The sequence below is a fragment of the Ectopseudomonas alcaliphila genome, assembly GCF_900101755.1.
GTDB classification, from domain to species: Bacteria; Pseudomonadota; Gammaproteobacteria; order Pseudomonadales; family Pseudomonadaceae; genus Aquipseudomonas; species Aquipseudomonas alcaliphila.
In genome coordinates, this window is the sequence record NZ_FNAE01000001.1 from 1,708,124 (window position 1) to 1,765,009 (window position 56,886).

Below are 56,886 nucleotides of genomic sequence, written 5' to 3' on the forward strand. Positions count from 1 at the left end.
CAAACGCCTGCGCTCGACCCAGATCCAGAGCGGTGACGTGTTGCTGATGCAGGGCAGCGCCGAGGATATCGGCGAGTTCGCCAGCGACTATGACTGCGTGCCGTTGGCCGCACGCGCCATCAACATTCCCGATCCGCGTCAGGCCAACCTCGCGCTCGGCATCATGCTGCTGGCCATCGGCGCTGCCGCCTTCGGCCTGCTCTCGGCCGCGATTGCCTTCGCCAGCGGCGTGCTGGCCTACATGCTGCTGCGTCTGATACCGCTGCGCGCCGTCTACGAGTCCATCGACTGGCCGGTGATCGTGTTGCTCGGGGCTCTGATTCCGGTGGCCGGTGCGATGTCCGCCACGGGGGCAGCCGATCTGCTGGCACGCCTGCTGATGGAGAACCTGGCGCAAGGCAACGCCATCATCACCCTGACTCTGCTGCTGGTGGTGACCATGACCCTGTCGGATTTCATGAACAACGCGGCGACCGCCGCGGTGATGTGCCCGATCGCCCTCAGCGCCGCCAGCCAGCTCGGCGTCAGCCCGGACTCGCTGTTGATGGCGGTGGCTATCGGCGCTTCCTGCTCGTTCCTCACGCCTATTGGCCACCAGAACAACACCCTGATCCTCAGCCCTGGCGGGTTTCGCTTTGGCGACTACTGGCGCCTGGGCCTGCCCCTGGAAATGCTCGTGGTGCTGATCAGTGTGCCCATGCTGCTGTGGATCTGGCCGTTGTAATCCGCCACTCAGGAACTCGGGGTGATGCCGAGCACCACATCGAAGCGAGCGACCTGCTCGTCGGTCTGCCCGCTCACCGGCACGAAGGGCACGATCAGCAGTTCGCGCAAGCGTGGGTCGCGGATCGCATTGAGCAGACCATCGCGCTGATTGAGCGGCTCGCCATGGACATAGCACTGCGTGGCGAAACGCGGCATGCCGGGCAGGGTCACCGCCAGATGGATATGCGGGGTACGGCCGGGATAGGGCACCGGGCGGATGGTGCGAAACCGGTAGCGCCCATCGGCTGCGGTGGTGAAACGGCCATACCCCTGGAACCCGGGGTCGAGCCTCTGGCGGTCGCCGCCGCGACTGTGCAGATAGATACCGTTGCTATCCACTTGCCAGATTTCCACCAACGCCCCCGCCAGTGGACGACCTCCGGCATCGAGGATCAGGCCGTGCAGTTGCACGCGAATCCCGCGCGCCTCTGCGGCCTGACCTTCGACCCGCACCAGGTCGTTGTCGCTATCCAGCGGTAGTTGGTCGGGGTAGAAGGGGCCTAGCGTCTGCCGTGGCGTCAGCAGGCGCTCGGCCAGCACCAGCCCCGGATGGGCCAGCAGTATCCCGCCAGCGGCGAACAGAAGGTGACGGCGGCTGGACATGGTCATTTCCTCCGCTGCGCGGGTTCAGGTTGGCAGGCCTTGCCAGGCGCGCCTCTCGCCACTATCCGCAGCACGCACGGCGGCGTGGTGCGGACGGTGTCGGCTACAGGTGTTCAAGTACCCCGGCGGCCGACTGAAAGGGCAGGCCGTGGGCCTCAGCCACGCTGCCGCAGGTGATAGCGCCCCTGGCCACGTTGAGCCCGTTCAGCAGGTGCTGGTCGTCCTGCAAGGCGCGGCGTGTGCCCTTCTGCGCCAGCGCCACGACGAACGGCAGGGTGGCGTTATTCAGCGCCAAGGTCGAGGTGCGTGCCACCGCGCCGGGCATGTTGGCCACGCAGTAATGCACCACATCATCGACGACATAGGTGGGCTCGGCATGAGTGGTGGCGCGCGAGGTCTCGGCGCAGCCACCCTGGTCGATGGCGACGTCCACCAACACCGCACCGGCCTTCATCTGCCGCACCATCTCCGCAGTGATCAGCCTGGGCGCGGCAGCCCCGGGGATCAGCACGCCACCGATGACCAGATCGGCCGCCAGCACCTGCTCGCGTACCGCCGCGCGAGTGGAGTAGAGCGTGGTGATGCGATTACCGTACTGGGCATCGAGCCGGCGCAGCGCGTCGACACTCTTGTCCAGCACCGTGACATCGGCGCCCAGGCCCACCGCCATGGCCAGGGCATGGCTGCCGACCACGCCACCGCCGAGAATCACCACCTTGCCCGGCGCCACACCTGGCACGCCGCCAAGCAGCACGCCTCGCCCGCCACGGGCCTTTTCCAGGCAGCCGGCACCGGCCTGGATCGACATGCGCCCGGCCACCTCCGACATGGGCGCCAGCAGCGGCAGCCGGCCCTGCGCATCGGTCACCGTCTCATAGGCGATGCAGGTGGCACCGCTGGCCATCAGCTCCTCGGTTTGTGCCCGGTCCGGCGCCAGGTGCAGGTAGGTGAACAGCGTGTGATGGTCGCGCAACCTGGCGCGTTCCACCGCCAGAGGCTCCTTGACCTTGACGATCAACTGCCCCTGCTGGAACACCTCGGCCGAAGTCCCGGCGATCTGCGCGCCCGCTTCGCGGTAATCCTCGTCGGCGAAACCGATGGCATCGCCGGCATGGGTTTCGATCCACACCTCATGGCCGAGCGCAGTCAGTTCCGCCACGGACTGGGGTGTGAGGCCAACACGGTACTCGTGATTCTTGATTTCCTTGGGTACGCCGATTCGCATAACCATCTCCAACCATTGCGGGCCAACAGCCTGAAGTCTAGGAAAGCGTGAGCCAGCTCACAGGAAAATCCACCAGAAATTTCGCCCGCCCGTCATTGCCCGAACAACAGCCGCCGCGCCTCGGCGGTAAGCAGCGCCTGCGGGTCGGCATTCACCTGCTCCACCAGCGCGTAGGCGCGCTGCACCGCCGGTCGCGCGTCGATGCGCTCGAGCCAGGCGGCCATGTTGGGGAACTCCTCCAGCTTCTGGCGCTGCATTTCCCATAGTTTTGCCCAGGGGTAGATGGCCATGTCGGCGATGGAATAGTCGCCCGCCACGTACTCGCGCCCAGCCAGCTGGCGGTCCAGCACGCCGTACAGACGAGTGGTTTCCTTCACGTAGCGGTCGATGGCGTAGGGAATCGGCTCCGGCGCATAGCGCAGGAAATGATGGTTCTGCCCCGCCATCGGACCGACGCCGCCCATCTGCCAGTACAGCCATTGCAGTACCGAGAAGCGTGCGCGTGTCTCGCGCGGCAGGAACTGCCCGCTCTTGTCGGCCAAGTATTCGAGAATCGCCCCTGACTCGAACAGGGCGATGGGCTCGCCACCATCGGCCGGCGCATGGTCGACGATGGCGGGAATGCGGTTGTTCGGCGCGATCTTGAGAAACTCGGGTGCGAACTGCTCGCCCTTGCCGATATGCACCGGGACGACGCGGTAGTCGAGCCCGGCCTCCTCGAGAAAGATGCTGACCTTGTGGCCGTTGGGTGTGGTCCAGTAGTACAGATCGATCATTGGTTTTCCTCCACGTGGATCGCGGCCCGCTTGATTGGGCCGTGAGTCGCCTCATACGTCTGCAGGATGCGCGTGAACCAGGCGCCCAGCGCCGAATCGTCGGCCCAGGGTTGCGCGCCCAGGCACCAGGCCCAGAGCAGCATGCCGGCCAGCAGGTAGTCGCAACCGCCAGGTGCCTGACCGTCGAGAAAGGGTTGTTCGCGCAGCCATATTTCCAGCGGCGCCACGCCTTCACGAAACAACCGCTCACCGCCTTGCGGATCGGCGAATGCCTCCAGGCTCATGCCCAGCGCCTTCTCCCGGCTGCTGCGGAAATACTCGCGGTCGGCCGGGTCGATCACCTGCCAGACCCGCGGAATCAGGATTTTCAGCAGCGGCACACGCACCATATGAAAGCTCAGGCGCTCGACCAGGCGCGCGCGCTCGGCCGCCAGCCCTTCGCCGAGCAACGGGCGTTGCACATAGCGTTGGTCCAGGTAGGCGAAGATCGCCAGGCTGTCATGCATCGTTTCACCGTCGTCGTTCAGCACCGGCACCAGCTTCTGCCCGGAAAAGGCGATCAGCTCCTTGTCGGTGAAACGTATCGGCCGGCTCTGCCAGTCCAGCCCCTTGTGTGCCAGCGCCAGACGTACGCGCCAGCAATAGGGTGAGAACAGCAACTCAGGATCAGCGCCGCACAGCTCGAACAATTCCCGCATATCACCTCCTTTAAAAACCAATCAGTCCAGAATTAGGCGAACAAAAACCAGGACAAGACTGCTCAGGAGCCGTCCAGGCTGGCCATCACCACTGCCACGGTGGCGCGGATCGACTCCGCCGGCACCGCAGATTTAACCTGAGTACGCAGCCCGCTCATCACGCATTGCAAGTAGCTGGCGCGGGCGGCGAGGTTCTGGTCATTGCTCAGCTCCCCACAGGCCACGGCGCGCTCGAGCGCCTGCTCGAACACCTGGCAGATACCCACCGTGGCACGTTGCAGTAGAGGCACCAGTGCAGGCTCCGACAGCGAGAACTCGTTGGCGACGTTGACCAGCATGCAACCGCGCGGCACGCCATCGGGGCCACTGTCATCCAGCACGCTGAGCAGGCGCTCACGAATGAAGCCGAGCGGCGAAACACTGGCCTGAAGCTGCTCCAGAAGCAGGGTACGGCGTTGCTCCACGTAGCGGCTGAAGGCAGCGACGAACCAGGCCTGCTTGCTCGGGTAGGTCTGGTACAGGCTGCTCTTGGACAGCCCGGTAACCGCCTGCAGATCGTGCAGCGATGCGGCCTCATAGCCGCGCTGCCAGAACAGCTGCATGGCGTTTTCCAGGGCCCGGTCCGGGCAGAAGCTTTTGGGGCGTCCACGTGTCGTCATGCGGGGAATTTAGAACCTATCAGTCCATAAATTCAAGCTTTGGGTTCCTTCATGTCCACGATCCCGCGCAACAGCTCCACCGGCAATGGAAAGACGATGGTCGAGCTCCTGTCGTTGGCGATATTGCTCAGCGTCTGCATGTAGCGCAGTTGCATGGCGCCGTTCTGCCGACCAAGCATCTCGGCCGCCTGCATCAGTTTCTCCGACGCCTGCAATTCACCTTCGGCATGGATCACCTTGGCCCGCCGCTCGCGTTCGGCCTCGGCCTGCTTGGCAATGGCGCGCACCATGGATTCGTCGAGATCGACATGCTTGATCTCGACGTTGGCTACCTTGATGCCCCAGGCGTCGGTTTGCGCGTCGAGCACCTGCTGGATGTCGACGTTGAGCCGCTCACGCTCGGCAAGCATCTCGTCCAGCTCGTGCTTGCCGAGTACTGCACGCAGGGTGGTCTGCGCCAGTTGGCTGGTGGCGATGTGGTAATCCTCGACCTGGATGATCGCTTTCTGTGCATCAAGCACGCGGAAATAGACCACCGCGTTGACCTTGACCGAGACGTTGTCACGGGAGATCACGTCCTGGGTCGGCACATCCAGCACGATGGTGCGCAGGTCAACCCGCACCATTTGTTGCAGCCCGGGGATGACCAGCACCAGACCCGGCCCCTTGACCCGCCAGAAACGACCGAGTTGAAACACCACCCCACGCTCGTACTCGCGCAGGATGCGAAACGACGTGGCAAGCAATGCCAGGACGATGATTAGCAACGAAAGAAAACTCAGTTCAAAACCCATCAGGAACCTCCTTGGGGCGGCAGCTCATCCACCGCGCTGACCTGTAGATGCACACCCTCGCGTGCCGTGACTCGGACCTGCTGCCCAGGCTGCAACACAGAGGAGCCCTGCACTTGCCAGCGCTCCCCCTGCAGCGCCACCCAACCGGAGCGCGGATCGTCGTCGCGCACCGCGGCTATCGCCACCAGGCTGCCGACCAGACCGCTGTCGCCGGCCACCTGTTGACGTCGCCTGGCCTTGAGCGCCATGCCGACTATGGCCAGAATCAGGCCTGCGCTGACCAACGCCAGGGTGACGATCAGCGCCAGCGGAATACCAAAACCAGGCACGTCGGTGTCGATCAGGATCAGCCCGCCGAAGACGAAGGCCACCACCCCGCCGATGCCGAGCACGCCGAAGCTGGGCAGGAATGCCTCGGCGGTGATGAAGGCGATGCCGAGCAGGATCAGCGCCACCCCGGCGTAGTTCACCGGCAGCAGCTGCAGGGCGTAGAGGGCGAGCACCAGGCTGATGCCGCCGAGCACGCCGCCGACGCCACTGCCAGGATTGGAGAACTCGAAGAACAGGCCGTAGACACCGATCATCATCAGAATCAGCGCCACGCTGGGGTTGGTGATCACCGCCAGCAGACGAGTACGCCAGTCCGGCGCATGGCTGATCAGCCATGCGCCGGCGGTGGTCAGGGTGACCTCGACGCCCGCCGCCTGCAGCGTCTTGCCCTCGAGCTGACGCATCAGATCGGTCAGGTCCTTGGCCAGGTAGTCGATCACCTGCTGTTCCAGCGCCTCTTCGGCGGACAGGCTGACCGCCTCCCGCACCGCACGCTCGGCCCACTCGGCATTGCGCCCGCGCATGTTGGCCAGGCCACGAATGTAGGCAGCAGCGTCATTGACCTGCTTGGCGGTCATGGCATCGGCGGGCATCTTGTCGGCTTCGCCCTCCTTGCCTTCCTTGCCTTCCTTGCCTGCGTCGCCCTTGTCCTCGCCCGCCGGCTTGCTCGGCGTGCCGGGCATGCCGATCGCCACCGGGGTGGCGGCGCCGAGGTTGGTGCCCGGCGCCATGGCGGCGACATGACTGGCGTAGAGGATATAGGTACCGGCGCTGGCTGCTCGCGCGCCACCTGGGGCGACATAGCTGGCCACCGGAATGGGACTGGCAAGAATCGCCTTGATGATCGCGCGCATGGAGGTATCCAGGCCGCCCGGCGTATCGATCTCGATCACCACCAGTTGCGCGCCCTCGTCCACCGCCTTGGCCAGACCGCGCACCAGATAGTCGGCGCTGGCGGGGCCGATCACCCCGTCTACTTGCAACTGCACCACCGCGCCCGGTGCCGCACTCACCCCCACCGAGCCACAGAGGGTCAGGACACACAGACACAGGCGCAACCAGCCAGGTAACACGTTCGACTCCCGGGCACCGCATTGATACCAGACAGGCAGCGGCCCCTTCCTGAGCATAGTCCATGCCTCCAGGAGCTCCCGCGACTGGACGGATGGATGTGATACAGGGGATGTAGACGAAGTTGCCGGCTACACCGACCGTGGCCTGGCAGCAGCGACTCTATTCACGCTGTTGACGGCGAAGTGGCGAACAACGGCTGGGGATATCGGCACGCTGCACCTGTTCGAAGCCCGGCGCATGCGCTTGCGCGCATACCGATACCCAGCGACCGGCCAGTTCCGGTAGTCTGCTTGCATCTTTCCCGACCCGACTCCGTATGCACCGCCCTCGTCTTCGCCAATCACTACGCCGTCTCTGGGCGCTGGACAAGTTCAGTACCAGCCTGCGGGTATTCATCGCCCTGGCTGGCGCCTTGGCGCTGTGCTGGTGGCAGGGCTGGGAGCATGGGTTGATTCCGCTGTTCCTCGGCATCATCGCCAGCGCCCTGGCCGAGACCGACGACAGCTGGCAGGGCCGCCTCGGCGCGGTACTGGTCACCCTGGCCAGCTTCAGTGCGGCGGCCTATGCGGTGGAATTCCTCTTTCCCTACCCCTGGCTGTTCGTCATCGCCCTGGCCTTTTCCGCCTTTTGTCTGACCATGCTCGGCGCGCTCGGCGAACGTTTCGCCACCCTCGGCTCGGGGACGCTGATTCTCGCCGTGTACAGCATGATCGGCGTCGAGCAGCGCGGCGGTGTCGCCGGCCTGTGGCTGGAGCCGCTGCTGCTGGTGGCCGGTGCCGCCTGGTATGGCCTGCTGTCCGTGATCTGGAATGGCCTGTTCGCCCACCAGCCGCTGCAGCAGAGCCTTGCCCGTCTGTTTCGCGAGCTGGGCAAGTACCTCAAACTCAAAGCCGCGCTGTTCGAGCCCGTGCGTCAGCTGGACGTGGAACAGCGCCGCCTGGCCCTGGCGCAGCAGAACGGACGGGTGGTGACGGCGCTCAATGCGGCCAAGGAAATCATCCTGCACCGGGTCGGCAATGGCCGCCCTGCCCCCAAGGTCAATCGCTACCTGAAGCTGTATTTTCTCGCCCAGGACATCCACGAGCGGGCCAGTTCCTCGCACTACCCTTACAACGAACTGGCCGAAGCCTTCTTCCACAGCGATGTGCTGTTTCGCTGCCAGCGCCTGCTGCGTCTGCATGGCGAGGCCTGCGAGCGCCTTGGCAGCGCCATCGAACTGCGCCAGCCGTTCGAGTACCGCGAGCTGTGCAGCCAGGCCCTGGAAGACCTGCACGCCTCACTCGACCACCTGCACCTGCAGAGCAACCCGGCCTGGCGCCGCCTGCTGCGCTCGCTCGGCGCGCTGGCCGGCAACCTGGCCAACCTCGACCTGCTGCTCGGCAACGCCTGCAACCCGGATGCCTTGGCCGATGAACAGGACAGCAGCCTGCTCGATCGCGAGCCGCATTCCCTGCGCGAGGTGGCGGAACGCATCGGCCAACAGCTGACGCCCACCTCGCTGCTGTTCCGCCACGCACTGCGCCTGTCCATGGCTCTGGCTGCCGGTTACGGCCTGCTGCACCTGATTCATCCGACCCAGGGCTACTGGATTCTGCTGACCACCCTGTTCGTCTGCCAACCGAACTACGGCGCCACGCGGCTCAAGCTGGTGCAGCGCATCGTCGGTACCCTGATCGGCTTAGGCTTGGGCTGGGCATTGTTCGACCTGTTCCCCGACCCACGCATCCAGGCGCTGTTCGCCGTGGTCGCGGGCGTCGCCTTCTTCGCCACGCGCAGCACGCGCTACACCCTGGCCACGGCGGCGATCACCCTGCTGGTGCTGTTCTGCTTCAACCAGATCGGCGATGGTTACGGCCTGTTCCTGCCGCGCCTGGTCGACACCCTGCTCGGTGGCCTGATCGCCGGCCTGGCGGTATTCCTGATCCTGCCGGACTGGCAGGGCCGGCGCCTGGGTCGCATGCTGGCCAACACGCTGAGTTGCAACAGCGCCTACCTGCGCCAGATCATCGCCCAGTATGCCAATGGCAAGCGCGACGACCTCGGCTACCGCCTGGCCCGGCGCAACGCGCACAACGCCGACGCCGCGCTGTCCACTACCCTCGGCAACATGCTCATGGAGCCCGGGCACTTTCGTAAGGACGCGGATCAGGGCTTTCGCTTCCTGGTGCTGTCGCACACGCTGCTCAGCTACCTCTCCGGACTTGGCGCACACCGTGGCGAACAACTGCCGCAGGCAGCCCAGGCACAGTTGCTGGAGCAGGCCGAGATTCTTGCGCGCAGCCTCGATGAAATCGCCGCAGGCCTGCGTAGCGAGGGCCCGCTGGCCATTCACAGTGACGAGGAGCAGGCCCTGGCTCAGGAGCTGGAGCAGATCGCCGATGACGCCGACGAACGTCAGCGCCTGGTGCAGACCCAATTGGCACTGATCGGCCGCCAGCTTGCGCCACTGCGAACCCTGGCCGCACACCTGCAGAAGGAACGCAATCAACGCTGAGCAAAACAGGAAGATTGGCGCCATTTAGCCGACACTTAGCGTTTTTTCCCCACGCGCTAGCGGCAAGAGCCAGCTTTCTGCCAGTATTCGAGGCACGTCACCCATTCGGCCTCAAGCGATGTCTGCAGCCCGCTCAACTGCATGCTTTCCACTGCCTTGGCTGTTACTGGCTCTGTGCTTGCTGCTGCCTGACGCCCACGCCATGACCCTGCTCGATGACGACACGCCCCCCATCGACCTGCAGGAAGTCGCGGCCTACCTGAGCGACCCTCAGGCCAGCCTGAGCCTTACCGATGCACAGACTGCCAACGCCCCCTTTCTGCCCGCCCGCGAACGCCGCGGCCTGAGCTTTGGCTATGTGCCTGGCGTGGTCTGGCTGCGCCTGGAGCTACAGTCCGCCGCCAGCAGGACACTGCACTGGCGCCTGGAGCTGAACTACGCCTCGCTGGATGAGGTGCGCCTGTATGACATCGGCGCCGATGGCGTGCGCGAGTCGCGCAGCGGCGATACCGTGCCCTACGCCGAACGCAGCGTCGGCCATCGCAACCCGGTATTCGAGATCGCCCTGCAGCCCGGCGAGCAACGCACGCTGTACCTGCGCGTCGACTCGCGCGGCAGCATGACCCTCAGCGGCGCCCTGATGTCTTCGCGCGATTTCGAGCAGCACAGCCAGAACGGCTATCTGGCGCATGCACTCTACTGCGGCGTGCTGATCGCGCTGGGCCTTTACAACCTGCTGCTGTTTCTCGCCCTGCGCGAACGCCCCTTCCTCAACTACGTGCTGTTCATGTTCGCCTTCGCCCTCAGCGTGCTTTCGCTCAATGGCCTTGGCGCGCAGTTTCTGTGGTCCGAAGCAGCGCCCTGGAGCAACCGCATGCTGCCGGTCAGCCTGACGGCGGCGGCGCTGCTGTCGGTGATTTTTGCCCGCAGTTTCCTCGATACCCACCAGTGGCTACCGCGCTGGGACCGAGGCCTGCTGATGCTGTGCATCGCCATTGGTGCGGCCCTGTTGGCCACGGTGCTGCTGCCGCTGCAGCGCGCGTTGCAGCTGATGTCGCTGACCGGCCTGATCGCGACCCTGACGCTGCTGCTCACCAGCTTCGTCTGCGTCGGCTACCGGGTGCCCGGCGCGCGCCTGTTCGCGTTGGCCTGGCTGATGCTGCTGACCGGCGCGGTGCTGCTGGCGCTGCGCAACTTCGCCCTGATTCCGTCGAACTTCCTTACCCTGTACGCCATGCAGATCGGCTCGGGGTTGGAGATGATCCTGCTGTCCTTCGCCCTGGCCGCACGTTTCAACGAACTCAAACGCCAGCGCGAGGCGGCGCTGCAACTCAACGAGCAGATCCTCGCCCAGCGCGTCACCGAACGCACCCAGGCCCTGGAGCAGGCCAATCAGCGCCTCAGTGAACTGGCGCTGCAGGATCCACTGACCGGCCTGGCCAACCGCACCGCTCTGCAGCAACACCTGGATCTGGCATTGGCACGCAGCCTGCGCCGCAACGAACTGCTCGCGGTGATGCTGATCGACCTGGACGGCTTCAAGCCGATCAACGACCAGCACGGCCACGGCTACGGCGACCTGGTACTGGCTGAGGTCGCACAACGCCTGAGGCAGTACGTCCGCGATACCGATCTGCCAGCGCGCCTGGGCGGCGATGAGTTCGTGGTGATCTGCGAGAACGTGCAATCTGCCGAGGATGCACAGGACCTGGCCAGGCGTCTGCTGGAAGGACTGGACACGCCGATGCATCTGGAAGATCGTGCCGTACGCGTCGGTGCCAGCATCGGCATCGCCCTGAGTCGTGGCGCCGACGACGCCACCCGCTTGATTCGTCTGGCCGATGCAGCCATGTACCGAGCCAAGGCCGAAGGTCGCAACCGCGTGCGCCTGGCCAGCCCACCCATCTGACAATGGGCCGCAGCCCCTCTCCTCATCGCCAATCGATACCGCACCATGGACAAGAATCTACTGCTGCAAGACGTGCTCACCCATCTGCAGACCGACCTCGAACAGGCCAGTCTCGCCGCCCTCAGCGCCCATGAAGCGGCCACTCACGAAGAGAACGTCGCCGAGAACAAGTACGACACCCTGGGGCTGGAAGCGGCCTACCTGGCCAGCGGTCAGGCACGCCGCGTCGAAGAGCTGCGCCAGACCCTGATCACCTGGCGCCAGTTGCGCCCGCGCCCCTTCGATATCGAGCTGGGCATCCAGCTCGGCGCACTGGTGCAGCTTGCGGCCGAGGATGGCCACGAACAATGGCTGTTCCTTGGCCCTCCGGGCGCCAGCATGAAACTGCAGCTGGCCGACCAGGCCATCCAGGTGCTCGGCAATAGCGCGCCGCTGGGGAAGTTGCTGCTCGGCAAGAAGCCCGGCGACGAGATAAGCCTGCCAGTGGGGAGCCGCCAGCAGGTTTTCGAGGTGTTGGCAGCCAAGTAAGCTGAACTATCTGGGCTAGGGTTGGTATTTAGCGATGAACACCACGCCTAGCGAGAGCCAATACCATGGAAAACCCAATCCACAGTCTGCCAGCCCTGTTCAAGCAGCTCGGCCTGCCTGACGATGCCGCCAGCATCAACGCCTTCATCAGCACCCATTCGCCACTGCCGGACGCATGCAAACTGTCCGAGGCCACGTTCTGGACGCCAGCGCAGGCTGCGCTGCTGCGCGAGGAAATTCTCGAAGACGCCGACTGGGCGCCGGTGGTCGACCAGCTCAACGTGCGCCTGCACGGCTGAGCTCACAGGTCAGCGCATCGGCTGCTCAGTTCGCCGCCGTCATTTCGCGCCAGGTCAGGTACATGCGCAGGTCGAACTCGATCTGCGCGTAGCCCGGCAACATGTGGTCGCAGAGCTTGTAGAAGGCCTTGTTGTGATCGGCCTCCTTCAGGTGTGCCAGCTCGTGCACCACGATCATCTGCAAGAAGGCCGGTGCGGCTTCGCGAAATAGCGAGGCAACGCGAATCTCCTTCTTCGCCTTCAGCTTGCCGCCCTGTACGCGCGAAATCGCCGTGTGCAGGCCCAGGGCGCGGTGGGTGAGGTCGAGTCGATTGTCGTAGAGCACCTTGTCGATGGTCGGCGCGTTCTTCAGGTGTTCCTGCTTGAGCGCCATCACGTAGCCGTACAGCGCCTTGTCGCTCTGCACTTCATGCCGGCCAGGGTAGCGCTGCGCCAGGTAGTCACCGAGCCGATCATCGGCGATCAGCTGACGAACCTGCTGCTGCAAGGCAACCGGATAACCCTGTAGATACTTCAACGATACGATCCCACCTTCATCAGGACCGCCAGTGTAACGGATGCCGCATTATTCGCTGGGCACCACACGCAGCAGGCGCCCCTGCGGGTTATCGGTGAGCAGGTAAAGCGCACCATCCGGCCCACTGCGTACATCGCGAATACGTTCGCCCAGCTCTTCGAAAAGGATTTCCTCACCCGCCAGCATGCCGTCACGCACGCGAATGCGCCGTACGCTGCGCTCGGCCAGGGTGGCGGCGAACAGGTCGCCCTGCCAGTCGGGGAACAGTGCGCCGCGATACAGGGTCAGGCTCGACGGCGCCACCGAAGGCGTCCAGTGCAGCAGTGGCGAGGTCAACCCCGGCAGCTCGGTGTAGGGGCTCACACGTGCACCGGTGTAATCGATACCGAAGGTTGCCAGCGGCCAGCCGTAGTTGTTGCCGGCCTCGATCAGGTTGAGTTCGTCCCCCCCGCGCGGGCCGTGCTCGTGGCTGTACAGACGATCGTGTTCGGCATCGAAGAAGATGCCCTGCACATTGCGGTGGCCGAGGCTGTAGATCTCCGGCGCAGCGCCCTCCTGAGCGACCAACGGGTTGTCCTGCGGCACGCTGCCGTCGCGGTTCAGGCGCACGATCTTGCCCAGGTGGTTGGTCGGGTTCTGCGCCTGCTCGCGCCAGTCGAAGCCGTCGCCCAGGGTCAGCACCAGGCTCTTGTCGGCGAGAAAGGCGACACGCCCACCGTAGTGCGCAGCGCCGGCCTTGAGCGGCTGGGCGGTGAACAGCACCTCGAAGTCATGCAGTTCGTCATCCACCAGGCGGGCACGCGCCAGACGCGTGTTGTTGGCCTCCAGCGAACCGTGCGCGTAGGTCAGGTACAGCCAGCGGTTGTCGCTGTATTCCGGGTCCAGCACCACATCCATCAGCCCGGCCTGGGCAGCGACGAAGACCTCGGGCAGGCCCGCCACCGGCTCGGGATCGACACTGCCGTCGGCTTCGATGATGCGCAGTCGCCCGACACGCTCGGTAACCAGCATGCGTCCGTCCGGCAGAAAGGCCACGGCCCAGGGATTCTCCAGGCCTTCGCTGAAGGTTTCGATGCGGTAGTCCAGGGCCAGCAGCGGCGTACTGACGAACAGGGCGCAGAGCATCAGCGCGCGGGTGCTTCTCAACATGGGCAACGCCTTGTCACAGAGAATCGGAAGAAGTCGGCTGCGCCCGGTAGCGCACCCGCCGGCCAAGCAGGCCGAACAGCAGCGCACCGGCGCTGCCGCAGGCCATCAACCCGAGCGTACCGAACGGGCTGCGGTCGGCGGCGATCAGCGTCGGCATCGGCGCTACGGCATTGGCCAGTGCCAGTGCTGTCCAGATGGCTGCAGCGCCCGCCAGCACGAAGATCAGCCAGCGCAGCGCCGGCATGCGCCGCGCCAACCAGGCAGCCAGCGGCAGGGCGACCAGAAAGCCCAGCGCACTGAGCAGGGCGAAGGTCGGCGCGAAACCGAGCAGATCGAGACAGGTGGTGCCAACGCGCACATCCAGCGGCATCGGCGCACCGAGCGCCTGCAAGGCGGCGAGGTTGGTCTGGGTCTGGAAGATCGAGGCGAGCAGCGAGGCCAGCAACACGGCGAGGAGGAAAGCGAGCAACAGACGTGGCTTGCTGGACATGGGGGGCAGTTTCCCGGAGCGACAGTGCGCGAATTATGGCGCACCCCACCCGCCGTTATGCCCCAGGTGTTTTACAGGGTTTTACCTGTGCCACGTCCAGCTCGATCGGAGCCGGAGTGGATCGAAAGCCCAATGATAATGACTTTAAATTGGCGCCAACAAAACGACAGACGGTTATCACGCTTTTGCCGCGGCTGCCGTTATATCCCGCGCCACGAACGCACTCGCTGCTCGTGGCAGGCAGCCCTGCCACCCTTCTAGCTCGCGTGTCACCCGCTGGAACGCCAAGTAAGCCGTTACTGACTCCTGGACGAGATGTGCCCCCCGACTGAAGTTTCCGTCTTTCAGGAGCTTTGAACATGATCGAACTCGCCATGTGGAATCTCAGCGTTCCAGTCGGCGTCCCCGCGACCACCATCGAAACCCGCGTTCTGGCCGGTGGTTATCAGGATCACTATTTCCAGTCCAGGAATGGCGCCATCTTCTTCTGGTCGCCGGTCAATGGCACCACCACCGAAGGGGCGAGCTACCCACGCAGCGAGCTGCGCGAAACCTTTGCCGACGGGCGTTTGCGCAACTGGACCTACCCAGGCGCCGACCATTTCCTGCGCGCCGCACTCAGCGTCACCCAGGTACCGTCGACCGGCAAGATCGTCATCGGTCAGATCCATGCCTACAAGAGCTCGATGCCGCTGCTCAAGCTGGAATATCAGTACAAGACCAAGACCGCCAACGGCAATATCGTCGCCAAGGTACGCATGACGCCGGATGCCGAGATTCAGACGGTGACCGTGGCCAGCGGCATCGCGCTGAATCAGGCGTTCAGCTATGCGATCAACCTGAAGCCCGACGGCACCCTGGCGATCCAGCTCGACAGGACCAGCTGGAGCACCCGCCTGGATTCCTCCTGGGCGGCCAAACCGCTGTACTTCAAGGCCGGCGTCTACACCCAGGACAACACCGGCTACGAGACCGAGGCCGGCGCGGCCCGCTTCGACCAGTTGAGCATCGAGCATCGCGCGTTGCTCAGCACAGCGCCCTGAGCCCCAGACGCCAGGCATGAAAAAGCCGCGACGCTTGCGCAGTCGCGGCTTTCGGCTGAACCAGGCGAGCGTGCGCCCGCCCCTTGTCAGTTGACCTTGGCGTTCAGCTCACCACTGGCGTAGCGCTGGTACATGCCTTCCAGGGAGATCGGCTTGATCTTCGAGGCGTTGCCGGCGGTGCCAAAGGCTTCGTAGCGGGCGATGCAGATGTCGCGCATGGCGACGATGGTCTTGGCGAAGAACTTGCGCGGGTCGAACTCGCTCGGGTGCTCGGCCATCATGCGGCGGATGGCACCGGTGGAGGCCAGACGCAGGTCGGTGTCGATGTTGACCTTGCGCACGCCGTGCTTGATGCCCTCGACGATTTCCTCGACCGGTACGCCGTAGGTTTCCTTGATGTCGCCACCGAACTCGTTGATCACCTTCAGCCATTCCTGCGGAACGGAGGAGGAACCGTGCATCACCAGGTGGGTGTTGGGGATGCGCTTGTGGATTTCCTTGATGCGCTCGATGGACAGCACGTCGCCAGTCGGCGGCTTGGTGAACTTGTAGGCACCGTGGCTGGTGCCGATGGCGATGGCCAGGGCATCGACCTGGGTCTTCTTGACGAAGTCAGCGGCTTCCTCCGGATCGGTCAGCAGTTGGCTGTGATCCAGCACGCCTTCGGCGCCGACGCCGTCTTCTTCACCAGCCATGCCGGTTTCCAGGCTGCCCAGGCAGCCCAGCTCGCCTTCCACGGACACGCCGCAGGCGTGGGCGAAAGCCACGGTCTGCTGGGTCACACGGACGTTGTAGTCGTAGTCGGCCGGGGTCTTGCCGTCTTCCTTGAGCGAGCCGTCCATCATCACCGAGGAGAAGCCCAGCTGGATCGAGCGCTGGCACACGTCCGGGCTGGTGCCGTGATCCTGGTGCATGCACACCGGGATGTGCGGGAATTCTTCGATGGCAGCCAGGATCAGGTGGCGCAGGAAGGGCGCACCGGCGTATTTGCGGGCACCAGCGGAGGCCTGGACGATGACCGGCGAATCGGTCTTGTCGGCGGCTTCCATGATGGCGCGCATCTGCTCGAGGTTGTTGACGTTGAAGGCCGGCACGCCGTAGCCGAATTCGGCGGCGTGGTCGAGCATCTGGCGCATGCTGATAAGTGCCATGGTGTTTCTGTCTCCCGGTTTGGAGGTCGTTAATCGTGCAAGCCTGCCGCAGGGGCAGGCGTTGTTCAAGTTTCGTGAGACTGGGGCATGCCCGCAGCGCTCGCCTCGGCGTCGCCGAGGATGTTACGGAGCCTTGCAGCCACGCCCGATCAGGTCATCGGTGGCCGTCCAGTAGACCAGGCCTTCCTCACCCTTGGTGTGGAAGGACAGACGCCCGTCGCTGTACAGCGCGCCGGATGCGGCCGGCTCCTGAGTCAGGCGATAGACGATGTCGTCGCCACCCAGTCGCACGTCTACCTGATCGAAGCCACCGTTGGCGAAGCGCCACAGGACTTCGGTCTGGCTATCGCATACCCAGCGATTCCATTGATCCGGCGCCGTCGGCTGGCTGCCGCAGGCCGCCAGCAGCAAGGCGGTAGCGGCAAGCCCCGCCAGTCTGATTCCGATCATTGCCTCTCCTCGTCAGCAACGTTGTTCCGGTGCCAAGCCGGTGGGCTGACCACTGCTCTGCTCGACACGCTGATCATCCTGAGTGGTCGGGGTCTCGATCTGCGCCGGGCTGAATACCTCGCAGGCCGCTTCCCGACCACCGCCGGCACAACCGGCCAGCAACATACCAATGACGCTCAAGGCGGCTAACTTGTCCATGACATGACTCCTTGTACGATGATCCGGTCTTCTACAGACCACCCGTTCACGTCAGGGTTTAATCCGCCGCGGGTGAAGGCCACCCCTTCACCCTAGCTGGTGTTTATTGCGCGCGTTGCTCCAGCACTTCCACGGCCGGCAGCACCTTGCCTTCGACGAACTCGAGGAAGGCCCCGCCGCCGGTGGAAATGTAGGAGATCTTCTCGGCCACGCCGTACTTGTCGATGGCCGCCAGGGTGTCGCCACCACCGGCAATGGAGAACGCCGGGCTCTCGGCGATGGCCAGAGCCAGGGCCTTGGTGCCGTTGCCGAACTGATCGAACTCGAACACGCCGACCGGGCCGTTCCACAGGATGGTCTGCGAGGCTTTGAGCATTTCGGCGAACATCGCCGCAGTCTGCGGGCCGATGTCGAGAATCATGTCATCTTCAGCAACGTCCTTGACCGCCTTGACGGTGGCTTCGGCGTCCTCGGCGAAGGCCTTGGCCACTACCACGTCGACCGGCAGCGGTACGCTGACCTTGGCCGCGATGGCCTTGGCGGTGTCGACCAGATCGGCCTCGTACAGCGACTTGCCCACCGGCAGACCGGCAGCGGCGAGGAAGGTGTTGGCGATGCCGCCACCGACGATCAGCGAGTCGCAGATATCGGCCAGGGAGTTGAGCACGTCCAGCTTGGTCGACACCTTGGAGCCGGCGACGATGGCAAGCATCGGACGGGCCGGCTTGTCCAGCGCCTTGCCCAGGGCATCCAGCTCCGCAGCCAGCAGCGGGCCGGCGCAGGCGATCTTGGCGAACTTGGCCACGCCGTGGGTCGAACCCTGGGCGCGGTGGGCGGTGCCGAAGGCGTCCATCACGAACACGTCGCACAGGGCCGCGTACTGCTGGGCCAGCTCGTCGGTGTTCTTCTTCTCGCCCTTGTTGAAACGCACATTTTCCAGCAGCACCAGCTCGCCGGCCTTGACCTCGACACCGCCGAGGTAGTCCTTGACCAGCGGCACATCGCGGCCGAGCGCCTTGCTCAGGTAGGCGGCGACCGGCGCCAGGCTGTCTTCCTCACTGTAGACGCCCTCTTCCGGACGGCCCAGGTGCGAACAGAGCAGCACCGCCGCGCCCTTTTCCAGCGCCAGCTTGATGGTTGGCAAGGATGCGAGGATACGCGCATCGCTCTTGACCACACCGTCCTTCACCGGGACGTTGAGGTCTTCGCGGATCAGCACGCGCTTACCAGCGAGGTCGAGGTCGGTCATCTTCAGAACGGTCATAGATCAGTCCTTTACGGAGCAGGATTGGCTGTTAATAGGAAATGTTCGGCGACATCGAGCATACGGTTGGCAAACCCCCACTCGTTGTCGAACCAGGCCAGCAGGTTGACCAGACGCGGGCCGGACACACGGGTCTGGCTGCCGTCGACGATGGCCGAGTGCGGGTCATGGTTGAAGTCGCAGCTGGCGTGCGGCAGTTCGGTGTAGGCCAGCAGCCCCTTGAGCGGGCCACTTTGCGCCGCCTGACGCAGCACGCGGTTGATCTCTTCTGCAGAGGTATCGCGCGCGGTCTGCAGGGTAATGTCCAAGCAGGAGACGTTGACCGTCGGCACACGAATGGCCTTGGCCTGGATACGCCCGGCCAACTCCGGCAGCAAACGCTCGATACCACGGGCCAAGCCGGTGGATACCGGGATCACCGACTGGAAGGCCGAGCGCGTGCGGCGCAGGTCTTCGTGATGGTAGGCATCGATCACCGGTTGGTCGTTCATCGCCGAGTGGATGGTGGTAATGGAGACGTACTCCAGACCCACCACCTCATCGAGAAGTTTCAACAACGGCACGCCGCAGTTGGTGGTGCATGACGCATTCGACACCAGGCGCTCGGCGCCGCTCAGGCACTGCTGATTGACCCCGAAGACGACGGTGGCGTCGATATCCGCCTCGCTGGCCATTGGCTGCGACAGCAGCACGCGCGGCGCCCCCGCATCGATGAAACGCTGCGCCTGCTCGCGAGTGACGTACTGCCCGGAACACTCCAGCAGCAGGTCGATGTCCAGCGCCGCCCAGTCGATGGCCTCGGGCTCGCTCTGACGCAGCACCTTCACGCAGTCGCCGTTAATGTGCAGGCAGTCGCCATCGACCTTCACCTCCCCGGGAAAGCGCCCGTGGGTGGAGTCGAAGCGGGTCAGGTATTCGATGCTGGCCTGATCGGCCAGGTCATTCAGCGCGACGATCTCCAGACTCGCTGAATTGCCACGCTCGTGCAGCGCGCGCAGCACGCAACGGCCGATGCGGCCATAGCCGTTGAGGGCGACACGATAGGGGCGATTGGACATGGGAGGTCTCGGGTGAACCCTAGGGTGGATCGCGCTTTATCGATCCACCGGGCGGTGTAACGGTGGATGAAAAGAGTTCCATCCACCCTACGGCGTCGTTCTCGCTTAGGCGTCCAGCAGTTCTTCGGCAGTGGCGACGACGTTGTCGACGGTGAAGCCGAAGTGCTCGAACAGTGCCGGGGCCGGGGCCGACTCGCCGAAGCTGGTCATGCCGATGATGCGACCTTCCAGGCCCACGTACTTGTACCAGTAGTCGGCGTGCGAGGCCTCGATGGCGATGCGCGCACCGACCTGCAGCGGCAGCACGTCCTGCTTGTAGCCGGCATCCTGAGCGTCGAACACGCTGGTGGACGGCATCGACACCACGCGCACCTTGCGCCCGGCGGCGGTCAGTTTGTCGTAGGCTGCCACCGCCAGACCGACTTCGGAACCGGTGGCGATCAGGATCAGTTCCGGCTCGCCGGCGCTGTCCTTGAGCACGTAACCGCCACGCGCCACGTCAGCCAGTTGCTGGGCATCGCGGCTCTGGTGCGGCAGGTTCTGACGGCTGAACACCAGGGCGCTCGGGCCGTCGGCTCGCTCGATGGCGTATTTCCAGGCCACGGCGGACTCCACGGCATCGGCCGGGCGCCAGGTGTCGAGATTCGGCGTGCCACGCAGGCTGGCCAGCTGCTCGATCGGCTGGTGGGTCGGACCGTCTTCACCGAGGCCGATGGAGTCGTGGGTGAACACGTACAGCACACGCTTCTTCATCAGCGCGGACATGCGCACGGCGTTGCGCGCGTATTCCATGAAGATCAGGAAGGTCGCGCCGTACGGCACGAAACCACCGTGCAGGGCGATGCCGTTCATGATCGCGCTCATGCCGAACTCGCGCACACCGTAGAACATGTAGTTGCCGGACGCATCTTCAGCGGAGACGCCCTTGCAGCCCTTCCACAGGGTCAGGTTGGAGCCGGCCAGGTCGGCCGAACCGCCAAGGAATTCCGGCAGCAGCGGGCCGAAGGCATTCAGCGCGTTCTGGCTGGCCTTGCGGCTGGCGATGGTTTCGCCCTTCTCGGCGACGTCCTTGATGTAGGCAGCGGCCTTCTCGGCGAAATCGGCCGGCAGCTCACCGGCAATACGGCGTTTGAACTCGGCAGCCAGCTCGGGATGGGCAGCGGCGTAGGCGGCAAACTTGTCGTTCCAGGCGGCTTCGGCGGCAGCGCCGGCTTCCTTGGCATCCCACTCGGCGTAGATCTCGGCCGGGATTTCGAACGGGCCATGGTTCCAGCCCAGCGCGGCGCGGGTCAGGGCGATTTCGTCGTTGCCCAGCGGCGCACCGTGGCACTCTTCCTTGCCCTGCTTGTTCGGCGAACCGAAACCGATGGTGGTCTTGCAGCAGATCAGGGTCGGTTGGTCCGTGGTCTTGCGTGCGGTGTCGATGGCGATCTTGATCTCTTCGGCGTCATGGCCGTCGACGTTGCGAATCACCTGCCAGCCGTAGGCTTCGAAGCGCTTGGGCGTGTCGTCGGTGAACCAGCCCTCGACTTCACCATCGATGGAGATGCCGTTGTCGTCGTAGAAGGCGATCAGTTTGCCCAGGCCCAGGGTGCCGGCCAGCGAGCAGACTTCGTGGGAAATGCCTTCCATCATGCAGCCGTCGCCGAGGAACACGTAGGTGTTGTGGTCGACGATGTTGTGGCCTTCACGGTTGAACTGCGCGCCTAGCACCTTCTCGGCGATGGCGAAGCCGACAGCGTTGGCGATGCCCTGACCGAGCGGACCGGTGGTGGTCTCGACACCCGGGGTGTAACCGTATTCCGGGTGGCCCGGAGTACGGCTGTGCAGCTGGCGGAACTGCTTGAGGTCTTCGATGCCGAGGTCGTAGCCGGTCAGATGCAGCAGCGAATAGATCAGCATCGAACCATGGCCGTTGGACAGCACGAAGCGGTCACGATCGGCGAAGTTCGGGTTGCTCGGGTTGTGCTTGAGGTAGTCGCGCCACAGCACTTCGGCGATGTCCGCCATACCCATGGGGGCACCGGGGTGGCCGCTGTTGGCTTTCTGCACGGCATCCATGCTGAGGGCACGAATGGCATTGGCTCGCTCACGACGGCTGGGCATCGCTGAATCTCCTACGGGGGCTGCTTCTGAATGAAGGGGCGAAAAAAGGCGTCCATTTTCGCCCAGCCGAGCCCTGCGGGGCAATGACAGATGGTCGTAGAGACCAAATCAGCCCGCCTGCTCGCTCAGAACGCTCACTGCAGGGCTGCCCGGCCCGCCCAGGCAGGGCGCCTGAAACAACTCGCCATGCCAGACGCCGGCGAGCGTGCGACTGAACACCAGCGTCCAGACCGCCGCCAGTTGCACCGCCAGCAGCAGACCGATGAAGGCGAACAGGCTCAAACCGGTCACGGCCTGCAGCTCGAAGGTGGCCAGGGCGAATACGCCCAGCGGAAAGGTGAAACCCCACCAGCCGAGGTTGAACGGCATGTTGTCGCGGATGTAGTGACGGGTGAACAGCGTGGCGATCACCAGCCACCACAGCCCTGCGCCCCACAGTGCCAGGCCGCCGATCAGACCGAGATCACGGGCAAGCTCGGCGGCACTGACCAGCGGCGTACCGGCAAAGGCCAGCGGCGCCGCCTGCCCCATGCTGAGCAGGCCCAGACAACCGGTAGCCAGCGGCCCCAGTGGCAGCCAGCTGGTGGCGGCAAAATCGGTATCCGGCAGTTTGTGCAAAGCCAGACGCAACAGCACCAGAGTGATCAGCGAGAACGCCAGAGACAGCGACAATCCCCAGAGCACGAAACCGGCGACCAGCAACTGTTGCGCCGCCTCGGCGGCTAGATGCGGCGCCAGCGCCCCTGCCGTACTGGCGGCGACCTCGGGCGCGACGATAGGTAGCAGCCAGACCGCAGTGAGTTTCTCCAGCGCATGATGCTGGCGGGTGAACATCAGATAGGGCACCAACAAGGCGCCGAGCAGCGCCAGCGCCGCGTCCAGCCACCACAGCGCATGGGCCAGCGCGTAGATCCCCTCGCCCCAGCGCGGCACGCCGAACAGCAGCAAGCCCTTGATCAGCACCGCCAGGCCCATGGGAATGGCACCGAGGAACATCGACTGCACCGGATGCAGCAACATCGGCCAGATGGTTTCGCGAAACAGCGCCAGGCGCAGCAGAAACAGCAGGCTGAACAGAGCGAACAGACCGACCGCGACAAACCACAACCCCTCGGCAAGCATCGACAATCCCGGCATAGACCAGGGCAGATGAGCGATCACCAACGCCAGCACACCGGTGCCCATGGTCATGGCGAACCAGCTGGGAGTGAAATGGCGAATGAACGCCAGAGGCTCGGGTAAACGGCTGAAGGGGCGCGGCATGAGTCGGGTGGTCCCGTGACATGGGTGATGGCGCAAGGGTAAGAATTGGCTTGCCATATGAAAAATACATATTCAGCATTCGATGCATACCTTTCATTTATGCATCAACCATGAATCTGCATCATCTCAAGGTCTTTCTGGCCGTGGCAGAAGCCGGCAGCATCAGCGCCGGTGCCGAGCGCCTGCATATCAGCCAGCCCGCCGTAACGCGAGAAATTCGCGATCTCGAAGCCAGCCTCGACCTGCGCCTGTTCGATCGCCAGCCACGCGGCGTGCAACTGACCGAAGGCGGCCTGCGTCTGCACGACTATGCGCGGCGCATCTTCGCCCTGGAGCGCGCCGCCGAACGCGACCTGCGTGACTTCGCCCAACTGGAGCAGGGCGAGCTGCATCTGGGCGCCAGCGCCACGCTCGGCTCCTACCTGCTGCCGCCCCTGCTCACCCGCTTCCGCGCCCTGCATCCACAGATATTCGTCAGCCTGGAAGTAAGCAACACCGACGTCGTGACCCGGCAACTGGACGAAGGCCGCATCAGCCTGGGCTTCGTCGAAGGCCCGTTCGTCCAGGCCGACTACGCACATCACCTGCTGGCGTGCGACGCCCTGCTTCCGGTGGTATCGCCGCTGCATCCGCTGGCCAGGGCCGAGCGCCTTGAGGCCCGCGACCTGCAGGCGTACCCGCTGTACATGCGCGAACCCGGCTCCGGCGCTCGCGCCAGCATCGAGCAGGCCTATCGCGACCACGGCCTGGAGCCACAGGCCGGCATGGCCATCGGTAGCACCGAGGCGCTCAAGCGCCTGCTCACCGACGGCAAGGGCATCGCCTGGCTGTCACAGCGGGTGGTCGAACGTGAACTGGCCAGCGGCGAACTGCAGCGCTTGGCAGTGCAGGACCTGCAGATCGAGCGTGAACTGCATGTGCTGTGGCGACTCGGCACCAGCCTGAGCCCGGCCCCCGCCGCTTTTCTGCAGTTGAGTCAGATGCCAGGCTAGCCCGAAGCCAATATCAAAACTTTTTGATATTGTTATTGCTGTATGAAAAATGACCGACTAGACTGCGCCACCATGACCTTGCGCGCACCCCAGTTGGAATTCGACCCCTGCGACGAGCTCGCCGCCCAGTGCAAGGCCGGCGGCGATCCGCTGCGCCTGAACGTGCTGCGCGCGCTGAGCAACGATTCCTTCGGCGTGCTGGAACTGGCGCAGATCTTCGCCATCGGTCAGTCGGGCATGAGCCACCACCTCAAGGTACTGGCCCAGGCCGGCCTGGTGGCGACGCGCCGCGAGGGCAATGCGATCTTCTACCGCCGTGCCCTGCCCAATGGCCGCCTGCACGCCGCCCTGCTGGACGATATCGACGAACTGCCGCTGCCCGGCGATGTGCAGGCGCGTATCACCACCGTGCATCAGCAGCGCGCCACCGTCAGCCGCGATTTCTTCGCGCGCATGGCCACCAGCTTCCAGGCCCAGCAGGACCTGATCGCCGGCTTGCCGCAGTACCGCGACAGCCTGCTGTCCCTGCTCGATGCCCTGCATTTCGCGCCGGGCACCACAGCGCTGGAAATCGGCCCTGGCGATGGCGCCTTCCTGCCCGAGCTGGCGCGCCGCTTCGCCCAGGTCACTGCACTGGACAACAGCCCGGCTATGCTCGAATTGGCCAGACAGCGCTGCGTCGCCGAAGGGCTGGGCAACGTCGAGCTGAAACTGGCCGACGCCCTGCAGGACGAGCTGACCGCCGCTGACTGCGTGGTGTTGAACATGGTGCTGCACCATTTCGCCACGCCAGCCGAAGCCTTTCGCAAGCTGGCCGCCCTGGTCGCGCCCGGCGGCAGCCTGCTGCTCAGCGAGCTGTGCAGCCACGATCAGAGCTGGGCACGCGAAGCCTGCGGCGATCTATGGCTCGGCTTCGAACAGGAAGACCTGGCGCGCTGGGCGACGGCCGCCGGCCTGACGCCAGGCGAAAGCCTCTACATAGGCCTGAAAAACGGCTTTCAGATTCAATTACGGCACTTTGCCAAACCCGATGCGCACAGCGCCTTCAGCCTCCGGCAAGAAAGGAACCGATAGATGAGCGAATATTCCCTGTTTACCTCCGAGTCCGTGTCCGAAGGGCATCCGGACAAGATCGCCGACCAGATTTCCGATGCGGTGCTCGACGCCATCATCGCCCAGGACAAGCACGCCCGCGTGGCTGTGGAAACCCTGGTCAAGACCGGTGTGGCCATCGTTGCCGGCGAAGTGACCACCAGCGCCTGGGTCGACCTGGAGCAGATCGTCCGCGATGTCATCTGCGATATCGGCTACACCAGCAGCGACGTCGGCTTCGACGGTGCCACCTGCGGTGTGCTCAACATCATTGGCAAGCAGTCCCCGGATATCAACCAGGGCGTCGACCGCGCCAAGCCGGAAGATCAGGGCGCTGGCGACCAGGGCCTGATGTTCGGCTACGCCAGCAACGAAACCGACGTACTGATGCCGGCGCCGATCTGCTTCTCGCATCGTCTGGTCGAGCGCCAGGCCGAAGCGCGCAAGTCCGGCCTGCTGCCGTGGCTGCGTCCGGATGCCAAGAGCCAGGTCACCTGCCGCTACGAGAACGGCAAGGTCGCGGCCATCGATGCGATCGTGCTGTCCACCCAGCACAACCCGGAAGTGAAATACGACGACCTGCGCGACGGCGTGATGGAGCTGATCGTCAAGCACGTGCTGCCGGCCGAACTGCTGCACAAGGACACCCAGTTCCACATCAACCCGACCGGCCAGTTCATCATCGGCGGCCCGGTGGGCGACTGCGGCCTGACCGGGCGCAAGATCATCGTCGACAGCTACGGCGGCATGGCCCGTCACGGCGGCGGCGCGTTCTCCGGCAAGGACCCGTCCAAGGTCGACCGCTCGGCCGCCTATGCCGGTCGCTACGTGGCCAAGAACATCGTCGCCGCCGGCCTGGCCGAACGCTGCGAAATTCAGGTGTCCTACGCCATCGGCGTGGCCCAGCCGACCTCCATCTCGATCAACACCTTCGGTACCCACAAGATCGCCGAAGACAAGATCATCAAACTGGTGCGTGACGTATTCGACCTGCGACCCTACGCCATCACCAAGATGCTCGACCTGCTGCACCCGATGTACCAGGAAACCGCAGCCTACGGCCACTTCGGTCGTACGCCGCAGTCCAAGACCGTCGGCGAAGACAGCTTCACCACCTTCACCTGGGAACGCACCGACAAGGCTGCCGACCTGCGCGCCGCTGCCGGCCTGTAACCCCTGAAAATGAAAAAGCCCCGCCAGAGCGATCTGGCGGGGCTTTTTCGTGCATGGGGGCTTATTTGCCGAACATCGAACTCAGGCCCTTGAGTGCATCCTTGGTGGCATTCAGCTGATCAGGTGCAGCAGCCTCAGTGGAAGCATCGGCCTCGGCGCTGAGACGCTCGCAGCCACCGTCAAGCGCAGCCAGGTTTTCATTGGCCTTGTCGTTGCCGGCCAGTGCCGCCAACTGCTTGAGCTGAGCCAGACCGTCCTGATTGGCCGCCATCTGCTCCTGACATTTGGCCTGGATCGAGGCGACCTCGGCAGCATGAGCAGGCAGAGCGGCGAAGGCCAGAGCGGCGAAACAGGCAACGGAAACAATACGCATCAGTAAAGACCTCTGAGGGTTGAGGCCCGGCTGTCCATGCGCCCCCGCCGGGCAAATCCATTTGTTTGGGGGTAGAAAAGGCGCGCGAATCTATCACCCACATAGGCAGGCAACAAGAAAAACCGAACAGTATCCGTGACTTAGCTCCAAGGCTCAGCGAATATCAATACAGCCTGCTAGGCTCAGTGAGTACCTTGAGCAAGGAAGCTCCGCGATGAAAATTGCCCTCCTGCTATTACTCCTTCCGCTGGCTGCCCAGGCCACTCCCTGCCCCGACTGGCCCGCCAGTCGCGCCAAGTCCGAGCTCGCTGCGCTCAGTCAGCAGATAGCCGAGTGGGACGACGCCTACCACAATCAGGGCCGCTCGCTGGTGGCCGATGAAATCTATGACCAGGCCCGCGAGCGCCTGCAGTCCTGGCATCAGTGCTTTCCGACTGCCCGCCCGGCATTGCCAGACCCACTAGCTGGCAGCACCGGTTCGATCGCGCACCCGGTGCCGCAAACCGGGCTGCGCAAACTGAACGACGCAGCAGTGGCCGAATGGATCAACAACCGCAGCGATCTGTGGATTCAGCCCAAGGTCGACGGCGTCGCGGTCACCCTGGTTTACCGACGCGGCTTACTGCAACAAGCCATCAGCCGCGGCGACGGGCGACTTGGCCAGGACTGGACAGCCCGCGCGCGGCAGTTGCCGGCCATTCCCACACGCCTGCAGGAGCCACTCGATGCCGTACTGCAGGGCGAGCTTTACTGGCGCCTGGACGCTCACGTGCAAGGTCGCGACGGTGGCGCCGGGGCCCGTGGCAAGGTGGCAGGACTGATGGCGCGGCAGGCGCTCGATAAGCAGCAGGCCAGTGCCATCGGCCTGTTCGTCTGGGACTGGCCGGACGGCCCGGCGAACATGCCTGAGCGCCTGCAAGCCCTGCAGAAACTGGGTTTCGCCGACAGCCTGCACTACACCCAGCCCCTGCAGGGAGCCAAGGATGCCCGCCGCTGGCGCCAACGCTGGTTTGATGAGCCCCAGCCGTTTGCCAGCGATGGCGTGGTCCTGCGTCAGGGTACGCGGCCACCCGGAGAGCGCTGGCAGACAGAGGCGCCGCACTGGGCGATTGCCTGGAAATACCCGGCCGGCCAAGCGCTGGCCGTGGTGCAGGCGGTGGATTTCAGCATCGGCCGCACGGGACGTATCACGCCGATCCTGCGCTTGCAGCCGGTCGATCTCGACGAGCGGCGCATCAGTCGGGTCGCTATCGGCTCGCTGCAAACCTGGGAAAAGCTGGACATACGCCCCGGTGATCAGGTGGCGATACGCCTGGCCGGCCTGACCATTCCGCGCCTCGACCAGGTGATCTGGCGCAGCCCGGAACGCGCAGCAGTGCGCGCCCCCGATCCCAATCGATACCACGCCCTGAGTTGCTGGCGACTCAGCGGCGAATGTCAGCAACAGTTCCAGGCACGCCTGAACTGGCTCGCCGGCAAGCAGGGACTGAACCTGCCCGGCGTAGGACCTGGCACCTGGAGCACGCTGATGGCGGGCCAGAAACTGGAGGGCCTGCTCGATTGGCTGGCGCTCGATAGCGAACACTTGCAACAGCTGCCAGGGATCGGCCCACGGCGCGCCTCGCAGCTGCAGCAGGCCTTCGCCCAGGCCCAACAGCGCTCACTGCAGCAATGGCTGCAGGCCCTCGGCGCCCCGCCTGGCCTGAAGCTCGGCGCGGAGGATGACTGGGCGACGCTACTGGCTCGCGGCCACGCCGAATGGATGCAGCAACCAGGCATGAGCCAGAAGAGCGCCGAGCGTCTAGTGGCGTTCTTCAGCCACCCGGAGGTTCAGCGCCTGGGCACGCAACTGCAGGAGGCCGGCACCGTCGGTTTCCAGTCGCAGGAAAATTCTCCGCGCGGTTGACTCAGGTCAGCAGATGACTCAATCGAGTCGAACCTCGCGCAGCAACCAGGGTCACTTCGAAATAGACCTTCACGAGGAGAGACCATGATTCGCCAAACCGCTTTGCTCGGCCTGCTGCTGGCCGCCAACCTGAACGCCACCCCTATTCTGGCCGCCGAAGGCGATAGCGGCTGCGCTGCCAAACGCCAAGTGCTCCAGGAGAAGATCGACGCCGCCCACAAGAGCGGCAACGCGCGAGAACTGGATGGATTGCAAAGAGCACTGGGCAATGTCGACGCCCACTGCGATGACGCTTCACTGCACAAGGAGCGCCTGGCCAGCGTCAAGGAAGCCCGCGAGGAAGTGCAGAAGCGCGAGATGGATCTGCGCGAAGCCATGGGCAAGGGCGATCAGGAGAAGATCGCCAAGCGTCAGGCCAAACTGGCCGAGGCGCGCGCTGAACTGCAGCAGGCCGAGGCCGAAGCGCATGCCGATCAGTAAGCGCGGAACGCCTTGTGGCAGGCCTCGCAACTATCCTCGACGACCTGCACCGCCGGCTCCAGTTCGGAGCGACGTAGCGGCGGTGTGGTCGTGGCCTGAACCAGCGCGGCCGTGGCCTGCTCCAGATCGCGGGCCATCGTCTGGAACTGCTCCTGGCGCTGCCAGACCTCTGGGTTGGCCTTGCTGCGCTCGTCGTCACGAACCTGCGGAAAATGCTGCCAGGGCTCGCGCGACAGGCGATCCAGCTCGGCTGCACCGCTGATGAAACCTGCCTCGTCATAGGCTATGCGGCCGCGCAACATCCCACCGAGGTCTTCGCTGACCTTGAGCATCTCCTTGAACAGCGCCTGGCGCTTGCCCAACGGCGAATTGGGGTCAACCCCACCACAGGCCGCCAGGGTCAGGCAGACACAGGTGAGCAGCAGGAATTTCTTCAGGTCCATCGACACGACTTCCGGGCGACAAGGGGCCGCCAGTATCGCGGCTCGTCCCAGCCGGGCCAAGCGACCTCTTGTCACAACGCCTGTCGTTTGCAAGCGTTGGTCAGCCAGGGTTCAGGTACGAAAGCGCCCCAACTGACTGTTGAGCTGCTGCACCTCGCCCTGGATCTGCGCGCTGACCTGTACCACGCTCTCGGTCTCGCCCTGGCTGCGCTCGGCCAGGCTGGAAATATGCGTTACCCGCTGGTCGATCTCCTGCGCCACCTGACTCTGCTGCTCTGCGGCCGTGGCGATCTGCGCGTTCAGGGCATTGATGCCGTCCACCGCGCCGACAATGGTCTCCAGCGCCTCACTGGCCTGACGAATGTGCTGGAGGTTGCCATCGGCCAGGGTCGCACTACGCTGCATCGCCAGTACCGCATCACGTGCACCGCCCTGTAATCGCTGGATGATCGCCTGGATTTCGCCGGTGGATTGCTGGGTGCGACTGGCCAGCGTACGAACCTCGTCGGCGACCACGGCGAAGCCCCGTCCCGCTTCACCGGCGCGCGCTGCTTCGATGGCCGCGTTGAGCGCCAGCAGGTTGGTTTGCTCGGCGATGCCAGTGATCACTTCGAGCACCTTGCCGACACCACCGGTTTCCGCCTCCAGACGCTGTACCTGCTCGCCACTGCGCTGCAACTGCTCCACCAGTTCGGCGATCTGCGCCGCACTGCGCTGCACCACCTGCTTGCCGCTTTGCGCACAATCATCGGCACTGCGCGTCGACTCGGCAGCATGAGCAGCGTGACGCGCCACCTCGGCCACGGTGGCACTCATCTCGTTCATCGCAGTGGCTACCTGATCGAGATCCTCGTACTGGCGCCGCACGCCAGCGCCCGCTGATTGTGCGGCGCCGACCACGCTGCCGACATGCTCCCCGGTACGCTCGCCGCTACGTTTGACCTCTGCCAGCAGGCCTCGTACCTGATCCTGCATACGGTTATAGCCGGCGAAGATGCGGCCGATCTCGTTGTCACCCTGCCGCCCTTCAAGGCTACGCGTGAAGTCGCCGGAGCCGACCCGGGTCAGCGCCCCCTCTACCGCATTGAGGTTGTGCATCAGCGGGCGCAGGCCGAACTGGCGACCCAGCACCACCAGCGCCAGAATGCCCAGCACGCAACCGAATGCCAGCCACATCTGGCGGCGCTGGCTGCCTTCAGCGTGCGCAGCCATCAAACCGACGGCCTGGTTCATCTCGCGCAGCAGCTCGACCGACTGCTGCTCCAGGGTCTTGAGATCGACTGCATCGCCCGCAACCACACGCTGCAACTGGGTACGAAAGCCCTGCCAGAGACCACCGACCTTGTTCATCTGCGCCTGGATGCCGGGCTCGGCAATAGCACTGATATTACGCACCGCGTTGCCACTCAGCAGGTCGCGATGAGCGGCATCGAACTGCGCCATGGTGGCTTCAAGAGTCGCGGCAGGCAGGACGCCTTCGCGCTGCAACAGCGCCTCCTTGGTCATCTTCTGGCTGAGCATGCGCTGCGCGCCAGCGATGTTGATGGTCTCCGGCGACACCGACATGCTCAGGTACAGCGCCACGGAGGCAACCACCGCGAGCAGGAACATCAGCGCATAGGAAAACAGAAACTGTTGATTCAGCGTGCGCAGACCAATGGCGCAGAGCAGGCGGTCGAACAAGGTACTGACGAACATGGTGGGCTCCCTGGCAATCGGCGGAAATCCCCGCCAAATAGTCAGGAGCTAGCAAGAATATGGCCAACGGCCATGCCGCCCTACAGGCCGATAGCCCAGATAAAACGCACCAGAATGGCGCGATGACTGGCAAGTCACGCGCCTTTCCAGCCCAGCGTGCCTAGCCAGCTGCAAACGCCGACTAGGCGGACACCACGAACAACGCCACGATCAGCCCCATTCCGGCGAACCACACCAGCGAGCGCACCGGCCCCCAGTCAGCCAGGTAGCAGATGAAGTACAGCAGGCGACTGACGATGAATGCCACGGCCAGTTGATCGAGCAGCCCCTGCTCGGCGCCACCGGCCTGGTGGGCGATGATCACTGCGGCGGCGAACGCCGGGGTCACCTCGAAGCCGTTGAGCTGGGCGTTGTTGGCCCGCTTGCGCCAACCGTCCAGGGTACTCAGGAACGCGCGCGGGTCCTGATTGGCGCGCGGTCCGTAGCCGGGGCCAAGGAACTTGGCAGTGGCGGTACTCAGGTAGGGCAGGAAGATGGCGATCAGCACGCACCAGTAGGCGAGGGTCATGGAAGCTCCGCAGCTCGGTAATGGAGTGCGCAGCTTGTCCCGAGCAGGCACGGGCGTCCATGACTGCCGCCGACCAGATCGACGGCGTTTCAGCCAATCAGGCCGCCTGTTTACCCTGCGCCAGTGCCACCGAGGCAGCGAGCATGGCGCGCAGCAGCACCGCGCAGCCGGCGGCCAGGTCCGCTGGCGCGGCGTTCTCGATCTCGTTGTGGCTGATGCCGCCCTCGCAGGGTACGAAGATCATCCCGGCCGGGCCCAGCTCGGCGAGAAAGATCGCGTCATGCCCGGCGCCGCTGACGATATCCATATGCGACAAGCCCAGGCCGGCCGCCGCGCCGCGCACCGCCTCGACGCAGCCCTGATCGAAATACAGCGGCGGGAAGTCCGCGGTCGGCGTCAGCTCGAAACTCAGGCCGTGCTTGGCGCAGGTCGCCTCGATCACACCACGCACCGCCTCGATCATCGAATCCAGGCGCTCCGGCTCAAGATGGCGGAAATCCAGGGTCATGCGCACCTCGCCGGGAATCACGTTGCGCGAGCCGGGGTAGGCCTGCAGGCAACCGACCGTGCCGCAGGCATGCGGTTGATGCTCCAGCGCCACCCGGTTGACTGCCGCGACCACCGCTGCGGCGCCAACCAGCGCATCCTTGCGCAGGTGCATCGGTGTCGGCCCGGCGTGGGCCTCGACGCCCTTGAGCGTGAGGTCGAACCACTTCTGCCCGAGCGCGCCGAGCACCACGCCGATGGTCTTGCCCTGATCCTCGAGAATCGGCCCCTGCTCGATATGCGCCTCGAAATAGGCGCCCACCGCATGGCCGCTCACCGCCCGTGGCCCGGCATAGCCGATGGCGTTCAGCGCCTCGCCGACGCTGATGCCTTCGGCGTCGCGCTTGGCCAGGGTTTCCTCCAGGGTGAACTTCTCGGCGAACACCCCCGAACCCATCATGCACGGGGCGAAGCGCGAGCCTTCCTCGTTGGTCCACACCACCACTTCCAGCGGCGCTTCGGTCTGTATGCCCAGGTCGTTGAGGGTACGCAGCACCTCGACGCCGGCCAGCACGCCGAAGCAGCCGTCGAACTTGCCGCCAGTGGGCTGGGTGTCGATATGGCTGCCGGTCATCACCGGTGGCAGTGAGGCGTTGCGCCCGGGGCGGCGGGCGAAGATATTGCCGACGCCATCGACAGTGACAGTGCAGCCGGCCTCCTCGCACCAGCGTACGAAGAGGTCGCGCGCCTGGCGGTCGAGGTCGGTCAGGGCCAGACGACAGACCCCGCCCTTGACGGTGGCGCCGAGCTGCGCCAACTCCATCAGCGATTGCCACAGGCGCTCGCCGTTGACGTGCGGCTGGCTGGATTGCAGAACCTCGGTGGCAGTGTTCATGGTCATTTCCTCGGCCTCTCTGGTTGTCTGTGACGCGCCCGCGGCAGCGAGGCGCGTCTGCTGGATCGCTTCGCGGGCAAGCCCGCTCCTACACCGGCGCCTTGGCCACCACCGGCTGTGCGCTACGCAGGCTGCACAAACCGAAGTAGATCAAGCCGCCCAGGAAGGAACCGGTAAACCAGCCGTAGTCGTAGAACCAGCTGAAGGCGCTACTGCCCAGCGACAGCAGGGTCAGCGCTACAGGTACGGCAAAGGCGGCGAAGCCGATCCAGTTCCACGCCGGGTAGACGTCATCGCGGTACAGCCCGGCCAGGTCCAGTTGCTGTTTCTTGATCAGGAAGTAGTCGACCACCATGATCCCGGCAATCGGCCCGAGCAGGCTGGAGTAACCCAGCAGCCAGTTGGAATACACGCTTTCCAGGCTCAGCTCGGAGACCAGCAGCCCGAGCTTTTTCAGCAGTTCATGGCCCATCAGCCCCAGGCCGATCAGGCCGGTGAGGATCACCGCCTTGGTGCGGTCGATCAGCTTGGGGGCGATGTTCTGGAAATCGTTGGTCGGCGAGACGATATTCGCCGCCGTATTGGTCGACAGCGTGGCGACGATGATCAACGCCATCGCCAGAGCGACCCAGCCGGGGCTCTGGATATGACCGATCAGGCTGACCGGATCGGACACCGTCTGCCCCACCAGACCTTCCGAGGCTGCGGTCATCACCACACCGAGAGCGGCGAAGAGGAACATGGTCAGCGGCAGACCGAAGATCTGCCCGAGAATCTGGTCCTTCTGACTTTTTGCATAGCGGCTGAAGTCGGGGATATTCAACGACAGGGTGGCCCAGAAGCCGACCATGGCCGTCAGCCCGGCGAGAAAGTAACCGGTGACGCTGGCACCCTCGGGGCGATTGGCCGGCTGCGCCAGCAACTCGCTCATCGACACGTTGGGCAACGCCCACACCAGCAGGCCGGCACCGACCAGCACCAGCAGCGGCGCGGACAGGGTTTCCAGCCACTTGATCGACTCGGCGCCGCGCAGCACGATCCACAGGTTGAGTGCCCAGAAGATCATGAAACCGATCACCTCGCCGGTGCCGCCGAGCGTCTTCCAACTCTCGAAAATCGAACCCAGCAGCAGGTGGATCGCCAGGCCGCCGAACATGGTCTGAATACCGAACCAGCCGCAGGCCACCACGGCGCGGATCAGGCAGGGCACGTTGGAGCCGAGTATGCCGAACGAGGAACGCAGCAATACCGGAAAGGGAATGCCGTACTTGGTGCCAGCAAAGGCGTTGAGGGTCAGCGGGATCAGCACCACCACGTTGGCCAGCAGAATCGCCAGCAGCGCCTCGCCCACCGACAGGCCGAAGTAGGCGGTGAGCACGCCGCCCAGGGTGTAGGTGGGCACGCAGATCGACATGCCGACCCACAGCGCGGTGATGTGCCACTTGTTCCAGGTTCGCTGATGCACCTTGGTCGGGGCGATGTCATGGTTGTAGCGCGCGCTGTCGAGTACGTCGCTGCCAGCGTTCAGCTCATACAAGCCCTCCCGCTCGGTCACTTCCGATCTGCTCTGTTGCATGGGCCTCTCCAGTATTTTTCTGATTGTTAGCGCATCGGGCTAATTCGATGGCCGGAGTTCAGGAGCCGGCCAGCACGGGGGCAGCGCCACTCAATAAGCGTGCCGCATTCCCCGACGGGGCCTGCATCCTGCCTGCTTGAACACATTAAGCATCTGATCTGAAAACGTTTTATCTGAACCCACAGGCGTCGCCAACAGACGCCATAGACCGACTCGGAACGGCTTGTCCTGTCAGTCAGGATTCAAACTGGTGCAAGCGAATTTTTTTCGCCGCCCAAGGCCGCGCCATGCCAGGGCACAAGCGGCTGATTTTCCATGAGAAATCTTGACCATATTGGCATTCTGTCAAGTGCGTCAAAATGGTGAGAGCCCTCACCATTTTGGTGATTTTTAGTTTTTATTGTTAATTTTCAATAACTTAATCAAACAAAAACTGATCAAAAAATAATCTTGCCCAATCCGATTACTGCAACTAGATTCAATTCCTGTCACAGCTGACAGGAATTGATATTGACCCTCGTCAGCACCAGAAAGCCAAGAGCCGACACGCATCGGCCTGCCTGCGAGGAACCCACCATGTCGCTGTTGATCCGTGGCGCCACCCTGGTCACCCATGAGCAAAGCTACCGCGCCGATGTGCTCTGCGCAGACGGCCTGATCCAGGCCATTGGCGACAACCTCGACGCCCCCGCTGGCTGTCAGGTGCTCGACGGCAGCGGCCAGTACCTGATGCCTGGCGGCATCGACCCGCACACCCATATGCAATTGCCCTTTATGGGGACGGTAGCCAGCGAAGACTTCTTCAGCGGTACCGCCGCCGGTCTGGCGGGCGGCACCACCTCGATCATCGACTTCGTGATTCCCAATCCGCAGCAATCCTTGCTCGAAGCCTTCCATACCTGGCGCGGCTGGGCGGAAAAGTCCGCGTCCGACTACGGCTTCCACGTCGCCATCACCTGGTGGAGCGAGGAGGTCAGCCGCGAGATGGGCGAGCTGGTGGCGAAGTTCGGGGTCAACAGCTTCAAGCACTTCATGGCCTACAAGAACGCCATCATGGCCGCTGACGACACCCTGGTGGCGAGCTTCGAGCGCTGCCTCGAACTGGGCGCAGTGCCCACCGTGCACGCCGAGAACGGCGAGCTGGTCTATCACCTGCAGCAGAAGCTCCTGGCCCAGGGCCTGTCCGGGCCGGAAGCGCACCCGCTGTCGCGGCCCTCGCAGGTTGAAGGCGAAGCCGCCAGCCGCGCCATCCGCATCGCCGAAACCCTCGGTACGCCGCTATATCTGGTGCACGTCTCGACCCAGGAAGCCCTGGACGAGATCACCTACGCTCGCGCCAAGGGCCAGCCGGTGTACGGCGAGGTGCTGGCCGGCCACCTGCTGCTGGACGACAGCGTGTACCGCCACCCCGATTGGCAAACCGCCGCCGGCTATGTGATGAGTCCGCCGTTCCGCCCGCAGGGCCATCAGCAGGCGCTCTGGCGCGGCCTGCAGTCGGGCAACCTGCACACCACCGCCACCGACCACTGCTGCTTCTGCGCCGAGCAGAAAGCCGCCGGGCGCGATGACTTCAGCAAGATCCCCAATGGCACGGCAGGCATCGAGGACCGTATGGCGGTGCTGTGGGATGAAGGGGTGGGCAGCGGCAAGCTGTCGATCAATGACTTCGTCGCGCTGACCAGCACCAACACCGCGAAGATCTTCAACCTCTATCCGCGCAAGGGCGCGCTGCAGGTCGGCGCCGATGCCGACCTGGTGCTCTGGGACCCCGAGGGCACGCGGACCATCTCGGCCAAGACCCATCACCAGCAGGTCGACTTCAACATCTTCGAAGGCAAGACCGTGCGCGGTGTGCCCAGCCACACCATCAGCGCCGGCAAGCTGGTCTGGGTCGATGGCGACCTGCGCGCCGAACGCGGCGCCGGCCGCTATGTCGAGCGCCCGGCCTACCCGGCGGTGTTCGACCTGCTGAGTAAACGCGCCGAGCAGAACCGCCCGACTGCCGTCGAGCGCTAAGTCAGGGACACAGAAGAACCTGTGGGAGGGGCTTCAGCCGCGAAAATCTGGATAGCTCAGGAGCTGTCGCGGCTAAAGCGGAACGCCGCCCGGCCCCACCCACACAGCCCCGGCCGCCGCCGCACCCATTCCGCCACACCGGCCCGCAGAGGCTGGGCGGCCGCTTATCCGCTGTTAACTGCCCAATAAAAGCCACAAAACCGTGAGGCAATTACCGTGATAGACACCCTCAGCCATTTGCCGCGACCGGATGCCGGCGCCGCCGAACTGGCCGATCGTTTCAGCGATCTGGCCCCACCGCTCACAGCCCGCCAGGCCGCCCTGGAAAGTTCGCGCTGCCTGTATTGCTACGACGCGCCCTGCGTCAACGCCTGCCCCAGCGAGATCGACATTCCTTCGTTTATCCGCAATATCAGCCACGAGAACATTCAGGGCGCGGCCGAGAAGATTCTCTCGGCCAATATCCTTGGCGGCAGCTGCGCCCGCGTCTGCCCCACCGAGATTCTGTGCCAGCAAGCCTGCGTGCGTAACAACGCCCAGGAATGCGCGCCGGTGCTGATCGGCCTGTTGCAGCGCTACGCCATCGACAACGCGCAGTTCAGCGAGCACCCATTTCAGCGCGCGCCAGCCAGTGGCAAACGCATCGCCGTGGTCGGCGCGGGGCCGGCAGGTTTGTCCTGCGCCCATCGCCTGGCCATGCACGGCCATGAGGTGGTGATTTTCGAGGCCCGCGAGAAAGCCGGCGGCCTCAATGAATACGGCATCGCCAAATACAAGCTGGTGGATGACTTCGCCCAGCGCGAAGTGGATTTTCTTCTGCAGATCGGCGGCATCGAGATCCGCCACGGCCACAAACTGGGCGACAACCTCAGCCTCAGCGAGCTGCACCAGCAGTTCGACGCGGTATTCCTCGGCATCGGCCTGGCCGCCAGCAAGCGCCTAGGCCTGCCGGGCGAAGACGCGCCGGGCCTGCTCGCCGCCACCGATTACATCCGCGAACTGCGCCAAAGCGATGACCTTACCCAGCTGCCCGTGGCCGAGCGCTGCATCGTCCTCGGCGCCGGCAACACCGCCATCGATATGGCGGTGCAGATGAGCAAGCTCGGCGCCCGCGACGTCAACCTGGTCTATCGCCGCGGCTTCGAGGAAATGGGCGCAACCGAACACGAGCAGGACATCGCCAAGGCCAATCAGGTGCGCCTGCTGACCTGGGCACAGCCGGATGCGGTGCTGCTCAACGACCAGGGCCAGGTGCGCGGCATGCGCTTCGCCCGCACTCGGATGGAGAACGGCCGCCTGCACAGCACCGGACAGACCTTCGAGCTCGCCGCCGACGCCATCTTTACCGCCATCGGTCAGGCCTTCGATGGCCAGGCCCTGAACGATCCGCTGGCCCGCGAGCTGAAGCGCGAGGGCGAACGCATCTGGGTCGACGCCCAGCTGCAAACCAGCGTGCCCGGCGTGTACGCCGGCGGCGACTGCACCGCCCTCGGCCAGGACCTCACCGTACAAGCCGTGCAACACGGCAAGCTGGCCGCCGAGGCCATCCACTCTCATCTGCTGCTCAATGTGGAGGCCGCATAAATGGCCGATCTATCCATCGAATTCGCCGGCATCAAGGCACCCAACCCCTTCTGGCTGGCCAGCGCGCCGCCCACCGACAAGGCCTACAACGTGGTCCGCGCCTTCGAGGCAGGCTGGGGCGGCGTGGTCTGGAAGACCCTCGGCGAAGACCCGGCGGCGGTCAACGTCTCGTCGCGCTACTCGGCGCACTTCGGCGCTGACAGGAGCGTCCTCGGGATCAATAACATCGAGCTGATCACCGACCGCTCGCTGGAAATCAACCTGCGTGAAATCACCCAGGTGAAGAAGGACTGGCCGGACCGCGCACTGATCGTTTCCCTGATGGTGCCCTGCGTCGAGGAATCCTGGAAAACCATCCTGCCACTGGTGGAAGCCACCGGTTGCGACGGCATCGAGCTGAACTTCGGCTGCCCCCACGGCATGCCCGAGCGCGGCATGGGCGCGGCGGTCGGCCAGGTGCCGGAATACGTGGAGATGGTCACCCGCTGGTGCAAGACCTATTGCTCGCTGCCGGTGATCGTCAAGCTGACGCCGAACATCACCGACATTCGCACCTCGGCACGCGCCGCCCATCGCGGCGGCGCCGATGCGGTGTCGCTGATCAACACCATCAACTCGATCACCAGCGTCGACCTGGAGCGCATGGTCGCCCACCCCGTGGTCGGCACGCAGAGCACCCACGGCGGCTACTGTGGCTCGGCGGTCAAACCCATCGCCCTGAATATGGTCGCCGAAATTGCCCGCGACCCCGAAACACGTGGTCTGCCGATCTGCGGCATCGGCGGCATCGACAGCTGGCGCGATGCGGCGGAGTTCGTCGCCCTCGGCTGCGGCGCGGTGCAGGTGTGCACGGCAGCCATGCTGCATGGCTTTCGCATCGTCGAGGAGATGAAGGACGGCCTGTCGCGCTGGATGGACAGTCAGGGCTACCAGAGCCTTGCCGATTTCTCCGGGCGTGCAGTGGGCAATACCACCGACTGGAAGTACCTGGACATCAACTACCAGGTGATCGCCAGGATCGACCAGGACGCCTGCATTGGCTGCGGGCGCTGCCATATCGCCTGCGAAGACACCTCCCACCAGGCCATCGCCAGCCTGCCCCAGGCCGACGGCACGCATAAGTACGAGGTGATCGATGAAGAATGCGTGGGCTGCAACCTGTGCCAGATCACCTGCCCGGTGCAGAACTGCATCGAGATGGTGACTCAGGACACTGGCAAGCCCTTCCTCGACTGGAACCACGACCCACGCAATCCGTATCGCGTGGCCAGTTGAAAATACCTCGCGGCTAAAACAGCTCGCGGCTAAAGCCCCTCCCACGACTTGCACTCTGCCTGTGGGAGGGGCCGGGCGGCGTTCCGCTTTAGCCGCGACAGGCTGCGATTACGGCTCCAGCCCAATCCCGCGCAGAATCACCGCCGTGACCGTCTGTACCGCGCGCTCGAACTGCACATCCGATAACGGCTGGTGGTCGTTGAGCACGCCCACCTGGTGGCTGAAATCGGCGTAGTGCTGGGTCGAGGCCCAGATCATGTACAGCAGCGCCGACGGCTCGACCGTGAGGATGCGTTTGGCTTCAACCCATTGGCGGATCTTTGCTTCCTTCATCTTCGCCCAGGTATACAGGCTGTCGTCCAGGGTTTCGCCGAGCATGGGCGCGCCGTGGATGATCTCGTTGGCCCAGACCTTGGAGCCGTGCGGGCGGGTGCGTGAGTGGTTCATCTTGGCGCGGATATAACTGCTCAACACCACCCGTGGGTCGTCAAACAGCTCGAAGCACTGGGCGTCCTGTTTCCAGACTTCGAGCAGATCGAGCAGCACGGCGCGATACAGCTCGTCCTTGGTACTGAAGTAGTAGTGCAGGTTCGAGCGTGGCAATTCGGCCTGCTCGGCGATATCGGCCATGGCAGTGCCGCCGTAGCCTTTTTCGGCGAAGACCTTTTCGGCGGCCAGGAGGATCTTCTTGACGTTGCGACGGCGAATTTCGATTTTGTGGTTGGCCATGGCCGATCCGTTGCGACTAGACGTGCCAAGGCTACCACTGGCGATGCCGACGGGGCGACGGAAAGCCTTGGGCTGTACGCCGCACGCAGCTATAATCCGCGAGCTTCAAACGACCGGCACAGCTCCGGTCGCTCCCGCCACCTGTCCGAGGGGCGCTGCAGCAGGCCGGTCGACACCGGTTTGTCAGGCTCGGATGGGGCGTTAACCATACGCATCAACGGCGCCCATTCGCAGACAACGAATGGAGAGCTTTCATGAGCGCTGCTTTTAACGATTTCAAAGTCGCCGACATTTCCCTGGCCGATTGGGGCCGCAAAGAGCTGATCATCGCCGAATCCGAGATGCCGGCACTGATGGGCCTGCGCCGCAAGTACGCCGCCAGCCAACCGCTGAAAGGCGCCAAGATCCTCGGCTGCATCCACATGACCATCCAGACCGGCGTGCTGATCGAGACGCTGACCGCTCTGGGCGCCGAAGTGCGCTGGTCCTCCTGCAACATCTTCTCCACCCAGGATCAGGCCGCTGCCGCCATCGCCGCTGCCGGTATCCCGGTATTCGCCTGGAAGGGCGAAACCGAAGAAGAGTACGAGTGGTGCATCGAGCAGACCATCCTCAAGGACGGCCAGCCGTGGGACGCCAACATGGTGCTGGACGACGGTGGTGACCTGACCGAGATCCTGCACAAGAAATACCCGCAGATGCTCGAGCGCATCCACGGCGTCACCGAAGAGACCACCACCGGTGTGCACCGCCTGCTCGACATGCTCAAGGCCGGCACCCTGAAAGTCCCGGCGATCAACGTCAACGACGCCGTGACCAAGAGCAAGAACGACAACAAGTACGGCTGCCGTCACAGCCTCAATGACGCCATCAAGCGCGGCACCGACCACCTGCTGTCGGGCAAGCAGGCGCTGGTGATCGGTTACGGCGACGTGGGCAAGGGCTCGGCGCAGTCGCTGCGTCAGGAAGGCATGATCGTCAAGGTCAGCGAAATCGACCCGATCTGCGCCATGCAGGCCTGCATGGACGGCTTCGAGCTGGTCTCGCCGTACAAGAACGGCATCAACGACGGCACCGAGGCCAGCGTCGACGCCGCACTGCTGGGCAAGATCGACCTGATCGTCACCACCACCGGCAACGTCAACGTCTGCGACGCCGGCATGCTCAAGGCGCTGAAGAAGCGCGCCGTGGTGTGCAACATCGGCCACTTCGACAACGAGATCGACACCGCCTTCATGCGCAAGAACTGGGCGTGGGAAGAGGTCAAGCCGCAGGTGCACAAGATCCACCGCACCGGCGCCGGCACCTTCGATCCGACCAATGACGACTACCTGATCCTGCTGGCCGAAGGTCGCCTGGTGAACCTGGGCAACGCCACTGGCCACCCGAGCCGGATCATGGACGGTTCCTTCGCCAACCAGGTGCTGGCGCAGATCTTCCTGTTCGAGCAGAAGTTCGCCGACCTCTCCGCCGAGAAGAAAGCCGAGCGTCTGACCGTCGAAGTACTGCCGAAGAAGCTGGACGAAGAAGTGGCGCTGGAAATGGTCAAGGGCTTCGGCGGCGTGGTTACCCAGCTGACCAAGCAGCAGGCTGACTACATCGGCGTGACCGTGGAAGGCCCGTTCAAGCCGGACGCTTACCGCTACTAATGCGTAGGGTGGATAAGCCCCCGGGCTTATCCACCGCCGACTTCCCGCAAGGTAGATGGAAAACCGCCATCCACCCGACGTCTGCAAGGCTAGAAACCCTATGAGCCAAGAACGCCGCTACAGCTTCGAGTTCTTCCCCACCAAGACCGAAGCCGGGCATGAAAAACTGATGGACGTGGCGCGCCAGCTGGCGACCTACAAACCCGATTTCTTCTCCTGCACCTATGGTGCCGGTGGCTCCACCCGTGACCGTACCCTCAACACCGTGCTGCAGCTCGATGGCGAGATCAAGGTGCCCACCGCACCGCACCTGTCCTGCGTCGGTGACAGCAAAGCCGAACTGCGCGAGCTGCTGAATCTGTACAAGAACGCTGGCATCAAGCGCATCGTGGCCCTGCGCGGTGACCTGCCATCCGGCATGGGCATGGCCAGTGGCGAACTGCGTTACGCCAACGAACTGGTCGAGTTCATTCGTACCGAAACCGGTGATCACTTCCACATCGAAATCGCCGCCTACCCGGAGATGCATCCGCAGGCGCGCAACTTCGAGGACGACATCGCCAACTTCGTGCGCAAGGCCAAAGCGGGCGCTGACAGCGCCATCACCCAGTACTTCTTCAACGCCGACAGCTACTTCTACTTCGTCGAGCGCGTGCAGAAACTGGGCGTGGACATTCCCGTAGTGCCGGGCATCATGCCGATCACCAACTACAGCAAGCTGGCGCGCTTCTCCGACGCCTGCGGCGCTGAAATCCCACGTTGGGTACGCAAGCAGCTGGAAGCCTACGGCGACGATGCCGACAGCATTCGCGCCTTCGGCGAACAGGTCATCACCGAGATGTGCGAACGCCTGCTGCAAGGCGGCGCGCCCGGCCTGCACTTCTACAGCATGAACCTGGCTGGCCCCAGCCTGGCCATCTGGAACAATCTCAAGCTGCCGCGTTAACAGGCCGCTTACTCGCAGGCTGCCCAGTACGGGCAGCCTGCTCGCTTCAACCTCCCGCCTTGCCGCCGAAGGATCGCCCCCCATGCTCAACCGCACCAAGATCAACGCCTCAGTCAGCCCCAAGGGCAGCCTGGAAACCCTCTCGCAGCGCGAAGTGCAACAACTGCGCGAAACCGGTTCCGGCAGCGTTTATCGCCTGTTTCGCCAGTGCGCACTGGCGATCCTCAATACCGGCTCGCACAGCGACAACGCCAAGACCATCCTCGAGGCCTACCCGGACTTCGAAGTGAAGATTCACCAGCAGGATCGCGGCATCCGTCTGGAACTGTTCAACGCCCCGGCCGACGCCTTCGTCGATGGCGAGATGATCGCCAGTACCCGCGAGATGCTGTTCAGCGCCCTGCGCGACATCGTCTACACGCAGAGCGAGCTGGAGAACAAGCGCATCGACCTGGACAGCTCCGAAGGCATCACCGATTACGTCTTCCACCTGCTCCGCAATGCCCAGACCCTGCGCAGCGGCGTCGAGCCTAAGATGGTGGTGTGCTGGGGCGGTCACTCGATCAGCACCGAGGAATACAAGTACACCAAGAAGGTTGGCCACGAGCTCGGCCTGCGCGGCCTGGACATCTGCACCGGCTGCGGCCCGGGTGTGATGAAGGGACCGATGAAGGGCGCCACCATCAGCCACGCCAAGCAGCGCAACCTCAAAGGTCGCTATCTCGGCCTGACCGAGCCCGGCATCATCGCCGCCGAAGCGCCGAATCCGATCGTCAACGAACTGGTGATCCTGCCGGACATCGAGAAGCGCCTGGAAGCCTTCGTGCGCGTCGGCCACGGCATCATCATCTTCCCCGGCGGCGCCGGCACTGCCGAAGAGTTCCTCTACCTGCTGGGCATCCTCACCCACCCGGACAACCAGGACGTGCCCTTCCCGGTCATCCTCACCGGCCCGAAGACCGCCGGGCCGTACCTGCAGCAGCTGCATGATTTCATCGGTGCCACCCTGGGCAAGGTGGCGCAGCAGCGCTACCGCATGATCGTCAACGACCCGGCCGAAGTCGCCCGCGAAATGGCCGTCGGCATCAAGGCCGTGCGCCAGTTCCGCCGTGAGCGCAATGACGCCTTCCACTTCAACTGGCTGCTGAAGATCGACGAAAGCTTCCAGCACCCCTTCGAGCCGACCCACGAAGCGATGGCCAGCCTCAACCTCACCCGTGAGCAGCCACTGCATCACCTGGCCGCCAACCTGCGTCGCGCGTTCTCCGGCATCGTCGCGGGCAACGTCAAGGAAAACGGCATCCGCCTGATCGAGGAGCACGGCCCCTACGAGATTCGCGGTGAAACCACCATCATGCGCCCGCTGGATCGCCTGCTGCAGGCCTTCGTCGAACAGCACCGCATGAAGCTGCCAGGTGGCAGTGCCTATGAGCCCTGCTATCGGGTAGTCGACTAAGGCGGCGCAAGACGCACTTTCAAGGCACCCGCAAAATCGCTAATCTGGCGCAATGCCATTATTCCAGCGCCAGATTATCGCCACCTTGTTGCTGTGCTGTTGCGCGCTCACCGCTCGCGGCGAAACGCTGCGCCTGGTCACGGATGCCTGGGCGCCCTACGTGTACGAGGAAAACGGCCAAGCCGCTGGCCTCGACTACGAGATCACCCGCGAGGTGCTACAGCGCCTGGGGGTAAAGCTGGACCTGCAATTCCTGCCCTGGAAGCGCTGCCTGCTGGAGCTGGAACTGGGCAATGCAGACGGCATTCTGGATATTTTCCATCTGCCCGAGCGCGAGGCGAGCATGCTCTTCATCGAAGAGCCGCTGAGTGACGTCGAGCTCGTGCTGTTCTACGCACGTAACCGCCCCTACCCCTACGAGAACCTGGAAGACCTGCGCGACTTGGTGATCGGCATTTCTCCAGGCTACTGGTACAACGACGAAACCTTCCGCAACTCGCCCTTGTTCAGTCGCGAAGAAGCGCCGACTCACGAGGCAAACCTGGGCAAGCTGGTACGCCACCGCGTCGACCTGGTCATCAATGACCGTCGCGCCGGCCTCTATCTGACTACGCAGCTGGGCCTGCAACAACAGGTCGACTACAACCGCAAGGCGGTCGGCCATGACCGCCTGTACCTCGCACTGCGCCACGATCCCGCACTGGCGCGCCTGGCCGAGGACTTCGCTGGCGAGCTGCGCCGCTTCAAGCGCGAGCCTGCCTACGCCGCGTTGCAACAGCGCTATGCCAACCCTGAACGGCTCAGGCCGTGAACCAACCGACAGGCTGGTAGCTGCGCAAGGCCTCAGCTCTGTTATACTCGGGTCTTCCCGCCAGGCTTGCGCCCGGATGCTAGCTCCCAGAAGCCAGCAGTACCGGACGGGATCACGCCCCCCACGTGTGATTCAAGCCAGGCTCTACACCCCCAGGGCCACGCCCTCACTTAGTACAGGATTGCTCATGTCCTTTGCCTCCCTCGGTCTCTCCGAGGCTCTAGTCCGTGCGGTCGAATCCGCCGGCTACACCCAACCCACTCCGGTGCAACAGCGGGCCATTCCCGCCGTGTTGCAAGGTCGCGATCTCATGGTGGCGGCCCAGACGGGTACAGGTAAGACGGGCGGTTTCGCCCTGCCGATCCTCGAACGCCTGTTTCCGGGCGGTCATCCGGATCGCGAACAACGTCACGGCCCGAAACAACCGCGCGTGCTGGTGCTGACCCCCACTCGCGAACTGGCCGCTCAGGTGCATGACAGCTTCAAGGTCTATGCCCGCGACTTGAAATTCGTCAGCGCCTGCATTTTCGGCGGCGTTGGCATGAACCCGCAGGTCCAGGCCCTGGCCAAGGGTGTCGACGTTCTCGTGGCCTGCCCCGGCCGCCTGCTCGACCTGGCCAATCAGAAGGCCATCGACCTGTCCCACGTCGAAATCCTCGTGCTCGATGAAGCCGACCGCATGCTCGACATGGGCTTCATCCATGACGTGAAGAAAGTCCTCGCCAAGCTACCAACCAAACGGCAGAACCTGCTGTTCTCGGCGACCTTCTCGAAAGACATCACCGACCTGGCCGGCAAGCTGTTGCACAACCCCGAGCGCATCGAAGTCACGCCGCCGAACACCACGGTCGAGCGCATCGAACAGCGCGTATTCCGCCTGCAGGCCAGCCACAAGCGCGCCCTGCTCGCTCACCTGATCACCGCGGGTGCCTGGGAGCAAGTGCTGGTATTCACCCGCACCAAGCACGGCGCCAACCGCCTGGCCGAGTACCTCGACAAGCACAAGCTGCCGGCTGTAGCGATCCACGGCAACAAGAGCCAGAACGCCCGCACCAAGGCCCTGGCCGATTTCAAGGCGAACAAGGTGCGCATTCTGGTCGCCACAGATATCGCCGCTCGCGGTCTGGACATCGACCAGTTGCCGCACGTGGTCAACTTCGAGTTGCCCAATGTCGAGGAAGACTACGTGCACCGCATCGGCCGTACTGGCCGTGCCGGTCGCAGCGGTGAGGCCATCTCCCTGGTGGCACCGGACGAAGAGAAACTGCTCAAAGGCATCGAGCGGATGACCAAGCAGAAGATCCCCGACGGCGATCTGCTGGGCTTCGACGCCAGTACCGTGGAAGCGGAGCGCCCGGAAGTGCGCGAGCCGCGCCAGCCACGCAATGCAGGGCAGAAGAAAGTCAAAGGTGAAGGCGCTGACAAGCCAAAGGGCGAGCGCAATAACGGCGGCCGCAGAGACAAGGGCAAGGACAGCGGCAAGGAGCAGAAAGCCAAGCCGCAACAGCAAGGTCAGGGCCAGAACCGCCGTGGCCAGCAGCCTCGCAACCAGAGCCGTGGCGCAGCTCCGGCTGTTCCACCCTTGCCTCCGGATCGCGATCCGGAAGAGTTCCTCGACGACGAAATCGACAATTTCGGCAACCGCGCCGATTACGTACCGGTGCAGAACAAGCCGCAAGGTCGCGGCCGCCGCTCAGGCGGCGGGGCTGCTGGCAATGGCCCTGCCCAAGGTCAAGGCCCGAAAGCCAACAGCAATAACAGGCAGCCCCGCAGCAATGCTGGCGGTACCCCAGGCACCCCCGGCAAGAATCGTCGTCAAGGTGGCCAGGGTGGTCAGGGCCGTAATGGCGGTGGTCGTGGCCGAGCGACAGATGGGCGCATCACCTCGCTTGATCGCGACGAGCTGCCACGCGCCGAAGCGGCCGTGCGCAACCCACGCGAAAAGCAGCCCATCATCGTGCACAAGGGCTCGCGCCTGGATCGTTTCCCCAGCGCTGAGCAGCTCGACGAGCTGAGCAACAGCAGCCGACCGCGCAGCGAGAAGCCGGCGCTGCTGACGCGTAACCGCGAAGAGTAAGCGACCACGCAAACAAAAACGCCACCCCATGGGGTGGCGTTTTCGTTGGTGAGCAACATTGCTCGCAAGGAGAAGATGACGCGCTAGACAGCCCTCTCCCGCCCTACGGGCAAATCAGCTGGCCGCAAGCGGCCGCTTTCCTTACTTGCGAATACCTTCGACCGAAATGATCAGCTCGACGGTTTGCGAAGCCGGGCCGAGATCCATGGAAATGTCGAAGTCCTTCAGCGTCAGGGTAGTAGTACCTTCGAAGCCAGCACGGTAGCCGCCCCACGGGTCCTTGCCTTCACCAATGAACTTGGCAGCGATCACCACCGGCTTGGTCACGCCGTTGAGGGTCAGGTTGCCGGTCACGTCGGCAGTGCCCTCACCGGTGGACTTGACCGACGTGGATTCGAAGGTGGCGGTGTCGTGCTTGCTCGCATTGAGGAAGTCGGCACTGCGGATGTGCTTGTCACGCTCGGCATGGTTGGTGTCCACGCTGGCGGTCTTCAGGGTCACGCTGACCTTGCTGGCCTCGGGGTTGGCGGCATCGAAACTGAACGTGCCGTCGAAGTCCTTGAAGGTGCCGTACAGCCAGCTGTAGCCCAGGTGGCTGATCTTGAAGTTGACGAAGGCGTGCTGGCCTTGCTTGTCGATGGCGTAGTCGGCCGCCATGGCCTGGCCGCCGATCAGAGCGGAGCCCAGAACCAGTGCAGCGAGGGCGTTCTTCAACATGGGGTGTTCTCCTTGCGAGGTTGTCGATCTAGATGGGCATTGGCCCGGTTATGAAGTGCTTCAGCGCCCGAACATCCGCAGCAGGGTGCTGTCGCGGTCGATGAAATGGTGCTTGAGTGCGGCCAGGCCATGCAGGCCGGCGAAAATCACCAGGCCCCAGGCCAGGTATTCGTGAATGGCCCCGGCAATGTCTTCCTGTTGCGGGATACCCGTCAGGGTCGCCGGCACACTGAACAGACCAAACACCTCGATACCACGACCATCGGCAGTGGAAATCAGGTAGCCGGAGATCATCACGCCGAACAGGCCCAGGTAGAGGACGCCATGCCCCAGCTTGGAAGCCAGGCGCGTGAGCTGGCCGTGGCTGGCCAAGGCTGCCGGCGCCGGGCTGCACAACCGCCACAGCACCCGCAGCAACATCACCGCGAACAGCAGGATGCCGATGCTCTTGTGCAGATCAGGTGCACTCTGGCGCCACGGGTCGTAGTAACTGAGCCCCACCATCCAGAAGCCGAGGGCGAACAGGCCGAACACGGCCAACGCCACCAGCCAGTGCAGCACGACGCTGACCAGACCATAACGAGCAGAGGTGTTACGCCATTGCATGGGGACTTTCCTAATCCAGATTCCGAGCAAGACTAACGGCAAATATATCGATTTAAAGCGGAAAATTTCGCTATGAAACATCGAGAAATGCGATATCTCATTGCAGCGGTCCTTAGCCGATCAATTTAGTTCAATGCGCGCGCCGCAGAGTTCATCAGCAGCAGCACGGGCGGCGCATTGCACCAGACCAGCGGCAGCGACCACGTCTCAGCGGCGGCTTCTGGTAGGCTGTGCCGCCGAACACAGGGAGATTTCTCATGAGCCTGAACGACCACTGGATGCAACGCGACCTCGACGTGTTGTGGCACCCCTGCACCCAGATGAAGGATCACGAGCGCCTACCGCTGGTGGCGATTCGCAAGGCCTCCGGCGTCTGGCTGGAGGACTTCGATGGCAAGCGCTACCTGGACGCGGTCAGCTCCTGGTGGGTCAATGTTTTCGGCCACGCCAACCCGCGCATCAACGCGCGCATTCGCGATCAGCTGGACAGCCTCGAGCACGTGATGCTCGCCGGCTTTACCCACCAACCGGTGATCGAACTGTCCGAGCGCCTGGTGCAGATCACCCCGGCCGGTCTGAACAAGGTGTTTTACGCCGACAACGGTTCCTCGGGCATCGAAGTGGCGCTGAAGATGAGCTTCCACTACTGGCTCAACAGCGGCCAGGCGGGCAAGAAGCGCTTCGTCACCCTGAGCAACAGCTATCACGGCGAAACGGTCGCAGCGATGTCGGTGGGCGACGTGTCTCTGTTCACCGACACCTATAAACCCCTGCTGCTCGACACCCTCAAGGTGCCCAGTCCGGACTGCTACCTGCGTCCCGAGGGGGTGACCTGGGAGGCGCATTCACGCGCCATGTTCGCCCACATGGAGCAGACGCTGGCCGAGCATCACCACGAGGTCGCGGCGGTGATCGTCGAGCCGCTGATCCAGGGCGCGGGCGGCATGCGCATGTACCACCCGATCTACCTCAGGCTGCTGCGCGAGGCCTGCGACCGCTATGGCGTGCACCTGATCCATGACGAGATCGCCGTCGGCTTCGGCCGCACCGGCACGATGTTCGCCTGCGAGCAGGCCGGTATCACCCCGGATTTTCTGGTGCTGTCCAAGGCCCTGACCGGCGGCTACCTACCGATGGCTGCGGTGTTGACCACCGACGACGTATACGGCGCCTTCTACGACGACTACGCGACCCTGCGCGCCTTTCTTCACTCGCACACCTACACCGGCAACCCGCTGGCCTGCGCCGCCGCCCTGGCTACCCTGGACATCTTCCGTGATGACGACGTGATCGAGCGCAACAAGGCGCTGGCTGCGCGCATGGCCAGCGCCACCGCGCACCTGGCCGAGCACCCGCATGTCGCCGAAGTACGCCAGACCGGCATGGCCCTGGCCATCGAGATGGTGCAGGACAAGGCCAGCAAGACGGCCTATCCCTGGCAGGAACGACGCGGCCTGCGCGTGTACCAGCACGCCCTGGAACGTGGCGCGCTGCTGCGGCCATTGGGCAGCGTGGTGTATTTCCTGCCGCCCTACGTCATCACGCCCGAGGAGATCGATTTCCTCGCCGAGGTGGCCAGCGAAGGCATTGATATCGCCACCCGCGAATCGGTCAGCGTGGCGGTGGATCACAGCCACTATCCGCATCATCGCGACCCGGGCTAGCAGCAGTTGCAAGCGACAAGCCGCAAGTAACAGCAGGAGCGCGCAGTGCTTTAAACTTGCCGCTTCCAACTTGCCACTTGCAGCCGTCCTTATGCGTCTCTCCCGCTTCTTCATCGATGCCCCGCTCTCCCTCGGCCAGCACGAGCTGCCCGAGGCGCAGGCCCATTACATCGGCCGCGTACTGCGCCACGCGGTGGGTGACGCCGTGCAGTTGTTCGACGGCAGCGGCCAGGAATACCTCGGCGAACTGATCGAAGTGGGCAAGAAGAGCGTACGTGTCGAACTGCGCGAAGCCATCGCCGGACTCAGCGAATCCCCTCTGCGCATTCACCTCGGCCAGGGCCTGTCGCGCGGCGAGCGCATGGACTGGGCCATTCAGAAAGCGACCGAACTGGGCGCAGCGGAGATCACCCCGATCGTTTCGGCGCGCTGCGAAGTACGCCTGAAGGACGAGCGCGCCGACAAACGCATGGCCCACTGGCGCCAGGTGGCAATCAGTGCCTGCGAGCAATGCGGCCGCTCGGTGCTGCCGGTGATCAACCCGCCACTGGAACTGGCAGCCTGGCTGCAGCAGATCGAAGCCGACCTGAAGCTGGTGCTGCACCCGGTCGCGGCCCCCCTGCAAAGCCACGATAAACCGCACAGCCTGGCCTTTCTGATCGGCCCGGAAGGCGGTTTGAGCGATGCCGAAGTGGATCAGGCCAAGGACGCCGGCTTCCACGCAGCCCGCCTCGGCCCCCGCGTTCTGCGCACGGAAACGGCCCCCGTGGTGGCCCTGAGCGTCGCTCAACAGCTCTGGGGCGACCTTCAGGCGTAAAATGTCGCCTTGCCGTAACAAAATGTGACCTCAAGAGATTGCAAGAGAAGCAGTCTTTGTCATGCTCTGCGCGCCGCACGCGCGACCCGCTCACCAGCAACCCGTGCGCGGCCGAGGCCGGCGCCCTGCAGCGCCGTTCTCTTCCAATAACAAACAACGGGCCTCGGCCCCGCCCAAAAGGCGGCCGCATGCCCAGGAGCATTGCATGAACGAACTGGTCTCGACCCTTAACGGTCTGGTCTGGAGCCCGGCGCTGATCTATCTATGTCTCGGCGTTGGTCTCTACTTCTCCCTGCGCGGCCGCTTCCTCCAGGTTCGCCACTTCAAAGAAATGATTCGCCTGATGTTCACCGGCAAGACCGATGAGCACGGCATCACCTCCTTCCAGGCGCTGACCATGACCCTCGCTGGTCGTGTCGGTACCGGTAACATCGCCGGTGTGGCCACAGCCATCACCTTCGGTGGCCCCGGCGCCATCTTCTGGATGTGGATGGTGGCCTTCCTCGGCGCCAGCTCGGCGTTCGTCGAGTCCACCCTTGGCCAGGTGTACAAGGAAAAGCTCAACGGTGAATACCGTGGCGGCCCGGCCTTCTACATCGAAAAAGGCCTGGGCCTTAAGTGGTATGCCTGGCTGTTCGCCGTGGTAACCGTATTCGCCTGCGGCATGCTGCTGCCGGGCGTACAGGCCAACTCCATCGCCTCCAGTGCGCAAACCGCGTTCGGCATCGAGCCGACCGTCACTGCAGCCCTGCTGGCAATCCTGATCGGCCTGATCATCTTCGGCGGCGTTAAGCGCATCGCTCACTTCACCCAGGTAGTGGTGCCGTTCATGGCGCTGGGCTACATCCTGGTTGCCATGGTGATCATCCTGCTGAACATCGAGAAGCTGCCGGAAGTGATCGTACTGATCTTCCGTAGCGCCTTCGGCCTCGAAGCTGGCTTCGGCGCCATCGTCGGCATGGCCATTCAGTGGGGCGTGAAGCGCGGCGTTTACTCCAACGAAGCTGGCCAGGGCACCGGCCCGCACGCCTCGTCGGCCGCTGCCGTCAGCCACCCGGCCAAGCAGGGCCTGGTTCAGGGCTTCTCGGTCTACATCGACACCCTGTTCGTCTGCTCCGCCACCGCGTTCATGCTGCTGATCACTGGTCAGTACAACGTCCAGGCTCCCGATGGCAGCGCGCTGTTCACCGGCATTGCCGGCGTCGCCGCTGGCCCGGGCTACGTGCAGACCGCGATGGAGAACATGATGCCCGGCTTCGGCAACGCCTTTGTCGCCATCGCCCTGTTCTTCTTCGCCTTCACCACCATCCTGGCGTACTACTACATCGCCGAAACCAACATTGCCTATATCAACCGCAAGGTGAATCGCCCCATCCTCACCCTGCTGCTGAAGTTCGCCATCATCGCGGCTACCGTCTACGGCACCGTACGCAGCGCCACCGTTGCCTGGGACCTGGGCGATCTCGGCGTAGGCCTGATGGCCTGGCTGAACATCATCGCCATCCTGCTCATGCACAAGATCGCTTACAAGTGCCTGAAGGACTACGAGCAGCAAAAGGACGAAGGCAAAGACCCGGTCTTCCACCCGGAGAAGCTCGGCATCCCCAACGCCGACTACTGGAGCAACACCACCGCGGAAGACAACCTGACTGCTGAGAAGTCCGAAGTGCAGCAACCGCAGCGCTGACAATCTCGAGGCAGTAACGAAAAAGCCCCGGCCAGTGCCGGGGCTTTTTCATGGGCGATGTGATCGCGCCGGTTAGTCTCAGATCAGGCCAGCATCGGCAAGCAGTTGCTCCAGTGCGGCCAGATCAGGAATACGCACCACCTCATCAGCGACGCGCGCAGCACCCAGTTCCAGAGGTGCCAGTTCGACATCGGCCGCCTGCAGGTCACTGTCGACCTTCAGCGAGCGGGGAATGCCCTGCACCAGCAGGGCGATGAACTTGACCTTGGGTCGACCACCCAAGGCGTTGATCACCGCGACGCGGGCACCACCGGCGACCTGCGCCTGGCCACCACTGGCGGCCTCGAAGGACAGCAGTGGCAGGCGCAGATCACGCCAGGCGATCTGGCCGAGAAACCAGTCGGGCGTGCCCTCAGTGACCTGCGGCGCGCGATAGGGAATCAGCTCCGCCACCGCCACGTTGGGCAGCAGCAGGGTGCGGTCGGCCAGAGGCACCAGCAAGCCGGTGAGACTGGCGGCGCTGTTCTGGGTGGCGACGGCTTGGCTCATTGAAACGTCCTCAACTGCAATGTTCGGCGAGGTGATTGACCAGGGCCACGGCCAGCTCACGCGGGTCGGCGCTGAAGCTGCTGTAGCCACCCTCGCGCAGGCTATCCGGCATGCTCGGACTGGCGCAGCTGTCAGCGCGCTGGGTCCAGATCACGCCACCCTGGCGTTTGACGTAAGCGGCAGCAGCACTGCCATCGCTGCCCATACCGCTGAACGCGATCACGCCGCACTGGGCAGCGAACTGCTGCGCCAGGTTGAGCATCATCTGATCAATGGAAGGACTGTAGGGCTCCGGCCAGCCGCGTTCGACGATCTGCATCGCCCCGTCTTCGGCAAAACCCATCTCGTTGCTGATCGGTACCACCACCACTTCACCGCAACGTACCGGGTCGCCATGACGTGCCGGGTTGACGTGCCACTGGCTGTGCCGTCCGACCGCCTGCGGCAACGCCGCCTCGAAGCTGGCATCGATGTGCTGGGCATAGATGAAACCGATGGGCAGGCCACCCGGCAGTGCATCGAGGAATGCCTTGACCGCTGCCGGACCACCCAACGAGGCAGCCAGCAACCATACCTGGCGGGCCGGTTCGCCAGCTTTCAGCGGCGTGTCGGCCAGTGATTGCGGCAACTCCAAGCGCGTCGGACGCTGCGCTTCGTCGAGCAGTGCCTGCAAGCTCGGCCCGACCGCCTGGGTTGGGTCGCCAATCAGGCGCTTGAGCTTGCCAAACAGGCTGCGTTCCCAGCGCGGGTAGTTCTCCGAATGGCGCTCGGGGGCATGCCCCTCGCCGAACAGCACCGGCGCGCTGGCACGCTCCAGCAGACTGTCGACCAGCGGCGAATCTTCCGACTGGGCCAGGTCCACCAACCACAGGTCGGTGTCGCAGGCGGCCAGCGCTTCCTCGTCGAGCCGCGCCGGGTCGCTGTTGAGTACCACCTGATAACCGCCACCGGCCAATGCCTGCTGCAACACATGGCGCTGCAGCGAGGTGTCGGCGATGACTGCAATACGCGCTGCGGTTCTGTCTGTCATGTCCGTTTGACCCGATGGCTACCCACCAACTGTGCAATGGTGTCGAGCAGCAAGGACTCCTGATAGGGCTTGCCGAGGTACTGGTTGACGCCGATGGACATGGCCCGCTCGCGGTGCTTCTCGCCGGTACGCGAGGTGATCATGATGATCGGCAGGTCCTTCAGGCGCTCGTCATGGCGCACCAGCGTGGCCACTTCGAAGCCATCCATGCGCGGCATCTCGATGTCCAGCAGCATGATGTCGGGCTTGTGTTCCTGCAGTTGAGCGATGGCATCGACCCCGTCCTTGGCGGTAACCACGTTCATGCCGTTACGCTCGAGCAGACGGCTGGTGACCTTGCGCACGGTGACCGAGTCATCGACCACCATGACCAGCGGCGGCCGATCGGCTTCGATCTCTTCGCTGGTCGCCGCCTGACGCGAAGCCAGGCGCGGCATCAGCTGATTCTGCAGATGCGCGTGCAGCACACGAATGGTCGCCAGCAGGTCGAGAATCACCACCACGCGACCGTCACCGAGGATGGTCGCACCGGAGATGCCGTGCACCCCGGCGAACTGCGGACCCAGGCTCTTCACCACGATCTCGCGCGAACCGGCCAGGCTGTCCACCTGCACCGCCACGGCGTGCTCGCTGGAACGCACCAGAATCACCGGCAGCGGCAGACTCTGGCCCACCAGCTTGGGCTGCTGGCCGTTGTTCAGCAGATCGCCCAGGTACTTCAATTCGTAAGCCTGTCCGGCGTACTCGAAGCGCGGCGCGTCAGGCGCGTAGTAGGCTTCCAGCTCGTACGGCGACACCCGCACGATACCTTCGATGGTATTCAGCGGAATGGCGTAGAGGTCTTCACCGGAGTACACCATCAACGCACGGTTGACCGACACGGTGAACGGCAGGCGAATGGTGAAGCGCGTACCCTGGCCCAGCGTCGAGTCGATGCTCATCGAGCCGCCGAGCTGCTTGACCTCCGAGTGCACCACGTCCATGCCGACGCCGCGACCGGAAATCTGCGTGACCTTCTCGGCAGTGGAGAAACCCGCCTCGAGGATGAACTGCAGGATTTCGTGATCGCTCAGATCGCTGTCGGCGTCCATCAGCCCACGCTCGATGGCCTTGCGTCGCACGGCCTCCAGGCGAATACCGCCGCCGTCGTCGACCAGGGTGAGGACGATATCACCGCCCTCGCGGCCGAGATCGAGGCGGATGGTGCCGCTATCCGGCTTGCCGGCAGCGCGGCGCACATCGGCCAACTCGATGCCATGATCGACGGCGTTACGCAGCATATGCTCCAGCGGCGCAACGATGCGCTCGAGCACGGTACGGTCCATTTCCCCATCGGCGTTGCCGACCACGAACTCGACCTGCTTGCCCAGTTCGCCGGCCACCTGGCGCACGATACGGCGCAGACGCGGCACCAGACGATCGAACGGCACCATGCGGGTGCGCATCAGACCTTCCTGCAGCTCGGTATTGACCCGCGCCTGTTGCAACAGCAGGGTCTCGGCGTCGCGGTTCTTCGCCGCCAGGGTTTCCTTCAGATCGAGCAAGTCGGAGGCAGACTCGAACAGCGCACGTGACAGCTGCTGCAACTGCGAGTGGCGGTCCATCTCCAGCGGGTCGAAATCTTCATAACCGGCGCGCTCGGCCTCGGCCTGGTAGCGACTGAGAATCTGCGCCTGGGTCTCGGTGTCGAGACGGCGCAGCTGATCACGCACGCGGTCGATGGTCGCTTCCATCTCGCTCAGGGTGAAACCGACATCACTCACCTGTTGCTCGACACGGCCACGGAAGATCGAGGTTTCACCGGCCAGGTTGACCAGGCCCTCGAGCAGCTCGGCTGGCACCTTGACCAGCTCCTGTGGCGCGCGCCGGGACGCCGCCTCCAGCGCGGCCTCTTGGGCACGCTGCACGAATGGCAGCACCTTCGGCGCCTGCAACTGGCTCGGCACGTCACTGGCGGCGATGATCGGGTTGAGCAGATTGCTCGCAGGCGCCACCGCTGGCTCAGCCTCGACCACCACCGGCTCGTCGCCGAAGCTGGCGCTAAGGCGCTGGCGCAGCACGTCGAGTTCATTCTGCAACCCTTCGAAACCGGACTGCACGTCGAGCAGCAGGCTCTCCGGCCAGGGTGCGCCCTGCTGCAGCGCCTCGCTGAGATGCTGCTCCAGGTCGTGACTCAGATCGCCAAGGCGCTTCTGCCCGGCCAGGCGGGCGCCACCCTTGAGGGTGTGCAGCGTGCGCAGCATCTCATCGATGGCGCTGGCATCATCACGGTGCTCTTCCCAACGCCCGATCGCCGTCTCCATCGCCTCGAGCAGGTCATCGCCTTCCTCGAGGAAGATATCGAGGATGTCGCTGTCAGCCTCTTCGGCGTCGTCGCTCTCGACCACGGCCTTGAGTTGTACCGCCGACGGCATGCTCAACTGCTCGTCAGGGTTGGCACGAAAGCGCTTGATCGTCTCGATCAGGGCATGGCCTTGCGGCACCGCGCGCTGACCGCGCACGGCTTCGAGCATCTCGGCGAGGCGGTCGTGGCAGGCCTGCAGCAGAGTGAACAACTCCTGGCTGGCTCGCAGGCGACCGCCACCGAGACCTTCGTAGAGGAATTCTAGCTCGTGGGCGAGATCGCCGATTTCGCGAATTTCGGCCATGCGCGCACCACCCTTGAGGGTGTGCAGGTCACGCTGCAGGGCTTCCAGCTCCAGGCTGTTGTCGACATCGCCCATCCAACGCTGCAGAGCGGCGCCAGCA

At 64.1% G+C, this 56,886-nt stretch carries 51 protein-coding genes and 1 riboswitch (2 of these 52 only partly in view); of the genes, 22 read left to right on the top strand and 29 right to left on the bottom strand.

Features of this window, described 5'->3' with window-relative positions:
- Positions 1–724, top strand: partial view of an SLC13 family permease gene (locus BLR77_RS08035; RefSeq protein ID WP_074676487.1) — the end only. Its footprint begins 1,088 nt before the window's first position; 724 of the gene's 1,812 nt are visible here — the last part of the coding sequence; the start codon falls outside the window, past its left edge; it ends in the stop codon at positions 722–724.
- Between the two features lie 8 nt (positions 725–732).
- Here BLR77_RS08035 and BLR77_RS08040 read toward each other — a convergent pair whose 3' ends face one another.
- From BLR77_RS08040 to BLR77_RS08070, 7 genes are all read right to left on the bottom strand, one after another.
- The gene (locus tag BLR77_RS08040; protein WP_074676488.1) at positions 733–1,368 is read right to left on the bottom strand and encodes a dioxygenase family protein; all 636 of its coding nucleotides are present in this window, start codon (positions 1,366–1,368) and stop codon (positions 733–735) included.
- A 103-nt stretch (positions 1,369–1,471) separates the two neighbouring features.
- Positions 1,472–2,593, bottom strand: a complete 1,122-nt coding sequence (ald, locus tag BLR77_RS08045; RefSeq protein WP_074676489.1) for an alanine dehydrogenase — start codon at positions 2,591–2,593, stop codon at positions 1,472–1,474.
- 92 nt (positions 2,594–2,685) lie between these two features.
- Positions 2,686–3,369: a glutathione S-transferase N-terminal domain-containing protein gene (locus BLR77_RS08050; RefSeq protein WP_074676490.1), complete on the bottom strand. Its 684-nt coding sequence runs from the start codon at positions 3,367–3,369 to the stop codon at positions 2,686–2,688.
- Complete coding sequence (locus tag BLR77_RS08055) at positions 3,366–4,067, bottom strand: glutathione S-transferase N-terminal domain-containing protein (RefSeq protein ID WP_074676491.1); 702 nt, start codon at positions 4,065–4,067, stop codon at positions 3,366–3,368. Before BLR77_RS08055 ends, BLR77_RS08050 begins: the two co-directional genes overlap by 4 nt.
- Positions 4,068–4,129: 62 nt before the next feature.
- Complete coding sequence (locus tag BLR77_RS08060; RefSeq protein WP_083366034.1) at positions 4,130–4,669, bottom strand: TetR/AcrR family transcriptional regulator; 540 nt, start codon at positions 4,667–4,669, stop codon at positions 4,130–4,132.
- Positions 4,670–4,758: 89 nt separating this feature from the next.
- Complete coding sequence (locus BLR77_RS08065; RefSeq protein ID WP_074676493.1) at positions 4,759–5,520, bottom strand: slipin family protein; 762 nt, start codon at positions 5,518–5,520, stop codon at positions 4,759–4,761.
- The gene (locus BLR77_RS08070) at positions 5,520–6,980 is read right to left on the bottom strand and encodes an NfeD family protein (protein WP_074676494.1); all 1,461 of its coding nucleotides are present in this window, start codon (positions 6,978–6,980) and stop codon (positions 5,520–5,522) included. The genes BLR77_RS08065 and BLR77_RS08070 overlap by 1 nt, the downstream gene beginning before the upstream one ends.
- A 260-nt stretch (positions 6,981–7,240) precedes the next feature.
- Between BLR77_RS08070 and yccS the strand changes: the two genes are divergently transcribed.
- The 4 genes from yccS (at position 7,241) to BLR77_RS08090 (ending at position 12,154) form a co-directional block, all read left to right on the top strand.
- Positions 7,241–9,418 carry a YccS family putative transporter gene (gene yccS, locus BLR77_RS08075; protein ID WP_074676495.1) on the top strand — a complete coding sequence of 726 codons (2,178 nt, stop codon included), beginning with the start codon at positions 7,241–7,243 and terminating at the stop codon, positions 9,416–9,418.
- 178 nt (positions 9,419–9,596) lie between these two features.
- Positions 9,597–11,327: a diguanylate cyclase gene (locus BLR77_RS08080; RefSeq protein WP_238380538.1), complete on the top strand. Its 1,731-nt coding sequence runs from the start codon at positions 9,597–9,599 to the stop codon at positions 11,325–11,327.
- Positions 11,328–11,372: 45 nt separating this feature from the next.
- Positions 11,373–11,855 (top strand): GreA/GreB family elongation factor, encoded by a 483-nt coding sequence (locus tag BLR77_RS08085; RefSeq protein WP_074676497.1) that lies wholly within the window; start codon positions 11,373–11,375, stop codon positions 11,853–11,855.
- Between the two features lie 65 nt (positions 11,856–11,920).
- Complete coding sequence (locus tag BLR77_RS08090) at positions 11,921–12,154, top strand: DUF2789 domain-containing protein (RefSeq protein WP_074676498.1); 234 nt, start codon at positions 11,921–11,923, stop codon at positions 12,152–12,154.
- A 25-nt stretch (positions 12,155–12,179) separates the two neighbouring features.
- On the opposite strand, the gene BLR77_RS08095 is transcribed toward BLR77_RS08090, so the two are convergent.
- From BLR77_RS08095 to BLR77_RS08105, 3 genes are read right to left on the bottom strand one after another with little or no spacing between them, the layout of a single operon-like run.
- Complete coding sequence (locus BLR77_RS08095) at positions 12,180–12,680, bottom strand: YgjP-like metallopeptidase domain-containing protein (protein WP_162275007.1); 501 nt, start codon at positions 12,678–12,680, stop codon at positions 12,180–12,182.
- Between the two features lie 39 nt (positions 12,681–12,719).
- Positions 12,720–13,820 carry a PQQ-dependent sugar dehydrogenase gene (locus BLR77_RS08100; RefSeq protein WP_074676500.1) on the bottom strand — a complete coding sequence of 367 codons (1,101 nt, stop codon included), beginning with the start codon at positions 13,818–13,820 and terminating at the stop codon, positions 12,720–12,722.
- Between the two features lie 13 nt (positions 13,821–13,833).
- Positions 13,834–14,310 carry a hypothetical protein gene (locus BLR77_RS08105; protein WP_074676501.1) on the bottom strand — a complete coding sequence of 159 codons (477 nt, stop codon included), beginning with the start codon at positions 14,308–14,310 and terminating at the stop codon, positions 13,834–13,836.
- A gap of 359 nt (positions 14,311–14,669) precedes the next feature.
- Between BLR77_RS08105 and BLR77_RS08110 the strand changes: the two genes are divergently transcribed.
- Positions 14,670–15,353, top strand: coding sequence for a polysaccharide lyase family 7 protein (locus tag BLR77_RS08110; protein ID WP_074676502.1), 684 nt, complete (start codon positions 14,670–14,672; stop codon positions 15,351–15,353).
- A gap of 86 nt (positions 15,354–15,439) precedes the next feature.
- Here BLR77_RS08110 and fba read toward each other — a convergent pair whose 3' ends face one another.
- From fba to BLR77_RS08145, 7 genes are all read right to left on the bottom strand, one after another.
- The gene (gene fba, locus BLR77_RS08115; RefSeq protein ID WP_003458863.1) at positions 15,440–16,504 is read right to left on the bottom strand and encodes a class II fructose-bisphosphate aldolase; all 1,065 of its coding nucleotides are present in this window, start codon (positions 16,502–16,504) and stop codon (positions 15,440–15,442) included.
- A gap of 123 nt (positions 16,505–16,627) precedes the next feature.
- On the bottom strand, positions 16,628–16,954 hold the full coding sequence (locus tag BLR77_RS08120) for an MliC family protein (RefSeq protein ID WP_074676503.1): 327 nt from the start codon (positions 16,952–16,954) through the stop codon (positions 16,628–16,630).
- A gap of 12 nt (positions 16,955–16,966) precedes the next feature.
- The gene (locus tag BLR77_RS08125) at positions 16,967–17,152 is read right to left on the bottom strand and encodes a hypothetical protein (RefSeq protein WP_074676504.1); all 186 of its coding nucleotides are present in this window, start codon (positions 17,150–17,152) and stop codon (positions 16,967–16,969) included.
- A gap of 103 nt (positions 17,153–17,255) precedes the next feature.
- Positions 17,256–18,416, bottom strand: coding sequence for a phosphoglycerate kinase (locus tag BLR77_RS08130; protein ID WP_074676505.1), 1,161 nt, complete (start codon positions 18,414–18,416; stop codon positions 17,256–17,258).
- An 11-nt stretch (positions 18,417–18,427) separates the two neighbouring features.
- Positions 18,428–19,474 (bottom strand): erythrose-4-phosphate dehydrogenase, encoded by a 1,047-nt coding sequence (gene epd / locus BLR77_RS08135; RefSeq protein ID WP_074676506.1) that lies wholly within the window; start codon positions 19,472–19,474, stop codon positions 18,428–18,430.
- Between the two features lie 105 nt (positions 19,475–19,579).
- Positions 19,580–21,580, bottom strand: coding sequence for a transketolase (gene tkt, locus BLR77_RS08140; RefSeq protein WP_074676507.1), 2,001 nt, complete (start codon positions 21,578–21,580; stop codon positions 19,580–19,582).
- A gap of 108 nt (positions 21,581–21,688) precedes the next feature.
- Entirely contained in the window at positions 21,689–22,843 is a 1,155-nt protein-coding gene (locus BLR77_RS08145) for a TDT family transporter (RefSeq protein ID WP_074676508.1), read from the bottom strand.
- Between the two features lie 110 nt (positions 22,844–22,953).
- On the opposite strand from BLR77_RS08145, the gene BLR77_RS08150 reads away from it, so the two are divergent.
- The 3 genes from BLR77_RS08150 (at position 22,954) to metK (ending at position 26,100) form a co-directional block, all read left to right on the top strand.
- Complete coding sequence (locus BLR77_RS08150) at positions 22,954–23,835, top strand: LysR family transcriptional regulator (RefSeq protein ID WP_074676509.1); 882 nt, start codon at positions 22,954–22,956, stop codon at positions 23,833–23,835.
- Positions 23,836–23,907: 72 nt separating this feature from the next.
- Positions 23,908–24,909 carry an ArsR/SmtB family transcription factor gene (locus tag BLR77_RS08155; protein ID WP_074676510.1) on the top strand — a complete coding sequence of 334 codons (1,002 nt, stop codon included), beginning with the start codon at positions 23,908–23,910 and terminating at the stop codon, positions 24,907–24,909.
- Positions 24,910–26,100, top strand: a complete 1,191-nt coding sequence (gene metK, locus BLR77_RS08160) for a methionine adenosyltransferase (protein ID WP_074676511.1) — start codon at positions 24,910–24,912, stop codon at positions 26,098–26,100. It begins immediately after the preceding gene.
- A 61-nt stretch (positions 26,101–26,161) separates the two neighbouring features.
- Here the strand turns inward: metK and BLR77_RS08165 are convergent, their stop codons facing one another.
- Positions 26,162–26,473: a hypothetical protein gene (locus tag BLR77_RS08165; protein ID WP_074676512.1), complete on the bottom strand. Its 312-nt coding sequence runs from the start codon at positions 26,471–26,473 to the stop codon at positions 26,162–26,164.
- 214 nt (positions 26,474–26,687) lie between these two features.
- Between BLR77_RS08165 and ligB the strand changes: the two genes are divergently transcribed.
- Together ligB and BLR77_RS08175 are read left to right on the top strand one after the other, a co-directional pair.
- The gene (gene ligB, locus BLR77_RS08170; protein ID WP_074676513.1) at positions 26,688–28,379 is read left to right on the top strand and encodes an NAD-dependent DNA ligase LigB; all 1,692 of its coding nucleotides are present in this window, start codon (positions 26,688–26,690) and stop codon (positions 28,377–28,379) included.
- Between the two features lie 84 nt (positions 28,380–28,463).
- Complete coding sequence (locus tag BLR77_RS08175) at positions 28,464–28,859, top strand: DUF1090 domain-containing protein (protein ID WP_074676514.1); 396 nt, start codon at positions 28,464–28,466, stop codon at positions 28,857–28,859.
- Here BLR77_RS08175 and BLR77_RS08180 read toward each other — a convergent pair.
- From BLR77_RS08180 to BLR77_RS08200, 5 genes are all read right to left on the bottom strand, one after another.
- Positions 28,853–29,302 carry a c-type cytochrome gene (locus BLR77_RS08180; protein WP_074676515.1) on the bottom strand — a complete coding sequence of 150 codons (450 nt, stop codon included), beginning with the start codon at positions 29,300–29,302 and terminating at the stop codon, positions 28,853–28,855. The two genes, BLR77_RS08175 and BLR77_RS08180, sit on opposite strands and share 7 nt — an antisense overlap.
- A 111-nt stretch (positions 29,303–29,413) precedes the next feature.
- The gene (locus tag BLR77_RS08185; RefSeq protein ID WP_074676516.1) at positions 29,414–31,000 is read right to left on the bottom strand and encodes a methyl-accepting chemotaxis protein; all 1,587 of its coding nucleotides are present in this window, start codon (positions 30,998–31,000) and stop codon (positions 29,414–29,416) included.
- A gap of 181 nt (positions 31,001–31,181) precedes the next feature.
- Positions 31,182–31,568, bottom strand: coding sequence for an MAPEG family protein (locus BLR77_RS08190; protein WP_074676517.1), 387 nt, complete (start codon positions 31,566–31,568; stop codon positions 31,182–31,184).
- Between the two features lie 97 nt (positions 31,569–31,665).
- Entirely contained in the window at positions 31,666–32,949 is a 1,284-nt protein-coding gene (locus BLR77_RS08195; RefSeq protein ID WP_074676518.1) for a Zn-dependent hydrolase, read from the bottom strand.
- Between the two features lie 88 nt (positions 32,950–33,037).
- Positions 33,038–34,525, bottom strand: a complete 1,488-nt coding sequence (locus BLR77_RS08200) for an NCS1 family nucleobase:cation symporter-1 (RefSeq protein WP_074676519.1) — start codon at positions 34,523–34,525, stop codon at positions 33,038–33,040.
- Between the two features lie 576 nt (positions 34,526–35,101).
- Between BLR77_RS08200 and hydA the strand changes: the two genes are divergently transcribed.
- The 3 genes from hydA to preA all read left to right on the top strand — a co-directional run bounded on the left by hydA (position 35,102) and on the right by preA (position 39,400).
- Entirely contained in the window at positions 35,102–36,541 is a 1,440-nt protein-coding gene (gene hydA, locus BLR77_RS08205) for a dihydropyrimidinase (RefSeq protein WP_074676520.1), read from the top strand.
- A gap of 216 nt (positions 36,542–36,757) precedes the next feature.
- Positions 36,758–38,125, top strand: coding sequence for an NAD(P)-dependent oxidoreductase (locus tag BLR77_RS08210; RefSeq protein WP_074676521.1), 1,368 nt, complete (start codon positions 36,758–36,760; stop codon positions 38,123–38,125).
- A complete protein-coding gene (gene preA, locus BLR77_RS08215; RefSeq protein WP_074676522.1) occupies positions 38,126–39,400 on the top strand; it encodes an NAD-dependent dihydropyrimidine dehydrogenase subunit PreA in 1,275 nt (424 codons plus the stop codon).
- Positions 39,401–39,508: 108 nt separating this feature from the next.
- Here the strand turns inward: preA and BLR77_RS08220 are convergent, their stop codons facing one another.
- Positions 39,509–40,129: a TetR/AcrR family transcriptional regulator gene (locus tag BLR77_RS08220; RefSeq protein ID WP_074676523.1), complete on the bottom strand. Its 621-nt coding sequence runs from the start codon at positions 40,127–40,129 to the stop codon at positions 39,509–39,511.
- A 141-nt stretch (positions 40,130–40,270) separates the two neighbouring features.
- Positions 40,271–40,362: riboswitch (S-adenosyl-L-homocysteine riboswitch) on the top strand.
- A gap of 21 nt (positions 40,363–40,383) precedes the next feature.
- Here BLR77_RS08220 and ahcY point away from each other — a divergent pair.
- The 5 genes from ahcY to BLR77_RS08245 all read left to right on the top strand — a co-directional run bounded on the left by ahcY (position 40,384) and on the right by BLR77_RS08245 (position 47,068).
- Positions 40,384–41,778 (top strand): adenosylhomocysteinase, encoded by a 1,395-nt coding sequence (ahcY, locus tag BLR77_RS08225; RefSeq protein WP_074676524.1) that lies wholly within the window; start codon positions 40,384–40,386, stop codon positions 41,776–41,778.
- A gap of 100 nt (positions 41,779–41,878) precedes the next feature.
- Entirely contained in the window at positions 41,879–42,724 is an 846-nt protein-coding gene (metF, locus tag BLR77_RS08230) for a methylenetetrahydrofolate reductase [NAD(P)H] (protein ID WP_074676525.1), read from the top strand.
- An 82-nt stretch (positions 42,725–42,806) separates the two neighbouring features.
- Complete coding sequence (gene ppnN / locus BLR77_RS08235) at positions 42,807–44,180, top strand: nucleotide 5'-monophosphate nucleosidase PpnN (RefSeq protein WP_074676526.1); 1,374 nt, start codon at positions 42,807–42,809, stop codon at positions 44,178–44,180.
- 52 nt (positions 44,181–44,232) lie between these two features.
- A complete protein-coding gene (locus BLR77_RS08240; protein WP_074676527.1) occupies positions 44,233–44,991 on the top strand; it encodes a substrate-binding periplasmic protein in 759 nt (252 codons plus the stop codon).
- Positions 44,992–45,178: 187 nt separating this feature from the next.
- Entirely contained in the window at positions 45,179–47,068 is a 1,890-nt protein-coding gene (locus tag BLR77_RS08245) for an RNA helicase RhlE2 (RefSeq protein ID WP_174578056.1), read from the top strand.
- A 141-nt stretch (positions 47,069–47,209) separates the two neighbouring features.
- Here the strand turns inward: BLR77_RS08245 and BLR77_RS08250 are convergent, their stop codons facing one another.
- Positions 47,210–47,785, bottom strand: coding sequence for a YceI family protein (locus BLR77_RS08250; protein WP_074676528.1), 576 nt, complete (start codon positions 47,783–47,785; stop codon positions 47,210–47,212).
- Between the two features lie 60 nt (positions 47,786–47,845).
- Complete coding sequence (locus tag BLR77_RS08255; protein ID WP_074676529.1) at positions 47,846–48,391, bottom strand: cytochrome b; 546 nt, start codon at positions 48,389–48,391, stop codon at positions 47,846–47,848.
- Between the two features lie 257 nt (positions 48,392–48,648).
- On the opposite strand from BLR77_RS08255, the gene BLR77_RS08260 reads away from it, so the two are divergent.
- The 3 genes from BLR77_RS08260 (at position 48,649) to BLR77_RS08270 (ending at position 52,559) form a co-directional block, all read left to right on the top strand.
- Positions 48,649–50,055 carry an adenosylmethionine--8-amino-7-oxononanoate transaminase gene (locus BLR77_RS08260; RefSeq protein ID WP_074676530.1) on the top strand — a complete coding sequence of 469 codons (1,407 nt, stop codon included), beginning with the start codon at positions 48,649–48,651 and terminating at the stop codon, positions 50,053–50,055.
- 91 nt (positions 50,056–50,146) lie between these two features.
- Positions 50,147–50,872: a 16S rRNA (uracil(1498)-N(3))-methyltransferase gene (locus BLR77_RS08265; RefSeq protein WP_074676531.1), complete on the top strand. Its 726-nt coding sequence runs from the start codon at positions 50,147–50,149 to the stop codon at positions 50,870–50,872.
- 205 nt (positions 50,873–51,077) lie between these two features.
- Positions 51,078–52,559: an alanine/glycine:cation symporter family protein gene (locus tag BLR77_RS08270; RefSeq protein ID WP_074676532.1), complete on the top strand. Its 1,482-nt coding sequence runs from the start codon at positions 51,078–51,080 to the stop codon at positions 52,557–52,559.
- Positions 52,560–52,637: 78 nt separating this feature from the next.
- On the opposite strand, the gene BLR77_RS08275 is transcribed toward BLR77_RS08270, so the two are convergent.
- The 3 genes in view from BLR77_RS08275 to BLR77_RS08285 are tightly spaced (at most 10 nt apart) and all read right to left on the bottom strand, a layout consistent with a single transcriptional unit that may run on beyond the window.
- Entirely contained in the window at positions 52,638–53,108 is a 471-nt protein-coding gene (locus BLR77_RS08275) for a chemotaxis protein CheW (RefSeq protein WP_074676533.1), read from the bottom strand.
- Positions 53,109–53,118: 10 nt separating this feature from the next.
- Entirely contained in the window at positions 53,119–54,138 is a 1,020-nt protein-coding gene (locus tag BLR77_RS08280; protein ID WP_074676535.1) for a chemotaxis protein CheB, read from the bottom strand.
- Positions 54,135–56,886 carry the 3' end of an Hpt domain-containing protein gene (locus BLR77_RS08285; protein ID WP_074676537.1) on the bottom strand. It continues 4,562 nt past the right edge of the window, so only the last 2,752 of its 7,314 coding nucleotides appear in the window; its start codon lies off the right edge, out of view; its stop codon occupies positions 54,135–54,137. Before BLR77_RS08285 ends, BLR77_RS08280 begins: the two co-directional genes overlap by 4 nt.

Excerpts from the sequence above, each read along its gene's own strand:
- BLR77_RS08040 (WP_074676488.1), bottom strand. The coding sequence starts at position 1,368 with ATGTCCAGCCGCCGTCACCTTCTGTTCGCCGCTGGCGGGATACTGCTG.
- ald (WP_074676489.1), bottom strand. The coding sequence starts at position 2,593 with ATGCGAATCGGCGTACCCAAGGAAATCAAGAATCACGAGTACCGTGTT.
- BLR77_RS08050 (WP_074676490.1), bottom strand. The coding sequence starts at position 3,369 with ATGATCGATCTGTACTACTGGACCACACCCAACGGCCACAAGGTCAGC.
- BLR77_RS08055 (WP_074676491.1), bottom strand. The coding sequence starts at position 4,067 with ATGCGGGAATTGTTCGAGCTGTGCGGCGCTGATCCTGAGTTGCTGTTC.
- BLR77_RS08060 (WP_083366034.1), bottom strand. The coding sequence starts at position 4,669 with ATGCAGCTGTTCTGGCAGCGCGGCTATGAGGCCGCATCGCTGCACGAT.
- BLR77_RS08065 (WP_074676493.1), bottom strand. The coding sequence starts at position 5,520 with ATGGGTTTTGAACTGAGTTTTCTTTCGTTGCTAATCATCGTCCTGGCA.
- BLR77_RS08070 (WP_074676494.1), bottom strand. The coding sequence starts at position 6,980 with ATGCTCAGGAAGGGGCCGCTGCCTGTCTGGTATCAATGCGGTGCCCGG.
- yccS (WP_074676495.1), top strand. The coding sequence starts at position 7,241 with ATGCACCGCCCTCGTCTTCGCCAATCACTACGCCGTCTCTGGGCGCTG.
- BLR77_RS08085 (WP_074676497.1), top strand. The coding sequence starts at position 11,373 with ATGGACAAGAATCTACTGCTGCAAGACGTGCTCACCCATCTGCAGACC.
- BLR77_RS08090 (WP_074676498.1), top strand. The coding sequence starts at position 11,921 with ATGGAAAACCCAATCCACAGTCTGCCAGCCCTGTTCAAGCAGCTCGGC.
- BLR77_RS08100 (WP_074676500.1), bottom strand. The coding sequence starts at position 13,820 with ATGTTGAGAAGCACCCGCGCGCTGATGCTCTGCGCCCTGTTCGTCAGT.
- BLR77_RS08105 (WP_074676501.1), bottom strand. The coding sequence starts at position 14,310 with ATGTCCAGCAAGCCACGTCTGTTGCTCGCTTTCCTCCTCGCCGTGTTG.
- BLR77_RS08110 (WP_074676502.1), top strand. The coding sequence starts at position 14,670 with ATGATCGAACTCGCCATGTGGAATCTCAGCGTTCCAGTCGGCGTCCCC.
- fba (WP_003458863.1), bottom strand. The coding sequence starts at position 16,504 with ATGGCACTTATCAGCATGCGCCAGATGCTCGACCACGCCGCCGAATTC.
- BLR77_RS08120 (WP_074676503.1), bottom strand. The coding sequence starts at position 16,954 with ATGATCGGAATCAGACTGGCGGGGCTTGCCGCTACCGCCTTGCTGCTG.
- BLR77_RS08125 (WP_074676504.1), bottom strand. The coding sequence starts at position 17,152 with ATGGACAAGTTAGCCGCCTTGAGCGTCATTGGTATGTTGCTGGCCGGT.
- BLR77_RS08130 (WP_074676505.1), bottom strand. The coding sequence starts at position 18,416 with ATGACCGTTCTGAAGATGACCGACCTCGACCTCGCTGGTAAGCGCGTG.
- epd (WP_074676506.1), bottom strand. The coding sequence starts at position 19,474 with ATGTCCAATCGCCCCTATCGTGTCGCCCTCAACGGCTATGGCCGCATC.
- tkt (WP_074676507.1), bottom strand. The coding sequence starts at position 21,580 with ATGCCCAGCCGTCGTGAGCGAGCCAATGCCATTCGTGCCCTCAGCATG.
- BLR77_RS08145 (WP_074676508.1), bottom strand. The coding sequence starts at position 22,843 with ATGCCGCGCCCCTTCAGCCGTTTACCCGAGCCTCTGGCGTTCATTCGC.
- BLR77_RS08150 (WP_074676509.1), top strand. The coding sequence starts at position 22,954 with ATGAATCTGCATCATCTCAAGGTCTTTCTGGCCGTGGCAGAAGCCGGC.
- BLR77_RS08155 (WP_074676510.1), top strand. The coding sequence starts at position 23,908 with ATGACCTTGCGCGCACCCCAGTTGGAATTCGACCCCTGCGACGAGCTC.
- metK (WP_074676511.1), top strand. The coding sequence starts at position 24,910 with ATGAGCGAATATTCCCTGTTTACCTCCGAGTCCGTGTCCGAAGGGCAT.
- BLR77_RS08165 (WP_074676512.1), bottom strand. The coding sequence starts at position 26,473 with ATGCGTATTGTTTCCGTTGCCTGTTTCGCCGCTCTGGCCTTCGCCGCT.
- ligB (WP_074676513.1), top strand. The coding sequence starts at position 26,688 with ATGAAAATTGCCCTCCTGCTATTACTCCTTCCGCTGGCTGCCCAGGCC.
- BLR77_RS08175 (WP_074676514.1), top strand. The coding sequence starts at position 28,464 with ATGATTCGCCAAACCGCTTTGCTCGGCCTGCTGCTGGCCGCCAACCTG.
- BLR77_RS08180 (WP_074676515.1), bottom strand. The coding sequence starts at position 29,302 with ATGGACCTGAAGAAATTCCTGCTGCTCACCTGTGTCTGCCTGACCCTG.
- BLR77_RS08185 (WP_074676516.1), bottom strand. The coding sequence starts at position 31,000 with ATGTTCGTCAGTACCTTGTTCGACCGCCTGCTCTGCGCCATTGGTCTG.
- BLR77_RS08190 (WP_074676517.1), bottom strand. The coding sequence starts at position 31,568 with ATGACCCTCGCCTACTGGTGCGTGCTGATCGCCATCTTCCTGCCCTAC.
- BLR77_RS08195 (WP_074676518.1), bottom strand. The coding sequence starts at position 32,949 with ATGAACACTGCCACCGAGGTTCTGCAATCCAGCCAGCCGCACGTCAAC.
- BLR77_RS08200 (WP_074676519.1), bottom strand. The coding sequence starts at position 34,525 with ATGCAACAGAGCAGATCGGAAGTGACCGAGCGGGAGGGCTTGTATGAG.
- hydA (WP_074676520.1), top strand. The coding sequence starts at position 35,102 with ATGTCGCTGTTGATCCGTGGCGCCACCCTGGTCACCCATGAGCAAAGC.
- preA (WP_074676522.1), top strand. The coding sequence starts at position 38,126 with ATGGCCGATCTATCCATCGAATTCGCCGGCATCAAGGCACCCAACCCC.
- BLR77_RS08220 (WP_074676523.1), bottom strand. The coding sequence starts at position 40,129 with ATGGCCAACCACAAAATCGAAATTCGCCGTCGCAACGTCAAGAAGATC.
- ahcY (WP_074676524.1), top strand. The coding sequence starts at position 40,384 with ATGAGCGCTGCTTTTAACGATTTCAAAGTCGCCGACATTTCCCTGGCC.
- metF (WP_074676525.1), top strand. The coding sequence starts at position 41,879 with ATGAGCCAAGAACGCCGCTACAGCTTCGAGTTCTTCCCCACCAAGACC.
- ppnN (WP_074676526.1), top strand. The coding sequence starts at position 42,807 with ATGCTCAACCGCACCAAGATCAACGCCTCAGTCAGCCCCAAGGGCAGC.
- BLR77_RS08240 (WP_074676527.1), top strand. The coding sequence starts at position 44,233 with ATGCCATTATTCCAGCGCCAGATTATCGCCACCTTGTTGCTGTGCTGT.
- BLR77_RS08245 (WP_174578056.1), top strand. The coding sequence starts at position 45,179 with ATGTCCTTTGCCTCCCTCGGTCTCTCCGAGGCTCTAGTCCGTGCGGTC.
- BLR77_RS08250 (WP_074676528.1), bottom strand. The coding sequence starts at position 47,785 with ATGTTGAAGAACGCCCTCGCTGCACTGGTTCTGGGCTCCGCTCTGATC.
- BLR77_RS08255 (WP_074676529.1), bottom strand. The coding sequence starts at position 48,391 with ATGCAATGGCGTAACACCTCTGCTCGTTATGGTCTGGTCAGCGTCGTG.
- BLR77_RS08260 (WP_074676530.1), top strand. The coding sequence starts at position 48,649 with ATGAGCCTGAACGACCACTGGATGCAACGCGACCTCGACGTGTTGTGG.
- BLR77_RS08265 (WP_074676531.1), top strand. The coding sequence starts at position 50,147 with ATGCGTCTCTCCCGCTTCTTCATCGATGCCCCGCTCTCCCTCGGCCAG.
- BLR77_RS08270 (WP_074676532.1), top strand. The coding sequence starts at position 51,078 with ATGAACGAACTGGTCTCGACCCTTAACGGTCTGGTCTGGAGCCCGGCG.
- BLR77_RS08275 (WP_074676533.1), bottom strand. The coding sequence starts at position 53,108 with ATGAGCCAAGCCGTCGCCACCCAGAACAGCGCCGCCAGTCTCACCGGC.
- BLR77_RS08280 (WP_074676535.1), bottom strand. The coding sequence starts at position 54,138 with ATGACAGACAGAACCGCAGCGCGTATTGCAGTCATCGCCGACACCTCG.